Annotated in this window: 49 protein-coding genes and 1 riboswitch; of the genes, 44 read left to right on the forward strand and 5 right to left on the reverse strand. The window is 33.4% G+C overall.

Annotation, left to right across the window (positions count from 1 at the left end; translation table 11 throughout):
• Positions 1-38: 38 nt before the first annotated feature.
• The gene (gene deoD, locus HMPREF3134_RS01595; RefSeq protein ID WP_037551894.1) at positions 39-749 is read right to left on the reverse strand and encodes a purine-nucleoside phosphorylase; all 711 of its coding nucleotides are present in this window, start codon (positions 747-749) and stop codon (positions 39-41) included.
• 166 nt (positions 750-915) lie between these two features.
• Here deoD and deoC point away from each other — a divergent pair, with 166 nt between their 5' ends.
• From deoC to HMPREF3134_RS01615, 4 genes are all read left to right on the forward strand, one after another.
• Positions 916-1,578 carry a deoxyribose-phosphate aldolase gene (gene deoC / locus HMPREF3134_RS01600; RefSeq protein WP_070440327.1) on the forward strand — a complete coding sequence of 221 codons (663 nt, stop codon included), beginning with the start codon at positions 916-918 and terminating at the stop codon, positions 1,576-1,578.
• Between the two features lie 61 nt (positions 1,579-1,639).
• The gene (locus HMPREF3134_RS01605; RefSeq protein WP_070440329.1) at positions 1,640-2,941 is read left to right on the forward strand and encodes a pyrimidine-nucleoside phosphorylase; all 1,302 of its coding nucleotides are present in this window, start codon (positions 1,640-1,642) and stop codon (positions 2,939-2,941) included.
• Positions 2,942-2,956: 15 nt separating this feature from the next.
• Complete coding sequence (gene deoB, locus HMPREF3134_RS01610; RefSeq protein ID WP_070440331.1) at positions 2,957-4,144, forward strand: phosphopentomutase; 1,188 nt, start codon at positions 2,957-2,959, stop codon at positions 4,142-4,144.
• On the forward strand, positions 4,144-4,494 hold the full coding sequence (locus tag HMPREF3134_RS01615) for a DoxX family protein (protein ID WP_070440333.1): 351 nt from the start codon (positions 4,144-4,146) through the stop codon (positions 4,492-4,494). The genes deoB and HMPREF3134_RS01615 overlap by 1 nt, the downstream gene beginning before the upstream one ends.
• Before the next feature lie 70 nt (positions 4,495-4,564).
• Here the strand turns inward: HMPREF3134_RS01615 and HMPREF3134_RS01620 are convergent, their stop codons facing one another.
• Positions 4,565-5,035: an S-ribosylhomocysteine lyase gene (locus HMPREF3134_RS01620; protein WP_011275212.1), complete on the reverse strand. Its 471-nt coding sequence runs from the start codon at positions 5,033-5,035 to the stop codon at positions 4,565-4,567.
• Positions 5,036-5,290: 255 nt separating this feature from the next.
• Here HMPREF3134_RS01620 and HMPREF3134_RS01625 point away from each other — a divergent pair, with 255 nt between their 5' ends.
• The 3 genes from HMPREF3134_RS01625 to HMPREF3134_RS01635 all read left to right on the forward strand — a co-directional run bounded on the left by HMPREF3134_RS01625 (position 5,291) and on the right by HMPREF3134_RS01635 (position 8,582).
• Positions 5,291-6,475 carry a M20 family metallopeptidase gene (locus tag HMPREF3134_RS01625; RefSeq protein ID WP_070440335.1) on the forward strand — a complete coding sequence of 395 codons (1,185 nt, stop codon included), beginning with the start codon at positions 5,291-5,293 and terminating at the stop codon, positions 6,473-6,475.
• Positions 6,472-7,665: an L-aspartate--L-methionine ligase LdmS gene (locus HMPREF3134_RS01630; RefSeq protein ID WP_070440337.1), complete on the forward strand. Its 1,194-nt coding sequence runs from the start codon at positions 6,472-6,474 to the stop codon at positions 7,663-7,665. The genes HMPREF3134_RS01625 and HMPREF3134_RS01630 overlap by 4 nt, the downstream gene beginning before the upstream one ends.
• Positions 7,666-7,916: 251 nt before the next feature.
• Complete coding sequence (locus tag HMPREF3134_RS01635; protein WP_037551908.1) at positions 7,917-8,582, forward strand: DUF2750 domain-containing protein; 666 nt, start codon at positions 7,917-7,919, stop codon at positions 8,580-8,582.
• A gap of 335 nt (positions 8,583-8,917) precedes the next feature.
• On the opposite strand, the gene coaW is transcribed toward HMPREF3134_RS01635, so the two are convergent.
• Complete coding sequence (gene coaW / locus HMPREF3134_RS01640; RefSeq protein ID WP_070440339.1) at positions 8,918-9,718, reverse strand: type II pantothenate kinase; 801 nt, start codon at positions 9,716-9,718, stop codon at positions 8,918-8,920.
• A 191-nt stretch (positions 9,719-9,909) separates the two neighbouring features.
• On the opposite strand from coaW, the gene HMPREF3134_RS01645 reads away from it, so the two are divergent.
• The 3 genes from HMPREF3134_RS01645 (at position 9,910) to HMPREF3134_RS01655 (ending at position 13,226) form a co-directional block, all read left to right on the forward strand.
• Positions 9,910-10,770, forward strand: a complete 861-nt coding sequence (locus tag HMPREF3134_RS01645; RefSeq protein ID WP_037551913.1) for a GNAT family N-acetyltransferase — start codon at positions 9,910-9,912, stop codon at positions 10,768-10,770.
• Positions 10,771-10,884: 114 nt separating this feature from the next.
• Positions 10,885-11,403: a DNA-directed RNA polymerase subunit delta gene (gene rpoE, locus HMPREF3134_RS01650; RefSeq protein ID WP_053025303.1), complete on the forward strand. Its 519-nt coding sequence runs from the start codon at positions 10,885-10,887 to the stop codon at positions 11,401-11,403.
• A 215-nt stretch (positions 11,404-11,618) separates the two neighbouring features.
• Positions 11,619-13,226, forward strand: coding sequence for a CTP synthase (locus HMPREF3134_RS01655; protein WP_070440342.1), 1,608 nt, complete (start codon positions 11,619-11,621; stop codon positions 13,224-13,226).
• A 64-nt stretch (positions 13,227-13,290) separates the two neighbouring features.
• On the opposite strand, the gene HMPREF3134_RS01660 is transcribed toward HMPREF3134_RS01655, so the two are convergent.
• Positions 13,291-13,812 carry a DUF2529 family protein gene (locus HMPREF3134_RS01660; protein WP_070440344.1) on the reverse strand — a complete coding sequence of 174 codons (522 nt, stop codon included), beginning with the start codon at positions 13,810-13,812 and terminating at the stop codon, positions 13,291-13,293.
• A 200-nt stretch (positions 13,813-14,012) separates the two neighbouring features.
• Between HMPREF3134_RS01660 and fdaB the strand changes: the two genes are divergently transcribed.
• The 27 genes from fdaB to fabZ all read left to right on the forward strand — a co-directional run bounded on the left by fdaB (position 14,013) and on the right by fabZ (position 37,548).
• A complete protein-coding gene (gene fdaB, locus HMPREF3134_RS01665; RefSeq protein ID WP_011275221.1) occupies positions 14,013-14,870 on the forward strand; it encodes a class IIb fructose-bisphosphate aldolase FdaB in 858 nt (285 codons plus the stop codon).
• Between the two features lie 282 nt (positions 14,871-15,152).
• The gene (locus HMPREF3134_RS01670) at positions 15,153-16,424 is read left to right on the forward strand and encodes a UDP-N-acetylglucosamine 1-carboxyvinyltransferase (protein ID WP_070440346.1); all 1,272 of its coding nucleotides are present in this window, start codon (positions 15,153-15,155) and stop codon (positions 16,422-16,424) included.
• 186 nt (positions 16,425-16,610) lie between these two features.
• A complete protein-coding gene (locus tag HMPREF3134_RS01675) occupies positions 16,611-16,946 on the forward strand; it encodes a winged helix-turn-helix transcriptional regulator (RefSeq protein WP_011275223.1) in 336 nt (111 codons plus the stop codon).
• Positions 16,947-17,114: 168 nt separating this feature from the next.
• A complete protein-coding gene (locus HMPREF3134_RS01680; RefSeq protein WP_070440348.1) occupies positions 17,115-18,542 on the forward strand; it encodes an aldehyde dehydrogenase family protein in 1,428 nt (475 codons plus the stop codon).
• 266 nt (positions 18,543-18,808) lie between these two features.
• Positions 18,809-20,125: a transcription termination factor Rho gene (gene rho, locus HMPREF3134_RS01685; RefSeq protein ID WP_011275225.1), complete on the forward strand. Its 1,317-nt coding sequence runs from the start codon at positions 18,809-18,811 to the stop codon at positions 20,123-20,125.
• Positions 20,126-20,244: 119 nt separating this feature from the next.
• Complete coding sequence (locus HMPREF3134_RS01690; RefSeq protein ID WP_011275226.1) at positions 20,245-20,502, forward strand: type B 50S ribosomal protein L31; 258 nt, start codon at positions 20,245-20,247, stop codon at positions 20,500-20,502.
• Between the two features lie 150 nt (positions 20,503-20,652).
• On the forward strand, positions 20,653-21,252 hold the full coding sequence (locus tag HMPREF3134_RS01695) for a thymidine kinase (protein WP_053025299.1): 600 nt from the start codon (positions 20,653-20,655) through the stop codon (positions 21,250-21,252).
• Positions 21,252-22,328 (forward strand): peptide chain release factor 1, encoded by a 1,077-nt coding sequence (gene prfA / locus HMPREF3134_RS01700; RefSeq protein WP_011275228.1) that lies wholly within the window; start codon positions 21,252-21,254, stop codon positions 22,326-22,328. Before HMPREF3134_RS01695 ends, prfA begins: the two co-directional genes overlap by 1 nt.
• Positions 22,315-23,151, forward strand: a complete 837-nt coding sequence (prmC, locus tag HMPREF3134_RS01705; RefSeq protein ID WP_070440350.1) for a peptide chain release factor N(5)-glutamine methyltransferase — start codon at positions 22,315-22,317, stop codon at positions 23,149-23,151. The genes prfA and prmC overlap by 14 nt, the downstream gene beginning before the upstream one ends.
• Positions 23,152-23,234: 83 nt before the next feature.
• Positions 23,235-24,278, forward strand: coding sequence for an L-threonylcarbamoyladenylate synthase (locus tag HMPREF3134_RS01710; RefSeq protein WP_070440352.1), 1,044 nt, complete (start codon positions 23,235-23,237; stop codon positions 24,276-24,278).
• Positions 24,275-24,691: a low molecular weight protein arginine phosphatase gene (locus HMPREF3134_RS01715; protein WP_049426597.1), complete on the forward strand. Its 417-nt coding sequence runs from the start codon at positions 24,275-24,277 to the stop codon at positions 24,689-24,691. Before HMPREF3134_RS01710 ends, HMPREF3134_RS01715 begins: the two co-directional genes overlap by 4 nt.
• A gap of 110 nt (positions 24,692-24,801) precedes the next feature.
• Positions 24,802-25,326, forward strand: a complete 525-nt coding sequence (locus HMPREF3134_RS01720) for a TIGR01440 family protein (RefSeq protein ID WP_049426598.1) — start codon at positions 24,802-24,804, stop codon at positions 25,324-25,326.
• Between the two features lie 26 nt (positions 25,327-25,352).
• The gene (gene glyA / locus HMPREF3134_RS01725; protein WP_049426599.1) at positions 25,353-26,591 is read left to right on the forward strand and encodes a serine hydroxymethyltransferase; all 1,239 of its coding nucleotides are present in this window, start codon (positions 25,353-25,355) and stop codon (positions 26,589-26,591) included.
• A 26-nt stretch (positions 26,592-26,617) separates the two neighbouring features.
• Complete coding sequence (gene upp, locus HMPREF3134_RS01730; protein WP_037551932.1) at positions 26,618-27,247, forward strand: uracil phosphoribosyltransferase; 630 nt, start codon at positions 26,618-26,620, stop codon at positions 27,245-27,247.
• An 18-nt stretch (positions 27,248-27,265) separates the two neighbouring features.
• Complete coding sequence (wecB, locus tag HMPREF3134_RS01735; RefSeq protein ID WP_049426600.1) at positions 27,266-28,399, forward strand: non-hydrolyzing UDP-N-acetylglucosamine 2-epimerase; 1,134 nt, start codon at positions 27,266-27,268, stop codon at positions 28,397-28,399.
• Positions 28,400-28,553: 154 nt separating this feature from the next.
• The gene (locus HMPREF3134_RS01740) at positions 28,554-28,904 is read left to right on the forward strand and encodes an ATP synthase subunit I (protein WP_037551936.1); all 351 of its coding nucleotides are present in this window, start codon (positions 28,554-28,556) and stop codon (positions 28,902-28,904) included.
• Between the two features lie 27 nt (positions 28,905-28,931).
• Positions 28,932-29,657 (forward strand): F0F1 ATP synthase subunit A, encoded by a 726-nt coding sequence (gene atpB, locus HMPREF3134_RS01745; protein WP_011275237.1) that lies wholly within the window; start codon positions 28,932-28,934, stop codon positions 29,655-29,657.
• A gap of 32 nt (positions 29,658-29,689) precedes the next feature.
• Complete coding sequence (gene atpE / locus HMPREF3134_RS01750) at positions 29,690-29,902, forward strand: F0F1 ATP synthase subunit C (RefSeq protein ID WP_011275238.1); 213 nt, start codon at positions 29,690-29,692, stop codon at positions 29,900-29,902.
• A gap of 85 nt (positions 29,903-29,987) precedes the next feature.
• Positions 29,988-30,518 carry a F0F1 ATP synthase subunit B gene (locus HMPREF3134_RS01755; RefSeq protein ID WP_016931216.1) on the forward strand — a complete coding sequence of 177 codons (531 nt, stop codon included), beginning with the start codon at positions 29,988-29,990 and terminating at the stop codon, positions 30,516-30,518.
• Positions 30,518-31,057 carry a F0F1 ATP synthase subunit delta gene (locus HMPREF3134_RS01760; protein ID WP_070440354.1) on the forward strand — a complete coding sequence of 180 codons (540 nt, stop codon included), beginning with the start codon at positions 30,518-30,520 and terminating at the stop codon, positions 31,055-31,057. The genes HMPREF3134_RS01755 and HMPREF3134_RS01760 overlap by 1 nt, the downstream gene beginning before the upstream one ends.
• Positions 31,058-31,077: 20 nt before the next feature.
• Positions 31,078-32,586: a F0F1 ATP synthase subunit alpha gene (gene atpA, locus HMPREF3134_RS01765; RefSeq protein WP_070440357.1), complete on the forward strand. Its 1,509-nt coding sequence runs from the start codon at positions 31,078-31,080 to the stop codon at positions 32,584-32,586.
• A gap of 31 nt (positions 32,587-32,617) precedes the next feature.
• Entirely contained in the window at positions 32,618-33,484 is an 867-nt protein-coding gene (gene atpG, locus HMPREF3134_RS01770) for an ATP synthase F1 subunit gamma (RefSeq protein ID WP_070440358.1), read from the forward strand.
• Between the two features lie 21 nt (positions 33,485-33,505).
• Complete coding sequence (atpD, locus tag HMPREF3134_RS01775; RefSeq protein ID WP_070440360.1) at positions 33,506-34,918, forward strand: F0F1 ATP synthase subunit beta; 1,413 nt, start codon at positions 33,506-33,508, stop codon at positions 34,916-34,918.
• A 20-nt stretch (positions 34,919-34,938) separates the two neighbouring features.
• Entirely contained in the window at positions 34,939-35,340 is a 402-nt protein-coding gene (locus tag HMPREF3134_RS01780; RefSeq protein ID WP_070440361.1) for a F0F1 ATP synthase subunit epsilon, read from the forward strand.
• A 127-nt stretch (positions 35,341-35,467) separates the two neighbouring features.
• Positions 35,468-35,701, forward strand: coding sequence for a DUF1146 family protein (locus HMPREF3134_RS01785; RefSeq protein ID WP_070440363.1), 234 nt, complete (start codon positions 35,468-35,470; stop codon positions 35,699-35,701).
• A 104-nt stretch (positions 35,702-35,805) separates the two neighbouring features.
• Positions 35,806-37,071, forward strand: a complete 1,266-nt coding sequence (gene murA / locus HMPREF3134_RS01790; RefSeq protein WP_016931214.1) for a UDP-N-acetylglucosamine 1-carboxyvinyltransferase — start codon at positions 35,806-35,808, stop codon at positions 37,069-37,071.
• A 39-nt stretch (positions 37,072-37,110) separates the two neighbouring features.
• Positions 37,111-37,548, forward strand: a complete 438-nt coding sequence (gene fabZ, locus HMPREF3134_RS01795; protein ID WP_016931213.1) for a 3-hydroxyacyl-ACP dehydratase FabZ — start codon at positions 37,111-37,113, stop codon at positions 37,546-37,548.
• A 49-nt stretch (positions 37,549-37,597) separates the two neighbouring features.
• Here the strand turns inward: fabZ and HMPREF3134_RS01800 are convergent, their stop codons facing one another.
• Positions 37,598-38,041: a YwpF-like family protein gene (locus HMPREF3134_RS01800; RefSeq protein ID WP_011275248.1), complete on the reverse strand. Its 444-nt coding sequence runs from the start codon at positions 38,039-38,041 to the stop codon at positions 37,598-37,600.
• Positions 38,042-38,229: 188 nt separating this feature from the next.
• Between HMPREF3134_RS01800 and HMPREF3134_RS01805 the strand changes: the two genes are divergently transcribed.
• The 7 genes from HMPREF3134_RS01805 to yidC all read left to right on the forward strand — a co-directional run bounded on the left by HMPREF3134_RS01805 (position 38,230) and on the right by yidC (position 43,852).
• Positions 38,230-38,628: a single-stranded DNA-binding protein gene (locus HMPREF3134_RS01805; RefSeq protein WP_070440365.1), complete on the forward strand. Its 399-nt coding sequence runs from the start codon at positions 38,230-38,232 to the stop codon at positions 38,626-38,628.
• A gap of 337 nt (positions 38,629-38,965) precedes the next feature.
• Positions 38,966-39,673, forward strand: coding sequence for a transglycosylase family protein (locus tag HMPREF3134_RS01810; protein WP_070440367.1), 708 nt, complete (start codon positions 38,966-38,968; stop codon positions 39,671-39,673).
• Positions 39,674-39,782: 109 nt separating this feature from the next.
• A riboswitch (TPP riboswitch) is annotated at positions 39,783-39,885 on the forward strand.
• A gap of 75 nt (positions 39,886-39,960) precedes the next feature.
• Positions 39,961-40,650: a thiaminase II gene (gene tenA, locus HMPREF3134_RS01815; protein WP_070440369.1), complete on the forward strand. Its 690-nt coding sequence runs from the start codon at positions 39,961-39,963 to the stop codon at positions 40,648-40,650.
• On the forward strand, positions 40,643-41,464 hold the full coding sequence (thiD, locus tag HMPREF3134_RS01820; RefSeq protein ID WP_070440371.1) for a bifunctional hydroxymethylpyrimidine kinase/phosphomethylpyrimidine kinase: 822 nt from the start codon (positions 40,643-40,645) through the stop codon (positions 41,462-41,464). The genes tenA and thiD overlap by 8 nt, the downstream gene beginning before the upstream one ends.
• Positions 41,457-42,248, forward strand: coding sequence for a hydroxyethylthiazole kinase (gene thiM / locus HMPREF3134_RS01825; protein WP_070440373.1), 792 nt, complete (start codon positions 41,457-41,459; stop codon positions 42,246-42,248). Before thiD ends, thiM begins: the two co-directional genes overlap by 8 nt.
• 1 nt (position 42,249) lies before the next feature.
• On the forward strand, positions 42,250-42,888 hold the full coding sequence (gene thiE, locus HMPREF3134_RS01830; protein ID WP_053025530.1) for a thiamine phosphate synthase: 639 nt from the start codon (positions 42,250-42,252) through the stop codon (positions 42,886-42,888).
• 88 nt (positions 42,889-42,976) lie between these two features.
• A complete protein-coding gene (gene yidC, locus HMPREF3134_RS01835) occupies positions 42,977-43,852 on the forward strand; it encodes a membrane protein insertase YidC (RefSeq protein ID WP_037551964.1) in 876 nt (291 codons plus the stop codon).
• Positions 43,853-43,953 lie beyond the last annotated feature (101 nt).

Below are 43,953 nucleotides of genomic sequence, written 5' to 3' on the forward strand. Positions count from 1 at the left end.
ATTTTTAGTCATCAGTCCAATTTATTATAGAGCCGAAATTACTCGGCGATTTCCAATGCAATTTCCATCATTTGAGTAAATGAATTTTGTCTTTCTTCAGCTGTAGTTGCTTCGTCTTTTAGAATATGGTCACTAACTGTAAAAATACCTAACGCTTTTTTACTAGCATTAATTGCATTCAAGTATAAACCTGCTGATTCCATTTCTATACCCAATATTCCCATTTTTTGCCAATTATCATTGAATGTTTTATCAGCATTGTAGAATGTATCTGAAGATAAAACATTACCTACATGGCTTACTGCTCCTATTTCATCTGCTACATTTTTAGCTTTAGTGATGAGATCATAGTCAGCTATTGGAGCAAAGTGACCAGGTATATTAAATTGATCAACATAATTAGAATTTGTAGATGCTGCTTGAGCAATAATGACATCATATAAATTTACATTCTCTTGTAATGCGCCACATGAACCTACGCGAATAATAGTATCAACATCAAAGAAATTATATAACTCATAAGAATAAATACCAATACTTGGTATTCCCATCCCTGATCCCATTACAGAAACTTCTTTTCCTTTATATGTACCTGTGTAACCAAACATATTTCTAACTTCATTAAATTGTTCAACATTTTCTAAAAAGTTATCAGCAATATATTTTGCACGTAATGGATCGCCAGGCATTAAAACAGTCTTTGCGATTTTTGTTCCATTAGGTTGAATATGAGGTGTGCCATTTGTCATTAATATCTTCTCCTTATCATGATTGTTAAGATTAAGATAACATTTGTTTAACTTTTTTGCGAATTTTTGTACTATAGAAATGAGAGGACTATATTAATTTAAATAGTTAATATTCCAGTTAGATGGAATATCATTTAAATTTAACAACATATTGGAGGAAACTACTATGAATTATGCTAAATTTATTGATCACACATTATTGAAACCGGAATCTACACGTCAACAAATCGATCAAATTATTGATGAAGCCAAAGAGTATAACTTTAAATCTATTTGTGTAAATCCTACACATGTAAAATATGCAGCAGAACGATTAAATGATTCTGATGTATTGGTTTGTACCGTTATAGGTTTCCCACTTGGTGCTACTACAACTGCTACTAAAATCTTTGAAACTGAAGATGCCATTAAAAATGGCGCATCTGAAATTGATATGGTTATCAATATCGGCGCACTTAAAGATGGAAGATTTGAAGAAGTTCAAAAAGACATTGAGGGCGTAGTTGGAGCAGCAAATGAAAAAACAGTAAAAGTGATTATTGAAACTGTGCTTTTATCAGATGAAGAAAAAGTTAAAGCAAGTGAATTAGCGAAAGCAGCAGGTGCTGATTTCGTTAAAACATCAACTGGTTTTGCTGGGGGAGGCGCTACACCTGAAGATGTGAAATTAATGAAAGATACAGTGGGAGACGAATTAGAAGTTAAAGCATCAGGTGGCGTTCGCAGTTTGGAAGATTTCAATAAAATGATTGATGCAGGTGCTACGCGTATAGGTGCGAGTGCAGGTGTTCAAATTATTCAAGGCTTAGAGTCAGATTCTGATTATTAATAATGCAATTAACGTAACAGCACATAGATACAACAGCTTATTTTGAGAGGGGTTCAGAATTATGAGAATGGTAGATATTATTGAAAAAAAACGCGATGGTAAATCATTATCAAAAGAAGAAATTGAATTCTTTACCAAAGGTTACACGAATGGGGATATCCCGGATTATCAGGCATCGAGTTTAGCTATGGCTATCTTTTTCCAAGATATGAATGACGAAGAGCGCGCAGCATTAACTATGGCAATGGTTAATTCAGGTGATGTGATTGACTTATCAAAAATCAATGGTATTAAAGTTGATAAGCACTCAACAGGAGGCGTTGGTGATACAACTACATTAGTATTAGCGCCTCTAGTGGCAGCAGTGGGTGTCCCAGTAGCCAAAATGAGTGGTCGTGGCTTAGGACATACGGGTGGAACAATTGATAAATTAGAATCAATAAAAGGATTCCACGTTGAAATCTCTGAAGAGGATTTCATTAAACTTGTTAATGAAAATCAAGTAGCTGTTATTGGACAGTCAGGTAATTTAACTCCAGCTGATAAGAAACTTTATGCATTGAGAGATGTAACAGGGACAGTTAACTCAATTCCTTTAATTGCATCATCTATTATGAGTAAAAAAATTGCTGCGGGTGCTGATGCTATCGTCTTAGATGTTAAAACTGGTAATGGTGCTTTCATGAAAACATTAGAGGACGCTGAAGCGTTAGCTCATGCTATGGTTAGTATAGGGAATAATGTAGGTAGAAATACAATGGCTATTATTTCTGACATGAGCCAACCACTTGGTCGAGCGATTGGTAATGCTTTAGAATTAAAAGAAGCTATTGATACATTAAATGGTAAAGGACCAGAAGATTTAACTGAACTTGTATTAACACTCGGTTCTCAAATGGTAGTTCTAGCTAATAGAGCAAAAACACTTGAGGAAGCACGTCAATTATTAAATGAAGCAATTGAAAATGGTTCAGCTTTAGAAAAATTTAAAACATTTTTAGAGAATCAAGGTGGCGATGCCTCAGTAGTTGATGCGCCTGAACTATTACCAACAGCAACATATCAAATCGAGTATAAAGCTCAATCAAGTGGCGTAGTTTCAGAACTTATTGCTAATGAAATTGGTGTTGCTTCAATGATGTTAGGTGCAGGGAGACAAACTAAAGAGGATGAAATAGATTTAAGTGTTGGGATTGTATTAAACAAGAAAGTAGGAGACGTTGTTAAAGAGGGAGAATCTTTATTAACCATTCACAGTAATCGTGAAAATGTTGACGACGTTATTAAGAAACTTGATGAAAGTATTGAAATTCAAGCACAAGCAACAACACCAACATTAATTCATAAAATAATTACAGAGTAGGAGGGAGTGTTAAATATGACTACACCATTCAAAAGAGTACATTTAATTGTTATGGATTCAGTAGGTATCGGAGAAGCGCCTGATGCTGCAGCTTTCAATGATGAAGGATCTCATACATTAAAGCATACATTAGAAGGATTTAACCAAACGCTACCTAATTTGGAAAAATTAGGATTGGGTAATATTGAAGAATTACCTGTTGTCAATAAAGTTGAACAACCAGGTGCTTTCTATACTAAACTTAGTGAAGCTTCAGTGGGTAAAGATACCATGACAGGACATTGGGAAATCATGGGCTTAAATATTATGCAACCATTTAAAGTATATCCAAACGGATTTCCTGATGAGTTAATTCAAGAGATTGAAGAAATGACAGGTCGTAAAGTTATAGCAAATAAGCCCGCTTCAGGGACAGCCATTATTGATGAATTAGGTGAGCATCAAATGAAAACTGGGGACTTAATCGTCTATACTAGCGCTGACCCAGTACTTCAAATTGCTGCACATGAAGATATTATTCCTCTTGAAGAATTATATGATATTTGTGAAAAGGTTCGAGAATTAACTAAAGATCCTAAATACTTAATTGGTCGCGTAATTGCACGTCCGTATGTAGGTGAACCAGGAAACTTTACACGTACTTCTAATCGACATGATTACGCACTCAAACCATTTGGCAAAACTGTTATGAATACATTAAAAGATAATAACTATGATGTTATTGCTATAGGAAAAATTAATGATATTTATGATGGTGAAGGTGTAACTGAAGCAATAAGAACAAAAAATAATATGGATGGTATGGATCAATTAATTAATGTCGTAAAAAAAGATTTTAATGGCATTAGTTTCTTAAATTTAGTTGATTTTGATGCACTATATGGCCATCGTAGAGACAAAGAAGGTTATGCACAAGCTATTAAAGATTTCGACGAGCGATTACCAGAATTAATCGACAATCTTCAAGAAGATGATTTAGTTATTATCACGGCTGATCACGGAAATGACCCTATTGCCGATGGTACTGATCATACTAGAGAGTATATCCCAGTACTTATGTTTAGCCCTAAAATTGATAAATACCATGAATTATCAGGAGACAGTACGTTTAGTTCAATCGGTGCGACAATTGCAGACAATTTCAATGTGGAATTACCTGAATTTGGTAAGAGTTATTTGAATGAAATGGGAGTTGAACATTAATGAAAGTATTTCGTTATTTATTAGGTTTAGCATTTGGAACAGCTGGCGTTCTACATTTTACAAATGAACGCTCATTTAGAAATATTGTTCCAGAATACTTACCATTACGTAAAACAGCTGTTTTAGTAACAGGTGTATTTGAAATTTTCTTTGGCATTATGTTGTTATTAAAACGTCCTGCTAATTGGTTAAAAACAGGTATAAATCTTTTCTTATTAGCTGTATTACCAGCAAATATATATATGGCACGAAAAGAATTACCTTTAGGTGATAAACAAGTACCTAAATGGGCATTATATTCAAGACTACCAATGCAATTTGTTTTAATTGCACTAGTAAAAAAATTATAGAAGAAAAAAGTAAAACCACCAATACTTAAATATACTTAAGTATTGGTGGTTTTTATTTTAAATATGAAATTTATTTACCTTCACCAAAAATATCTGACCATTGATTGCGTTTATCTAAAAATGCTTGCGCAATTTCTTTTGCACCTTCAAGTGAATGACTTGCTGCCCAACCACATTGTACTTCATTGCAAGCGGGTACCTCAGTAGCTTCTAAAACATCATTTAGTGTTTTTTCAATTATATTTAACACATCTTCATAGTCGTCATGATTAATAAATGAAACATAAAAACCAGTTTGACAACCCATTGGACTTAAATCTACAACTTTATCAGTATGATTTCTAATGTTTTCAGCCATTAAATGCTCTAGTGAGTGTAACCCAGGCATTTCCATGTGTTCTTTGTTAGGTTGTTTGAAGCGAATGTCATATTTTTTAATAACATCACCATTTAAGCCTTCCATTGTACCAGCTAAACGGACGAAAGGTGCGACAACTTTAGTGTGATCTAGATTAAAACTTTCAACGTTCATTTTAGTCATGATAAATCCTCCTATATTAAATAAGCTTAATTATTAAGTTAACGATTTGATTGTATCAATAGTTAAGGGTATTTACAATTTTCAAAATTATAGTTAAACAAAGTGAATTGTGAGAAAATTTCGTAAATATAAAGTTATTTAATGACAACAATCTTTAAATCCGATAAAATAAGTAATAATTAATTGAGAAACGATATGGTTACAATATCCAAAATATTTTTAAAAATTTTTACAATAATAAGGGAGTTATGATTTATGAGTAATAAACAAGGAATTTTAGATTATATAGAGAATAATAAATATGATTATGTTGAAATTAGTCATAGAATACATGAACGCCCTGAATTAGGCAATGAAGAAATTTTTGCGTCTAGAACGCTTATAGATAAATTGAAAGAGAATGATTTCGATATAGAAACGGATATTGCTGGACATGCTACTGGATTTATAGCTACATATGATTCAGGACAAGAAGGGCCAGTTATTGGCTATTTAGCTGAATATGATGCATTACCAGGCCTAGGTCATGCATGTGGTCATAATATTATTGGAACTGCTAGTGTACTTGCGGGTTCAGCATTGAAACAAGTTATAGACCGCATCGGTGGCAAAGTTGTCGTGCTCGGTTGTCCTGCAGAAGAAGGTGGCGAAAATGGTAGTGCAAAAGCGTCATATGTTAAGGCTGATATTATCGATGCTATCGATATAGCATTAATGATTCATCCAGGTAATGCAACTTATCCAACCATTGATACACTAGCGGTGGATGTATTAGATATAAAATTTTATGGCAAAAGTGCACATGCTTCTGAAAATGCTGACGAAGCTTTAAACGCTTTAGATGCAATGATTTCATATTTTAACGGTGTAGCACAGTTAAGACAGCACATTAAAAAAAGTCAACGCGTACATGGTGTTATCTTAGACGGAGGAAAAGCTGCAAATATTATACCCGATTTTACACATGCTCGATTCTACACACGTGCAACAACTCGAAAAGAACTAGATATTTTAACAGAAAAAGTTAATCAAATTGCTAGGGGTGCCGCAATTCAAACAGGTTGCGATTATGAATTTGGCCCTATACAAAATGGTGTGAACGAATTTATTAAGACACCTAAATTAGATAAATTATTTGAAAAGTACGCGCTCGAAGTTGGTGAAGATGTAAGTCATGATGATTTTGGTTTTGGTTCAACAGATACGGGTAATGTCAGTCATATAGTACCTACGATTCATCCTCATGTGAAGATAGGATCTAGAAACTTAGTTGGTCATACACATAGATTTAGAGAGGCTGCAGCAAGTGTACATGGTGATCAAGCATTAATTCATGGTGCGAAAATTATAGCATTAATGGGATTAGAACTAATTGAAAATAAGGGATTGTTTGATGAAATTGTTCAACAGCACTCTCATATAAAGGGGGAGTCAAAATGACGATAAATGAAAAAGGTCTAAAATTAACTTTAAGTGACTTATATAATGAAAATATAGTGTATAACTCGAGACCATCTTATGTTTCAAATCCATGGTTAAAGCCAGAGGAGCATCAATCTAATTTCTTAACTGGTAGGGAAATGCTTATTGCAGATTCAATGCCAATGATTGTACATGAAGCAAGTATTACTGAAAAATTAGACCAACTATTTAATCTTGTTGGAAAAAAAGTTCCCACAAATACGTATCAATTTAAAAACCGTGAAACATATGAAGCACTCTTAAATCGAATTGTTAAAGAAGAAGGTAAAGATATATATTTTCAATATATTCATAGTGAAGATGTTGTTTCAGATAAATGCTACGCTGTAGATAAAGAGACATTTGTAGCTTTGAACAATAAAGCGCGAATACCAGAATGGACGAATCATAAATATTTACCAGAGCGAGAAATTGTATCGATAAATGATTTTAAAGCGCGCATAAAAGAATGGGATTTCCCTTTTGTAATTAAACCAGGTGATGACTTACCAACAGCTGGTGGATATGGTGTAATGATTTGCTATGATGAAGAAGACTTAGCTAAAGCAACACAACGTATTTTAGAAGCAAGTAATGCTACGGATAATTTAATTATTGAACAAAAAATTGAAGCGGTAAAGAATTATTGTGTTCAGTATGCTTATTCTGAAGAAATAGGTGTGACTTATTTAGGGACTGCACATCAAATCACTGATAAATATGGATTTTATGCTGGAAATGAAAATGTTCATGATGTTCCTCAACAAGTTATTGATGCAGGAAGAGAAATTATGGAAAATGGTGTAAAGTTGGGTTTCTTCGGTGTAGCTGGATTTGATTTACTATTAGATAAAAACGATGATGTTTTTGCCATCGATTTAAACTTTAGACAAAATGGCTCAACAAGCATGTTATTATTACAAGAAGAATTAAATTCATCATATCAGAAATTCTATAGTTACTTCTCTAATGGTGATAATGAACATTTCTTTAATACAATTTTAAAATATGTCAAAAAGGGCGTATTATATCCATTATCTTATTATGATGGTGATTGGTTTGGAAAGAATGCAGTTAATTCTCGTTTTGGTTGTATATGGACTGGAGATTCAAAAGAAGCCATAGAGAAAATTGAAAAATCCTTTTTAGTTGAATTAGATAAAAATTAAATTACCCTAATCAATATCCATTGATAGGAATATAGCAATAATTTTAAAAAGCATAATTTCAATTCTTAGCATTTAAATGAATCAAAAGATAATAATTCAATATAGTTATAGCTCTATGCGTCAATTTGGGAGCAAGACATGGCATTCATCAAGAATACAGTCTTGGTCCTTTTTTAGAATAGAAATTTGACGACATAAGTATTGTCATTTAGTATTTTAATAGTTGCAAATTAGAAATGGAGGGTTATACATTGTCTTATAAGAATGAGGCGTACTTTAAAGATGTACTGATTAATGAAGTATTTTATGTTGCTAACAAAAATAAAAAACTGGTCAGACTAAATAGTAATAACCAAGATTATGTTGGCGTTTGGACTCAAGAAGGACAAGCGGAAGACTATTTAAAACATGCGTCAATCGATTATGACCGTGTGCTAAAAATTGATATTGATACATTCGTTACATATGAATTGGATGACTTATTTGATGAGGATGATCAAGTTATCATTAATCAAACATCACAAGAAACTGGTCAAATTGTAAAAGTCGTTAAAATGACTGATGAATTAATGTCAGAGTTGGATAAAATTCGTATTAAAGAATTTGTAAAAGATGTTGCCAAAGAAGACCAAGTATTTGGTTTATCAAAACATGGCGAAAATCACTTTATATTGATTAGTGATGATAGTGAAGACAAACCTCAAATCATGCCGGTTTGGAGCTTGAAAAATAGAGCACTCAAAGTTCGTGATGAAGATTTTGAGGAATGTGAATTAATTGAAATTGAAGGTAGTGTATTTAGTGATTGGTTAGATAAGTTGCGTGATAATGACCAAGCTGTCGCAATTGATTTGAAACCTGGTGTGGTAGGAACAGTCATTTCTGCACAAAAATTATCAAATGAATTAACTTTTTAATTTGAAGCACGTAACATTTAGTGAAATCTTGTCTTTATATATACATTAATAAATAGTCGATGTTAAATATGTCGATGCAGTTAAGAATTAGATAAATTGTAGAGGGAGCAGACAGAATTAATATTTTTCAAAATTTATTTGTTGTATCCCCAGCTAGCTTAGCTTGTAGAATTTCTTAAAGAAATTCTCTTTGCTGGGGCCCGTCTGCCATGCAAGGTTACTAGAATTAAAAAGCTTGTTACAAGTACGCTTTTTAATTCAGTCAACTACTGCCAATATATATTTGTAGCCTGAGGCATTGAATTATGTCCCAGGCTCTTTTCAATAATAAGTATTTAATTTAAATAAATTGCGCCAAGTGCTCCTGAAAAAGCACCATTCTCAATGTAATATGGTTTGAAACCACGTAATACCGTATAATCTTCAATTACTTCACGTAAAAGTGGATTATTGTTGAAAGAAGACCCGATATATACAACATTCTCAGTTTTATTTTCACGAGCAACGGTTATGGCCATAGTAGTTATTACTTCACCAACAACTCCAACCACTGATGCTAATTTATTAGCAGGTGAAAAATCTACGTCTAAATTATGTAAGACGTTTCCAAAGTTAGCAGCTGTTAATTCACCTGGAATAGGTGGTTCGGTATCTTTGTAAATATGCTTAACTTTAAGATCAATCGTATCTCTATCTCCAGATTGAGCTAGATTTGTAAGTGCTTCATAATCTGTAATTTGTGATAATAAGTATCCCAGTCCTTGAATCATACCTCCACCAGTACCTACACCGCCTACACGACGTTGTTGTTTGCCATCGAAATAATGTAACGAAGTGCCTGTACCGACATTAGCGAATATATATTCGTCAATATGATGACCTTGCTCTCTAAGAAGCATACCCAAACCTTTGGATGATGCATCGAATTCAACAAATATAGTTGCATCCACATTTAAACTTTCAGCAATAACGCCTGCATTTCCGCCAGTAAGACTGATTGATTCAAAAGTGTTTGCGTTTAACCATGCAATTACTTCTGAAATGTTTGTAGTAAGTTTTGTTTCATACGAACGTCCTTGTTGAGATTCTTGGACGATTTTTATTAGCGTACCACCGGCATCTATACCGACTTTCATTCTAGTTCACCTCGTGATTTTATATGTCATATTTATAGTAAAGCAAATTAGCTAAATTTCAATAGATTATTTTTAAATTGTAAAAATTTAAAACAATTGTACCTAACTTAAAGTAGATTTTATTTTGATAAGTGTAAAAAAACAATTATAATAAAATTGATTAATTAAAAGAGGCATAGGGGTTAGTGGTTATGACTATAAAAAAACAGTTTGAAAATATAACGATTCAAGAATTTGAAGAAAAGTATAGGCAGGATGTAGTTAACTTTGAATTAAGTGAGAGACAACAAATATACTCATCCTTACCGAAATCAGTTCTAGATGATGCTCTTTCAGATTCAAATAGAGTGGCTAATATAGCTATTAATGAGTATGGTGATGTTGTTGGTTTCTTTGTATTACATCAATATTATCAACATGAAGGGTATGATACACCTGAGAATGTTGTATATGTAAGATCATTATCAATTAATGAGAAGTTTCAAGGAAATGGCTATGGAACTACGATGATGATGTATTTACCTCAATATGTACAAGATTTATTCCCTGATTTCAATCACTTGTATCTGGTTGTCGATGCTGAAAATAAAGGGGCTTGGAATGTGTATGAACGTGCTGGTTTTATGCACACTGCTACTAAAGAAGAAGGTCCTATTGGTAAAGAACGCTTATATTATTTGGACTTAGATTCAAAACATGTGTCTTCACTACGATTAACTGAAAATGAAGCATCAAGCATTTCATCTTATAGTGTTGTTGATTTACTAAAAGATAACCAAAAGGTAGGTTTTATAGCACTTGAACAAACGGATAATCGAATTGATATTGTAGCTATTGAAGTGTATAAAGAACAACGAAAAGAAGGTATCGCTGAAAGTGCATTAAGACAAATTCCTACATATGTACGAAAGCATTTCAAACAAGCTAAAACGATTATGATTACGTTATTTGGTGAAAACAATGAATTAAAATCATTATGTGTAAATAGTGGTTTCGTAGAAATTGATCAGTCAGATGATTTAGTTATTTTCGAGAAATATGTAAATTACTGAGATAATCGTAATTGCGAAATCGTGTATTGTCATTTATAATTTATTTTTGTTACTATTAATTAATGAAATCTAACGACATAATTAAAAAATTCTTCGAAAGGAAGATTAGCTATAATGAAAATCCAAGATTATACTAAAGAAATGGTTGATGAAAAGTCATTTATAGATATGGCTTATACGTTATTAAATGATAAAGGTGCAACGATGAATTTATACGATATCATCGATGAATTCAAAGATTTAGGTGGTTATGAATTTGAAGAGATTGAAAATCGTGTAGTTCAGTTCTATACAGACTTAAATACAGATGGACGTTTCTTAAACATTGGTGAAAATCAATGGGGATTACGTGATTGGTATTCTGTAGACGATATTGAAGAAAAAATCGCACCTACAATTCAAAAATTCGATATTCTTGATGATGAAGATGAAGAAGATAAAAATCTTAAATTATTGGGTGATGACGAAATGGATGACGACGATGACATTCCTGCCCAAACGGATGATCAAGAAACTTTAGACGACCCTGAAGATGAACAAGTAGAAGACGAGATTAGTGAATCAGATTTAGTAATTGAAGATGACGAAGATGATGAACTCGACGAAGAAGACGAGGACGAATTCGAAGACTAAGAAGATTTTAAAACTAAATTTTAGTTTTAATTGACTTTTACTAAAAAAATGATAGAATTTTATTCGGGCTCCTTTAAATAGGACACGTGTATAAATCATATACGCTCCCCTTACAGATATGTGAGAGGGAGCGATTTTTTTATTTTTCAAAATTGATTATTTAAAAAGAATAAATAGGTAAGGAAGCATCCCTTTATAAATTAGGAGGTCAGGAAATGACAAAATTTATTTTTGTAACGGGCGGAGTAGTATCATCATTAGGAAAAGGTATCACAGCCGCTTCTCTAGGTAGATTGTTAAAAGATAGAGGCTTAAAAGTAACAATTCAAAAATTTGATCCATATTTAAATGTTGACCCAGGAACTATGAGTCCGTATCAACATGGAGAAGTATTTGTTACAGATGATGGTGCTGAAACTGACTTAGATTTAGGACACTATGAGCGTTTTATTGATATTAATTTAAATAAATATTCAAATGTTACAGCTGGGAAAGTTTATTCACATGTACTCAAGAAAGAACGTCGTGGTGATTACTTAGGTGGAACAGTTCAAGTTATTCCACATATTACTAATGAAATTAAAGAACGTTTACTACTTGCTGGTGAGAGTACAAACGCAGATGTAGTTATTACTGAAATCGGTGGTACAACTGGTGACATTGAATCACTTCCATTTATCGAAGCAATTAGACAGATTAGAAGTGATTTAGGTCGTGAAAACGTAATGTATGTACATTGTACATTGCTTCCATACATTAAAGCTGCTGGTGAAATGAAAACAAAACCAACACAACACAGTGTTAAGGAACTACGTGGTTTAGGTATTCAACCGGATTTAATTGTAGTGCGTACAGAATATGAAATGACACAAGATTTAAAAGATAAAATTGCTTTATTCTGTGATATTAATAAAGAGAGCGTTATAGAATGTAGAGACGCATCATCTTTATATGAAATTCCATTACAATTAAGTGCACAGGATATGGATGACATTGTCATCAAGCGATTAGATTTAGATGCTAAATATGAAACGCAATTAGATGAATGGCAATATTTACTAGATACCGTTAATTCACTTGATGGTACAATCACGATTGGATTAGTAGGTAAATATGTTAGCTTACAAGATGCATACTTATCTGTTGTAGAGTCATTGAAACATGCTGGCTACCCATTGAAGAAAGACGTTGTAGTTAAGTGGATTGATTCTGGCGAAGTTAATGATAATAATGTTGAAGACTATTTAAAAGATGTAGATGGCATTCTTGTACCAGGTGGATTTGGATTTAGAGCAAGCGAGGGTAAAATTGCTGCAATTAAATACGCTCGTGAAAATAATGTTCCATACTTTGGTATTTGCTTAGGTATGCAATTAGCGACTGTTGAGTTTGCACGTAATGTACTAGGTTTAGAGGGAGCACACTCAGCAGAACTTGATCCTAGCACACCTTATCCAATTATTGATTTATTACCTGAGCAAAAGGATATTGAAGATTTAGGTGGCACGTTACGTTTAGGATTATATCCATGTAAAATTAAAGAAAACACATTGGCACATCAAATTTATGACGTAATAAATATTGAAGAAAGACACCGCCATAGATATGAATTTAATAATGAATTTAGAGAACAATTAGAAGCTAATGGTATGGTGTTCTCTGGTACTAGTCCAGATGGTCGATTAGTAGAAATGGTAGAAATTCCAGAGAATGACTTCTATATCGCATGTCAATTCCATCCTGAATTCTTATCAAGACCTAACAGACCTCAACCTATTTTCAAATCGTTTGTAGAAGCGGCTTATAAACATCAAAATAAATAATATAATAAATCAACCCTTACGTACTGAAATGGTGACGTAAGGGTTGATTTTATAATGAATGACATCACAACTCTAAATCTCGTGTCATTTCAATCATTTGAGTGTAAATTTCATAATATATGTAATTAAAAGATATCGTATGAGGTTGAACAACTTTATCATAATCTTCAGTATAAACAATTGGTCTAGGGGTAGCTAGATTGATGAAATGTATAAAGTGTTCTGGTATTTTTGAATCTTTGGGTCGATTACAAATTAAGACAACATCTATATTGTTATCTACTAATGTTTGTAAATCTTTAGCTACTTCTTCAGTGTAAAATGGTGAAAAGAGTAACACGCGATCTGTTGAATCTATATCATCAAATGTTGTGAGCGTGGATAATAATTTACTAGATTTAAGGTGCTCTTCACTTTCTATAACGAAAGGCTCGAAAAATTTCAAATCGCCATAGCCTTTAATGTATACATAACCTTCGCCACCGATTGCTTGTATTAGACATTGAGCAGCCATTTGAATATCTAAAGCTTGATCTTCTAACCGATTAAATATACCCGTTAATTGAGTTTGTAATATTTTAGACATGTTGTTCCTCCGTTTCATATGTATTGTAAATAAACTCAAACTTATGTGCAATAAAACCGTTCATATATTGAATTATTAATAATTTAGTATTTAATAGTAAAAGTTTATTTTAAATCAAGCATGCATTCACATGCAATTCAAAAAAATATCTGATATAATGATTTTAAAAATTGTGCAGTTGCACACAAGGAGGAACTTTCATGCCATTAGTTTCAATGAAAGAAATGTTAATCGATGCGAAAGAAAATGGTTATGCGGTTGGTCAATACAACTTAAATAACTTAGAATTTACACAAGCTATTTTAGAAGCTTCACAAGAAGAGAACGCGCCAGTTATCTTAGGTGTTTCAGAAGGTGCTGCACGTTATATGAGTGGTTTCTATACAGTAGTTAAAATGGTTGAAGGTTTAATTCATGACTTAAATATTACTGTACCTGTAGCTATTCACTTAGACCATGGTTCAAGCTTTGAAAAATGTAAAGAAGCGATTGATGCTGGATTCACTTCAGTAATGATCGATGCTTCTCATAGTCCTTTTGAAGAAAATATCGAAATTACTTCAAAAGTTGTAGAGTATGCTCATCAACATGGTGTATCAGTAGAAGCTGAATTAGGAACAGTTGGTGGACAAGAAGATGATGTTGTAGGTGGCATTATTTATGCTGATCCTAAAGAATGCCAAGAATTAGTTGAAAGAACTGGCATTGATACTTTAGCTCCAGCATTAGGTTCAGTTCACGGGCCATATAAAGGTGAACCTAAATTAGGATTCAAAGAAATGGAAGAAATTGGTGCATCAACTGGTTTACCATTAGTTTTACATGGTGGTACTGGTATCCCAACTAAAGACATTCAAAAAGCAATCCCTTATGGTACTGCTAAAATTAATGTCAATACTGAAAACCAAATTGCTTCAGCTAAAGCAGTAAGAGAAGTTTTAAATAATGATCAAGATGTATATGATCCACGTAAATATTTAGGACCTGCTCGTGAAGCGATTAAAGAAACAGTTAAAGGTAAAATTAGAGAATTTGGTACATCTAATCGTGCTAAATAAATAATTTAATTGAAGATGTTTTGAAATAGGAGTGAAACGTTAAGTCGTTTCACTCTTTTTCTTTATAATTTGAGTATTCATATTTAAATGTTTTTCAAAAATGATTTATAATATTTGTATATATAATTCTCGAATTAGTTCTATAAATTTTGAATCGATAATTTTAAAAATTGCAATTATCAATAATTCGTAATAATTTATGTTTTACAAATAAAGAATATGTATTTTATAATGTTACTAATGTATTATTTTAAATAAATGAGAAACAAAGGAGATAAACTTATGACTCAAGAGGTAATAAAAATTCGCGGTGGTCAAACACTAAAGGGAGACGTTACGATAAGTGGTGCCAAAAATAGTGCGGTAGCAATTATCCCAGCAACATTATTAGCTCAAGGCCAAGTTAAATTAGATGGCTTACCACAAATTTCCGATGTAGAAACGCTAGTTAGTTTATTGGAAGATTTAAATATTAAAGCCCATTTAAATGGAAAAACTTTAGAAGTAGATACTTCAGAAATTGAAAATGCACCACTGCCTAACAATAAAGTTGAATCTCTTAGAGCATCTTATTACATGATGGGAGCAATGTTAGGGCGTTTTAAAAAATGTGTAATAGGTTTACCTGGTGGTTGTCCATTAGGACCACGTCCAATTGATCAACATATTAAAGGTTTTAAAGCATTAGGAGCAGAAATAGATGAATCAAATGATACATCTATTAAAATAGAAGCTAAAGAACTACATGGTGCTAATATCTTCTTAGATATGGTTAGTGTAGGCGCAACAATCAACATTATGTTGGCAGCTGTTCATGCAACTGGTCAAACAGTCATTGAAAATGCAGCTAAAGAACCTGAAGTTGTAGATGTTGCTAATTTCTTGAATAGTCTTGGCGCAGATATTAAAGGGGCAGGAACAAGTACGTTAAAAATTAATGGTGTTGATAGCTTACATGGTTCTGAATACCAAATTATCCCTGATCGTATTGAAGCAGGGACGTACATGTGTATAGCGGCAGCAGTTGGAGAAGAAATTACTATTAATAATATTGTTCCAAAACATGTTGAAGCACTTACTGTTAAATTAAAAGAACTTGGTGTAGACATCCAAGTAGATGGTGATGCTGAAAAAGCAATCATCAAACGCAAATCATCTTATAAAAATGTAGATATTAAAACTTTAGTATACCCTGGGTTTGCAACAGATTTACAACAACCAATCACGCCTTTATTATTTATGGCAGATGGCCCTTCATTTGTAACAGAAACAATATATCCTGCACGTTTTAAACATGTCGATGAGTTAAAAAACATGGGTGCTAATATTGAAGCCGATATGGAAACTGGAACTGCTACAATTAAACCATCATCACTTAATGGTGCTAAAGTATATGCAAGTGATTTGCGTGCAGGTGCATGTTTAATTATTGCAGGTCTTTTAGCTGAAGGCGTTACTACAATTTATAACGTTAGACATATTTATAGAGGCTATACTGACATTGTTAAGCATTTGAAAGAATTAGGTGCAAATATTTGGACTGAAGAAGTCTAAAGGTATTGATAAGTTAATATTGACAGTTTCAACTCTCGACATATTAGCTTTTTCTGGTATAATAATTATATTAGATACTAATAAGATTTTGGTTTATAGATATCATTAAAGCCTATACAATGTTTATATTTATAAGCGATTTTTAGTACCTACAATCTAAAGAAGTTTTGAATAGAGGTGAAGACAATGGAAATCTGTCCATATCTTGAAGAAACCTTTAAAATTGTTGGTAGAAGTTGGAACGGTTTAATCATTAATTATCTATCACGATGCACTGATTATACTGCGCACTTTTCCGATATGAAAAGGGATTTAAAGACCATTACACCACGTGCATTAAGTATTAAATTAACTGATTTAGGTGAATGGGGATTAGTTGAAAAGAAAGTAGTCTCAACTAGTCCAGTTTCAATCATTTATGAATTGACTGATAAAGGTAAAGCTTTAGCAGAAGCTTTAAAACCCATTGAAAAATGGGCTCAAGAACATGTAACACTTGAAGAAGAAGTTAAATCTAAATAATATAATAAAGAGTTTTGTGCTTTATATTGAATGAATAATCACTTTTATAATTGTTCATCATTGCTAGGTGCAAAACTCTTTTGTTATTTCATACTAAGATGGTATGTTTAATTTTCAATGAAAAAAGGTATACAAATGACATAGTGATTCTTAAGGAGTGAAGAATTTATGAGAAATTATACTCAACAATATATAAATGGCGAATGGATTGATAGCGATAGTAATGAAACGATTGAAGTAATCAATCCAGCAACTGAAGAAGTTATTGGTAAAGTAGCTAAAGGTAATGCTAATGATGTGGAAAAAGCAGTAGAAGCTGCAAATAACGTTTATTTAGAATTTCGTCATAGTTCAGTGAAAGAAAGAAAAGAACTATTAGATAAAATTGTAGAAGAATATAAAAATAGAAAACAAGATATTGTAGAAGCCATAACGGATGAATTAGGTGCACCTTTAACAGTATCTGAGAATGTCCACTACCAAATGGGACTAAATCATTTTGAAGAGGCAAGTAGAGCACTAGATTCATTCGAATTTGAAGAAAGACGTGGAGATGCATTAGTTATTAAAGAGGCAATTGGTGTTTCAGGCCTAGTAACACCTTGGAATTTCCCAACTAATCAAACTTCATTGAAATTAGCAGCCGCTTTTGCAGCAGGTAGTCCTGTTGTTCTAAAACCTTCAGAAGAAACACCATTTGCTGCAGTCATTTTAGCTGAAATATTTGATAAAGTAGGCGTACCAAAAGGTGTATTTAATCTTGTTAATGGTGACGGTGAAGGTGTAGGTAATCCACTAAGTGAACATCCAAAAGTTAGAATGATGTCATTTACTGGTTCAGGACGCACAGGTTCAAAAATAATGGAAAAAGCTTCTAAGGATTTCAAAAAAGTATCACTTGAATTAGGCGGTAAATCGCCTTATATCGTATTAGATGATGTTGATGTTAAAGAAGCAGCGAAAGCAACTACTGGCAAAGTAGTTAATAACACAGGTCAAGTATGTACTGCAGGTACTCGTATTTTAATTCCTGAAAGCAAAAAAGAAGACTTATTAACTGCACTTAAAGAAGAATTTAGTAAAGTTAAAGTTGGAGATCCACGAGAAGAAGGTACTCAAGTTGGACCGATTATTAGTAAGAAACAATTTGATACAGTCCAATCATATATTGATAAAGGTATTGAAGAAGGTGCAGAGTTATTCTACGGTGGTCCTGGTAAACCTGAAGGATTAAATACTGGTTATTTCGCGAGACCAACTATTTTTATCAATGTCGACAATGACATGACAATTGCTCAAGAAGAAATCTTTGGACCAGTTGCTTCTGTAATCACATATAATGATTTAGATGAAGCAATCAAAATTGCTAATGATACTAAATATGGATTAGCAGGATATGTAATAGGTAAAGATAAAGAAACACTTCAAAAAGTAGCTCGTTCAATTGAAGCAGGTAGAATTGAAATCAATGAAGCTGGAAACCAACCAGATTTACCATTTGGTGGATATAAACAATCTGGAATTGGTAGTGAGTGGGGCGATTATGGTATAGAAGAGTTCTTAGAAGTGAAATCAATTGCTGGTTATTTCAGTTAATTTAAAAAATTAATTTATATATTATTTGTATCAGTTCATGGAATATTTTTAGTTCCATGAGCTGTTTTATTTTTGGAAATTTAATAAAATCGTTTTGTATTTAAATTGAAAATTTGCTATATTAATTCTAGTATTCAAGACTTTAAATATTATTTTATGAGATATCCTAAATAGACTTAGTGAGTTCTTGAAATGAAACTATTTAAAATATCTCTTTTCTAATCAAATTGAAGTCTTTATAAATATATAAGAAATGGGTGCAATTTATGCCTGAAAAAGTACGTACATCTCCACAGTATGAGTCGTTTCATGAATTGTATAAAAATTACACAACGAAAGAATTAACACAAAAAGCAAAAACATTAAAACTTACTAATTATAGTAAATTGAATAAGAGTGAATTAGTTTTAGCTATCATGGAAGCCCAAATGGAAAAAGATGGTAACTATTACATGGAGGGTGTCTTAGATGATATCCAGCCTGATGGTTATGGGTTCCTAAGAACAGTCAACTATTCAAAAGGTGAAAAAGATATTTATATATCTGCAAGTCAAATACGACGTTTCGAAATTAAACGTGGTGATAAAGTAACCGGAAAAGTTCGTAAACCTAAAGATAATGAAAAATATTATGGTTTATTGCAAGTTGACTTTGTTAATGATGAGAATGCTGAAGTTGTAAAAAAACGCCCTCACTTTCAAGCTTTAACGCCTCTCTATCCTGAGGAAAGAATCGTTTTAGAAACAGATCCCCAAAATTATTCAACACGTATAATGGATTTAGTTACGCCTATTGGTCTAGGTCAACGTGGACTTATTGTTGCACCTCCTAAAGCGGGTAAAACGTCTTTATTAAAAGAAATTGCAAATGCGATTAGTAAAAATAAACCTGATGCAAAATTATTTATTTTATTAGTTGGGGAACGTCCAGAAGAAGTAACTGATATTGAAAGATCCGTTGAATCTGCTGAAGTAGTGCACTCGACTTTTGATGAGCCACCAGAACACCATGTTAAAGTGGCTGAATTATTACTAGAACGTGCTAAACGATTAGTTGAGATTGGTCAAGATGTTATTATTCTGATGGACTCAATTACTCGATTGGCAAGAGCGTATAACTTAGTTATACCACCAAGTGGAAGAACATTATCAGGTGGTCTTGATCCTGCTTCATTACACAAACCTAAAGCATTCTTTGGTGCAGCGCGTAACATTGAAGCAGGAGGAAGTTTAACGATATTAGCCACTGCATTAGTTGAAACTGGATCACGCATGGATGATATGATTTATGAAGAATTCAAAGGAACAGGAAATATGGAACTTCATCTTGATCGTAAATTATCTGAACGTCGAATTTTCCCTGCGATTGATATTGGAAGAAGTTCTACGCGTAAAGAAGAATTACTAATTAGTAAATCTGAACTTGATTCACTATGGCAGTTAAGAAACATGTTTACAGACTCTACAGATTTCACAGAAAGATTTATTAGAAAATTAAAACGCTCTAAAAGTAATAAAGAATTTTTCCAACAGTTGCAAAAGGCTGCTGAAGAAAGTACAAAAACAGGAAAACCGATTATTTAACGAATGTCTGTTTGAGGGTTGCGTTTTAATCTAATAACTATTATAATTACCAAGTATTGGGTAAAAAACTCACAAATAACTCTGTTCCAGATGGTTCAGGGCAAAGGAGCTGAAAATTAATGAGACAAGGAATCCATCCTGATTATCACAAAGTTATCTTTTTAGATACAACTACTAACTTTAAATTTTTAAGTGGTTCAACTAAAACATCTTCAGAAACAATGGAATGGGAAGATGGTAATGAATACCCAGTTATTCGTTTAGATGTATCTTCTGATTCACACCCATTCTACACAGGACGTCAAAAATTCGCTGCTGCGGATGGTCGTGTGGAACGTTTCAACAAAAAGTTTGGTCTCAAATCAAACAACAACTAATTATAAGTTTAAACTGTCTGCCTAATCTATTTTATATAGAAATGCGTAGACAGTTTTTTTAAATTTAAGTAGTATTTAAAGTGATATTTATAATACATAGAAATATGATATAATTAAGCGATTATGTTTTTGTAAAAGGTGGAACTTATAATGTATGAAACTTACCATTCCGGTTGGATTGAATGCATTACTGGAAGTATGTTTAGCGGTAAGTCAGAAGAACTAATTCGTAGACTAAGACGAGGGATATACGCTAAACAAAAAGTAGTAGTGTTTAAACCAGCGATTGATGATCGTTATCATAAAGAAAAAGTTGTTTCTCATGACGGTAATGAATTAGAAGCAATTAATATTTCTAGTTCAAGAGATATATTATTACAGGATTTGTCTCATGTTGATGTCATTGGTATTGATGAGATTCAATTTTTCGATAAAGAAATTGTAAATATAGTGGAGAAGCTTGCTGAAAATGGCCATCGAGTAGTGGTTGCAGGCTTAGATATGGATTTCAGAGGGGAACCATTCGAACCCATGCCACAAATCATGGCGGTAAGTGAACAAGTTACTAAATTACAGGCTGTATGTGCAGTATGTGGTTCATCATCAAGTAGAACACAACGCTTAATCGATGGACAGCCAGCTAAAGTAGATGATCCTATCATTTTAGTTGGGGCAAATGAAAGTTATGAACCGAGATGTCGTGCACATCATATCGTAGCACCAAGTACAAGTGACGAGGAGGAAATGTAGTGTTTGACCAATTAGATATCGTTGAAGAAAGATATGAACAACTCAATGAAATGTTAAGTGACCCTGAGATTGTTAATGATTCAGATAAGTTACGTAAATATTCAAAAGAACAAGCTGATTTACAAAAAACAGTTGATGTATATAGAGATTATAAAAGTAAAAAAGAAGAAATTGCTGAAATTGATGAAATGTTAAATGAAACAGAAGATAAAGAAGAAATTGAAATGTTGAAAGAGGAAAGTGCTAGTTTGAAAAGTGCGATTCCTGAGTTGGAAGAACAACTTAAATTTTTATTAATTCCAAAAGATCCTAATGATGAGAAAGACGTTATCGTTGAAATCAGAGCAGCAGCAGGTGGGGATGAAGCGGCAATCTTCGCTGGCGACTTACTAAGAATGTATAGTAAGTATGCAGAATCTCAAAACTTTAAAACTGAAATTGTTGAAGCGGCTGAAAGTGACCATGGTGGTTATAAAGAAATTAGTTTCTCAGTTTCAGGTAGCGGTGCTTATAGTAAATTAAAATTTGAAAATGGTGCACACCGAGTTCAACGTGTACCTGAAACAGAATCAGGTGGACGAATTCATACTTCAACAGCGACAGTTGCTGTTCTTCCTGAAGTTGAAGATGTTGAGATTGAAATCCGAAATGAAGATTTGAAAATAGACACCTATCGCTCAAGTGGTGCTGGTGGTCAGCACGTTAATACAACTGACTCAGCTGTTCGTATCACTCACTTACCTACTGGTGTTATTGCAACTTCTTCTGAAAAATCTCAAATTCAAAACCGTGAAAAAGCGTTGAAAGTTTTAAAAGCACGTTTATATGATATGAAATTACAGGAAGAACAACAAAAATATGCAGCACAACGTAAATCAGCAGTGGGTACAGGAGATAGGTCTGAAAGAGTTAGAACATATAATTATCCACAAAGCCGTGTAACTGACCATAGAATAGGATTAACTTTACAAAAGTTAGATCAAATTATGGAAGGTAAATTAGATGAAATTATTGATGCATTAACTTTATCTGAACAAACTGAGAAATTGAAAGAACTAAACAATGGTGAACTTTAAAGAACAATTAGATTATGCGATTAAACAAGCTGTAGATAAGGGTTATGAACAATCGAGAGCAGAATGGTTGATGCTTGATTTGTTTGGGTGGTCAAGAACTGATTATTTAATTCACATGTATGATGACATGTCAAAAGCAGAAGAAATCAAGTTTTCACTTGCGACTGAACGGATGCTTTTAGGTGAACCTATACAATATATTGTTGGTTTTCAATCTTTCTATGGCTATCAATTTCAAGTTAATGAACATTGTTTAATTCCACGTCCTGAAACGGAGGAAGTGATGTTGCATTTTCTTGAAAATTGTAAATCAAGTGCTACAATCGCTGATATTGGAACTGGTAGTGGTGTTTTAGCTGTTACTTTAAAAAAGTTAAATAAAGATTTTACTGTTTATGCAACAGACATTCTCCAAGAGACCTTAGAAGTTGCATCAGATAATGCGCATTATCATGAGGTAGCTGTAACTTTTTTTAAAGGCAATGCATTGAAACCTTTCATACAAAAGAATATAAAATTGGATGGTATTGTTTCTAATCCACCATATATTGATGTAGATGAGATAGAAATGATGGAGAACACAGTTGTTAAGTATGAACCTCATATAGCATTGTTTGCAGAGAATAAGGGTTTCGCTATTTATGAATTAATCCTTAATGATTTGCCTAAAGTTTTAAATAAAGATGCTTTTGTCACCTTTGAAATTGGTTATAACCAGGGTGAAAGGTTAAAAAATATTATTTTAGAAAAGTATCCAAAACTTGATGTTAAAGTTGTTAAAGATATAAATGGTAATGAAAGAATAGTGTCATTTAAATGGTAAAACTCAAAGTTACTTATCTGATAAAATTTAGATGAGTAACTTTTCATATATATGAATAAAACAATAATGAAGGAGTGAGCTTGATGAAAACTGAGATATGGGATATGCGTGATTATCAAGAATCGCCATTGGATTATCCAGAATTGGAAAATATAAAACAGGTATATAATGATGGTGGGTTAATTGCAATTCCAACAGAGACTGTTTACGGATTGGGTGCAGATGCTCGAAACCAACATGCAGTTTCAAACATATATCAAGCCAAAGGACGTCCTTCTGACAATCCATTAATTGTCCATATACATGATAAATCTCAGCTTGATCAAATTATTTCTCATTTGCCTGAAGAAGCCAAATGTTTGATGGATGAATTTTGGCCTGGACCTATTTCATTTATTTTACCTTTAAGACAGGGTTATCTTTGTGAGAAAGTAACAGGTGGCTTACAATCAATTGCGGTAAGAATGCCAAGTCATCCAATAGGAAGAGCTATACTTCAATACATTGATATGCCTATCGCTGCCCCTAGTGCTAATGTAAGTGGGCGACCTTCTCCTACAACCTTTCGACACGTTTTTAATGATTTAAATGGCAAAATTGACGGTATAGTCAATGGTGATCAAAGTGAAGAAGGATTAGAAAGCACCGTGCTAGATTGTACACAGTTTCCTTTCAGAATAGCAAGACCAGGATCAATAACACAAGCAATGCTCAATGATGTTTTACCAGGAAGTGTTGAGGATTATTATTATGACGCCAGTAGCCAACCAATAGCACCTGGAATGAAGTATAAACACTATGCCCCTGATATACCAGTAACGATGCTAACGCATCTTAGTGAACCTATTAAAACAATTAAAGAATGGAGTAATACAGCTTTTATTTTACCGGAAACTTTGAAGCAGTATGCTCCAAGTGATGCACTATTCATTAAACTTTGTAAAGATGAAAAAGATATAAGACAAGCTAATCATAATTTGTATCAAATACTTCATAGTATTGATGAAAATCCATCAATAGATCAAGCATATATTTATGCTTTTGATAAAACAGATGAATCTGAAGCAATTATGAATCGGATTATTAAAGCTACAGGTAATCACATTGTTAGAGGTGAGAACTTATGAGAATAACATTTGTATGTACTGGAAACACTTGCCGAAGTCCAATAGCCGAAAGTATCGCGAAGAAAATGCTTGTAGATGACACAATTAATTCTAGAGGACTGTTCGCGATTGATGGTCAATCCGTATCACCAGAGTCATTAGAAGTCATTATGGAGCATAATTTTCCTGAACCTACTGTAGCTAAGCAATTTAGTGAGAATGATTTGAATAGTGACTTAATTTTAACGATGACAGATATGCATAAACAACAACTGGTTTCTCATTACGGTGACAATGGTCGCATTTATCAACTCAGTGAATATGTTGGAGAAATAGGTGACATTGTTGATCCTTTTGGTGGTAGCATAGATACTTACTGTCAAACGTTTGAACAACTTCTGTATTTGATAGGTAAGTTACGTACAAATTCATAAGCCAAATATTATACAATTAGTATATGTTAAGCTTTAAATAAGTTATAATGAAGAAGTATAGCTAGTTTGCTATGCTTCTTTTTAATTATGTATTTAAGGTGGAGATTTCAATGCAAAAACTTAAAACTTTGCTTGATGAACTTAAATCGCAATCATTTTTCAATGAAAATGAAATTTGTGTGATAGGATGTTCGACTTCTGAAGTTATAGGACAGAAGATTGGTTCTGTAGGTTCAATGGAAGTTGCTGAAACGATCTTTAATGCATTAGAAGAAGTGAAACAAGATACTGGTGTTTCTTTTGCATTCCAAGGTTGTGAACACATTAATAGAGCAGTCACAATTGAACGTGAAGATTTCAACCCCCTAACTATGGAAGAAGTCACTGTTGTTCCCGATGTTCACGCAGGAGGTAGTCTTGCTACATATGCTTATAAGCATATGAATGACCCAATCGTAGTTGAACATATTTCAGTACCTAAAGGTATTGATATAGGTCAAACATTAATTGGAATGCATATTAAACACGTTTGTGTACCGGTTAGGACAAGTGTCAAACAGGTTGGTGAAGCAATTGTAACGATTGCAACCTCAAGACCTAAGAAAATCGGTGGTGAACGAGCTAAATACGAATAAGCTTGAAAGCGTAGGAGGGGATTTTTATGTCTTATATCCAAAATCAAGATAAAGCTGTCTATGAAGCGATTCAAAATGAATACAATAGACAAAATAACAACATTGAATTAATAGCATCTGAAAATTTTGTATCTGAAGCGGTAATGGAAGCACAGGGTTCTGTAATGACTAATAAATATGCTGAAGGCTATCCTGGTCGTCGCTATTATGGTGGTTGTGATTATGTAGACGTTACAGAAACAATTGCTATCGAACGAGCTAAAGCATTATTTGGTGCTGAACATGTAAATGTGCAACCACATTCAGGTTCTCAAGCAAACATGGCAGTTTATCTTGTCGCTCTAGAGATGGGTGATACTGTTTTAGGAATGAATTTAAGTCATGGTGGTCACTTAACACACGGGTCACCAGTTAATTTTAGTGGTAAATTCTATAATTTTGTTGACTATGGTGTAGATAAGGAAACTGAAAAAATTGACTATGAAGTGGTGCGTCAATTAGCGCATGAACATAAACCTAAATTGATAGTTGCAGGTACATCAGCATATTCAAGACAACTGGATTTTAAAAAGTTTAAAGAAATCGCTGATGAAGTTGGTGCTAAATTAATGGTTGATATGGCCCATATCGCTGGTTTAGTAGCAACAGGTTTACATCCAAATCCTGTTGAACATGCAGACTTTGTAACTACAACTACTCATAAAACTTTACGTGGCCCACGTGGAGGCTTAATTCTCTGTAAAGAAGAGTATAAGAAAGATATTGATAAAACAATATTCCCTGGAATTCAAGGTGGCCCTTTAGAGCATGTCATTGCAGCTAAAGCTGTTGCGTTTGGTGAAGCGCTTGAGCAAGATTTTAAAGTTTATCAAGAACAAGTAATTAAAAACGCTAAAGTACTTTCACAAACATTGCAAGAAGAAGGCTTTAGAATTGTTTCAGGAGGAACTGATAATCATTTACTTTCTGTAGATGTTAAAAATTCAGTTAATGTTACTGGTAAAGAAGCTGAAGCGACTTTAGATTCTATTGGAATAACATGTAATAAAAATACAATCCCATTTGATCAAGAAAAAGCATTCGTAACAAGTGGTATACGTTTAGGTACACCTGCAGCCACTACGAGAGGCTTTGATGAGGAAGCGTTTAAAGAAGTAGGTCGTATTATTAGCTTAGCACTAAAAAATCCTAATAATGATACTAAATTAAAAGAAGCAAGAGAAAGAGTAAGTCGTTTAACTGCTAAATATCCGCTATATGAATAATTTATAAAATTTTGGAGGAAATATAAATGAGTAAAGTACATGTATTTGATCACCCACTAATTCAACACAAATTAAGTTACATCCGTGATATGAATACGGGAACTAAAGAATTTAGAGAACTTGTTGATGAAGTAGGCATGTTAATGGCGTATGAAGTTACTAGAGATTTAGAACTGCAAGATGTAGAAATTAAAACGCCAGTAACAACAATGACTGCAAAAAGATTAGCTGGTAAAAAATTAGCGATCGTTCCAATACTTAGAGCTGGTTTGGGTATGACAGATGGTGTGTTAAATCTAGTACCAGCGGCTAGAGTAGGTCATATTGGTCTATATCGTGATCCTAACACATTAAAAGCAGTAGAATACTTTGCTAAACTTCCACAAGACATTGATGAGAGACAAATCATTGTTGTAGATCCAATGCTAGCAACTGGAGCATCAGCAATTGAAGCCATCAATTCATTAAAGAAACGCGGTGCAAAAAATATTAGATTCATGTGTTTAATTGCAGCACCAGAAGGTGTAGAAAAGATGCAAGAGGCGCATGATGATGTAGATATTTATATTGCAGCATTAGATGAAAAATTAAATGATAAAGCATACATTACGCCTGGTTTAGGTGATGCTGGGGACAGATTATTTGGTACAAAATAGTATTTAGGAGCTTAAAGTATGAAAAAAATTATGACAGTCTTTGGTACTAGACCAGAAGCGATTAAGATGGCACCTTTAGTAAAGGCACTCGAATATGATGCTGAGTTAGAACCAATGATTGTTGTAACTGCTCAGCATCGTGAGATGTTAGATTCAGTATTACATACTTTTAACATTAAGCCACATTATGATTTAAATATTATGAAGGAAGGTCAAACACTTTCCGACATTACCTCAAGAGCTATGACGAAACTTGAAGATGTTATAAAAAAAGAGAAACCAGATATGGTATTAGTTCATGGCGACACAACTACAACATTTTCTGGTGCTCTTGCTGCTTTTTATAATAAAGTTGCTATTGGTCATGTTGAAGCAGGTTTAAGAACGCGACATAAATATACGCCATTTCCAGAAGAAGTGAATAGGCAAATGGTAAGTAATTTAGCCGATATACATTTTGCACCTACTAAAGGGGCGGCTAATAATCTACTTCAAGAAAACAAGAGTCCTGATTCAATTATTATTACTGGAAATACTGCTATCGACACACTCGAACTAACAATTCAAAAAGAATATAATTCAGATATTATAAGAAAACATCAAGGTAAACGTATTATATTATTAACTGTCCATAGACGAGAAAATGTCGGACAGCCAATGATTGATATTTACAAAGCGATGCGCAAAATTGTGGATGAATATGAAGATATCGTTATTGTGTCTCCTTTACATTTAAATCCTAAAGTAAGAGAACTAGCTTACGAGTATTTAGGAGAACATGAACGTATAGAATTAATTGAACCACTCGATGTTGTAGATTTTCATAATTTTGCAAATAAAGCATATTTAATTTTGACTGATTCAGGGGGGATTCAAGAAGAAGCCCCTTCATTAAATAAACCTGTTCTTGTTCTAAGAGATGTAACTGAAAGACCAGAAGGTGTAACAGCAGGTACTTTAAAGGTTGTAGGCACTGATTTTGATAATGTTTTTAAATCAACAACAGAAATCTTAGAAAATCAAATGATTTATGATCAAATGGCGCTAACTCAAAATCCTTATGGTGATGGCAATGCATCTTTGAGAATATGTGAGAGTATAAAATATTATTTCGGCTTAACTTCAAAAATGCCAAAGTCTTTCAATTCATAAAATAATCTTAATTGTGAACATTTTTTGACAATTAAATAGTCAATTTTTACAACAATTTGAATAGAATTGACACACTATTTCCCCTATATTATTATTAAATTTGTATGAGTGGAACGGTTTGCATGGTTGTCATAAGTTAATTTGGAGGAAAAAAATGAGGCGTTTCAGCATCATATTTAAACAATTCATTCAATATTATATTTATTTTCTAATTTTATTGGGTGTATTGTATATCATTATTCCAAAACCTTTTATTCTTGGATTGATAATCGGCACAGTTGGATCTTTAATAAATACCTATATTTTCGAATTATATTTATCTCGGGCAAAACAACCAGATAATATACACATTTCTACAGGCAATACTTGGAGGTACTTAGTCGCTATCATTGCGTGCGTAATATGGTTTTTATTAAAAGTTTATGTCAATATTATTGGAATAATGATAGGTCTTATGTTTTCTTATGTTTTAATCATACTACGCCCTCTACTGCTAAAGAGTTAAAATTTTAAGAACGAAAGAGGTGAGTACATGGATCACAAAAACCCGCTCGTGAGTTGGAATGTGTTTGGTTTTGATCTCGTTTTCAATTTAGCAAGCATCATGATGTTAGTTATTACAGCAATCATTGTTTTTCTTATAGCAATTATTTGTACACGTAATTTAAAGAAAAGACCATCAGGTAAACAGAATTTTATTGAATGGATCTTTGACTTTGTGAGAAGCATCATTGAGAGTAATATGGCTTGGAAAAAAGGTGGTCAGTTTCACTTCTTAGCTGTAACATTGATATTATTTATCTTTGTTGCAAACATGTTAGGGTTACCATTTGCTATAGTGACTAAAGATCATTATCTATGGTGGAAATCTCCAACAGCAGATGCAACAGTCACATTGACATTGTCAACTATGATGATATTACTTACACACTATTATGGTGTGAAAATGCGTGGTACTAAGGCATACATAGGTAATTACTTCAAACCATTCTGGCCTTTAGCAATTATCAATGTTTTTGAAGAATTCTCTTCAACATTAACACTTGGACTACGTTTATACGGTAATATTTTTGCCGGTGAATTATTACTTTCATTATTAGCCGGTTTAGTTGTAAGTAGTGCTTGGGGTTGGATTATAGGTATTCCAGGCTTAATCGTATGGCAAGGATTCTCAATCTTTGTTGGCTCAATCCAGGCATATATATTTATCATGCTTTCAATGGTTTACATGTCCCACAAAGTAGCGGACACACATTAACTTAAACAAACATTTTAGGAGGAATTATTAATATGGGTTTAATCGCAGCAGCAATTGCAATTGGTTTATCAGCACTAGGCGCAGGTATCGGTAACGGTCTTATCGTTTCAAGAACAGTAGAAGGTGTAGCTCGTCAACCAGAAGCACGTGGACAATTAATGAGTATCATGTTCATCGGTATTGGTTTAGTTGAGGCATTACCTATCATCGGTGTTGTAATCGCATTCATGACTCTTTTCCAATAAGAAAATTTCATGGCGAAGTCACTTGGATCTTCGCCGTTCGTTTTATTTAATGGCAAGTGGTGATTAATTATGAAAGGAGTGTCAAATGCCAGTGAATGCATTAACTAATTCATTCGTTCTAGGTGCAGCAGGTGGTGGAGTTGAATGGGGTACTGTCATTGTAACAGTTATCACATTTGCTATATTACTAGCACTACTTAAGAAATTTGCTTGGGGTCCATTAAAAGAAGTAATGGATAAACGTGAACGTGACATCAATAGAGACATTGATGAAGCCGAAGAAGCAAAATTAAATGCACAAAAACTTGAAGAAGAAAACAAAAAGACACTAAAACAAACTCAAGATGAAGTCCAACGTATTTTAGAAGATGCTAGAGTTCAAGCACGTAAACAACACGAAGAAATCATTCATGAAGCAAATATTCGTGCAAACGGTATGATTGAAACTGCTCAAAGTGAAATCAATAGCGAGAAAGAACGTGCATTAGCGGATATTAACAATCAAGTGTCTGAATTATCAGTATTAATTGCTTCTAAAGTACTTCAAAAAGAAATTTCAGAACAAGATCAAAAAGAACTTGTTGATAAGTATTTAAAAGAGGCAGGCGATAAATAATGGCAGATGTAGCAAATAAATACGCTAAAGCATTATTTGACGTCGCTATTGATAAAGATAGATTAGATTTAATGTATCATGAATTGAGTGAAGTTAGTGAAGCTACGAGAAACTATGGTGAAGATTTTAGAGCAATTGACTCAAATCCTAACCAACCAGCTTCAGAAAGACGCAAATTTGTTGGTATCATTTTTGGAGATGCTAATTATTACTTGAAAAATATGCTAATGATATTAGCTAATAATCGTCATTTAGTACTTATCAATTCAATTTTTAAAGAATTCAAAAGTTTATATAATGAATATCATAATGAAGATTCAGCAATTGTTGAATCAGTTTATCAATTAAGTGATGAAGAACTTGATCGCATTAAAGACTTAATTTTAAAACAAACTAATTTATCTCAAGTACATATTACTACGAAAATAAATCCAGAATTAATTGGAGGATTTAGAGTTAAAGTTGGTACTACTGTGCTAGATGGCAGTGTTAAAAAAGATTTAGAACAAATCGAACGCAAATTTAGAAGAGTAAACTAAAATAAAGAGGAGTGACATAGATGGCCATAAAAGCTGAAGAAATCAGTGCATTACTTCGCTCACAAATTGAAAATTATGAGTCTGAAATGTCTGTAACTGATGTTGGTACGGTACTCCAAATTGGTGACGGTATCGCATTAATTCACGGATTAAATGACTGTATGGCTGGTGAGCTAGTAGAGTTCTCAAATGGTGTTCTTGGTTTAGCTCAAAACCTTGAAGAATCAAATGTGGGTGTAGTTATTTTAGGACCATATACTGAAATTACTGAAGGCGACGAAGTTAGACGTACTGGACGTATTATGGAAGTTCCAGTAGGGGAAGAACTTATGGGTCGTGTTGTTAACCCACTTGGTCAACCTATTGATGGGCAAGGTCCTATCAATACAACTAAAACACGTCCTGTTGAGCAAAAAGCTACAGGTGTAATGGCTCGTAAATCTGTTGACGAACCACTTCAAACTGGTATTAAAGCGATTGACGCATTAGTTCCAATTGGACGTGGTCAACGTGAGTTAATTATCGGAGATAGACAAACAGGTAAAACAACAATCGGTATTGATACAATTTTAAACCAAAAAGGTTTAGATACAATTTGCATTTACGTAGCAATTGGTCAAAAAGATTCAACTGTGCGTGCAAATGTAGAAAAATTGCGTCAAGCTGGTGCATTAGATTACACAATTGTTGTTTCAGCTTCAGCATCTGAACCTTCACCATTACTTTACATTGCACCTTACTCAGGTGTAACTATGGGTGAAGAGTTTATGTTCAATGGGAAACATGTATTAATCGTTTACGATGATTTAACTAAACAAGCTGCTGCTTATCGTGAGTTATCATTATTATTACGTAGACCACCAGGTCGTGAAGCGTATCCAGGTGACGTATTCTACCTGCATAGTAGATTATTAGAAAGAGCAGCTAAACTTAATGATGATTTAGGTGGCGGTTCAATAACTGCTTTACCAATCATTGAAACACAAGCAGGGGATATTTCTGCATACGTACCAACTAACGTAATTTCAATTACAGATGGACAAATTTTCTTACAATCTGATTTATTCTTCTCAGGTGTAAGACCAGCGATTAATGCAGGACAATCAGTTTCACGTGTAGGTGGATCTGCTCAAATTAAAGCAATGAAGAAAGTAGCAGGTACGCTACGTTTAGACTTAGCTTCATATAGAGAATTAGAATCATTTGCACAATTCGGTTCTGATTTAGATGAATTTACAGCTAGAAAACTTGAAAGAGGTAAACGTACGGTTGAAGTCTTGAAACAAGATCAAAACAAACCACTTCCTGTTGAAAATCAAGTTTTAATTATCTATGCATTAACAAAAGGTTACCTAGATGATATTCCTGTAGAAGACATCACACGTTTTGAAGATGAATTGAATAGTTGGACTAAATCAAATGGTTCAGACTTATTAAATGAAATTAGAGAAACTGGTGGCTTACCATCTGATGATAAATTTGAAGCAACTATTAATGAATTCAAGAAAAGCTTTAGCAAATCTGAATAATTAAACTTTAAATTGAAAGGGTGGTGAGATAATGGCTTCATTAAAAGAGATAGATGGTCGTATTAAATCGACGAAAAAAATGAAACAAATTACCAAAGCGATGAATATGGTATCAAGTTCAAAATTACGTCGAGCTGAAAAAAACACTAAACAATTTGAACCTTATATGGAGAAAATGCAAGATGCTATTACTGCAATTGCAGGTGCTAGTAAAAATTCTAGTCATCCTATGCTTAGACCTAGACAAGTTCAACGTAGTGGCTACCTAGTTATTACAAGTGATAAAGGCTTAGCAGGTGCTTATAGTTCAAATGTACTAAAACGACTTATTAATGATATTAAAGAAAAGCATTCTAGCAGTGACGAATATAGTATTATTGTATTGGGTCAATCTGGTGTTGATTTCCTTAAAAATAGAGGTTATGAAATTGAGAATTCACTTGTTGAAGTTCCTGATCAACCTTCTTTTAAATCAATACAAGCAATTGCTAAACATGCGATTGACTTATTCAGTGAAGAACATATTGACGAATTAAAAATTTATTACAGTCACTATGTTAGTGTTCTTGAAAATAAACCAGCAACTAAACAAGTTTTACCATTATCTCGTGAAGATTCTAGCCAAGGTCAAGGCCAAATGTCTTCATATGAATTTGAGCCTGATAAAGAATCTATCCTAAGTGTTATTCTTCCTCAATATGTTGAAAGTTTAATTTATGGAACGATTTTAGATGCTAAGGCTAGTGAACATGCAGCGAGAATGACTGCAATGAAAAATGCTTCTGATAATGCAACTGAACTTATTGATGACTTATCATTACAATATAATAGAGCTAGACAAGCTGAAATCACTCAACAAATCACAGAAATTGTTGGTGGTTCCGCAGCACTTGAATAATAATTTAAAGGAGGAAACAACATGAGTAATGGCCGTGTAACTCAGGTTATGGGTCCTGTTATTGACGTTCGTTTTGAACATAATGAAGTACCTGAAATTAATAACGCCTTAATCATCGAAGTTCCCAAAGAAGATGGTACTTTTGAATTAACACTTGAAGTTGCATTACAACTAGGTGATGACGTTGTTCGTACAATTGCCATGGATTCAACAGATGGTGTTCAACGTGGTATGGAAGTTCAGAACACTGAAAAAGACATTTCAGTACCAGTTGGCGAAGTAACTTTAGGACGTGTATTTAACGTATTAGGTGACACAATTGATTTAGAAGATAAATTAGATGGTTCAGTAAGACGTGATCCAATTCATAGACAATCACCTAATTTTGACGAATTATCAACTGAAGTAGAAATTCTTGAAACTGGAATCAAAGTTGTAGACTTATTAGCACCATACATCAAAGGTGGTAAAATCGGTCTATTTGGTGGTGCCGGTGTTGGTAAAACCGTTTTAATCCAAGAATTGATTAATAATATCGCACAAGAACATGGTGGTATTTCAGTATTTGCTGGTGTAGGTGAACGTACACGTGAAGGTAACGACCTATATTATGAAATGAGAGATAGTGGCGTTATTGAGAAAACAGCAATGGTATTTGGTCAAATGAACGAGCCACCTGGTGCGCGTATGCGTGTGGCACTTTCTGCATTGACAATGGCTGAGTATTTCCGTGATGAACAAGGACAAGACGTTCTGTTATTCATCGATAACATTTTCAGATTTACTCAAGCAGGTTCAGAAGTATCAGCATTATTAGGACGTATGCCATCAGCTGTAGGTTATCAACCTACTTTAGCTACGGAAATGGGTCAATTACAAGAACGTATTACATCAACGAATAAAGGTTCAGTAACCTCAATTCAAGCTGTATTCGTACCAGCCGATGACTATACTGACCCAGCGCCAGCAACTGCATTCGCTCACTTAGATGCTACAACTAACTTAGAACGTAAATTAACTGAGATGGGTATCTATCCTGCCGTGGATCCTTTAGCATCTACATCAAGAGCGTTAGAACCAGCAATTGTTGGTCAAGAGCATTATGAAGTAGCACGAGATGTCCAATCAACACTTCAAAAATATAGAGAATTACAAGATATCATTGCTATTTTAGGTATGGATGAGTTATCAGAAGAAGATAAATTGACTGTAGAACGTGCACGTCGAATTCAATTCTTCTTGTCACAAAACTTCCATGTAGCAGAACAATTCACTGGTCAAAAAGGTTCATACGTTCCTGTTAAAACTACAGTAGCTGATTTTAAAGACATTTTAGATGGTAAATATGACCATATTCCTGAAGATGCTTTCCGTTTAATTGGAAGTATGGAAGATGTCATTGCCAAAGCAAAAGATATGGGTGTTGAAGTCTAAACAATTAGGAGGTATAGATAATGAGTACAGTTAATCTTGATATTGTCACTCCTAATGGTTCAGTCTACGAAAAAGATGACGTTGAATTAGTTGTTTTTCAGACTACAGCTGGTGAAATGGGTGTCATGAGTGGGCATATTCCGACAGTTGCCGCATTAAAAATAGGCCATGTAAAAGTGAATTTTAGAAATGGTACTGAATATATAGCTGTTAGTGGTGGCTTTGTTGAAATTAGACAACATAAAGTATCTGTCATTGTTCAAACAGCTGAAACTGCAAGTGAAATTGATGTAGAACGAGCTAAATTAGCTCGTCAAAGAGCACAATCTCATTTAGAAGATCAGGATAACAGTGATATAAACAGAGCTAAAAGAGCGTTGGCAAGAGCTGAAAACCGCTTACGCGTAGCAGAATTAAAATAATTAAAAAGGTTTGGAAACTAACTTTAGTTTTCAAACCTTTTTTATGTTGTATCATAGTCACGATTAGTATCATTCTGTGCTTATTTAATGTACAATATAGTACAGAAATCTAAAAGGAGAGAATGTCATGGATTATATTGGACAATTTGCAATAATACACTTAATTTTACATGTTCTGTGTATTTGCATAGCTTATTGGGCATTAAACTCTCTAAAATTAGATCAATTTTTTAAAAAAGGCTATGCTACTCAAGTACAAGTTTGTCTAATGTTTTTAGCAGTATTATTGGGTACAGCTGTCAGTAATTTTTTAATTGATTTATTACAATTCTCAACACAAGTGAAATTTTTATTTCAATAATGAGTTTATTGTAAATTCTTTTTAAAAATGGATATAATAAATAAATAATTGATTGAAAACCGGGAAATGATGATAGTAATAGGAGTTTAAAGTGGAGGATTATTATGGATAAAATAGTTATAAAAGGTGGCAATCGCCTAACTGGAGAAGTTAAAGTTGAAGGAGCTAAAAATGCAGTTTTACCAGTACTAACTGCATCACTGTTAGCATCAGAAGGTCAAAGTAAACTTGTTAACGTTCCAGATCTAAGTGATGTTGTTACAATAAATAATGTGTTATCAACATTAAACGCTAATGTGGAGTATAACAAAGAAGAAGGTGCCGTATTAGTTGATGCATCTACAACATTAAAAGAAGAGGCACCTTATGAATATGTTAGTAAGATGCGTGCGAGCATTTTGGTTATGGGTCCTTTACTAGCTCGATTAGGACATGCCATTGTCGCATTACCAGGCGGTTGTGCAATTGGTGCACGACCAATAGAGCAGCATATTAAAGGTTTTGAAGCTCTAGGTGCTGAAATTCACCTTGAAAATGGAAATATTTATGCTAGTACAAAAGATGGTTTAAAAGGTACAGATATTCATTTAGATTTCCCTAGTGTAGGTGCAACTCAAAACATTATTATGGCTGCTTCACTTGCAAAGGGTAAAACAGTAATTGAAAATGTTGCTAAAGAACCTGAAATTGTTGATTTAGCAAATTATATCAATGAAATGGGTGGTAAAGTTACCGGAGCTGGTACTGATACTATTACAATTCATGGTGTCGAAAAATTAAGAGGTGTTGAACATTCAATTATTCCAGATAGAATTGAAGCAGGTACCCTTATCATAGCTGCTGCAATTACACGTGGTGATGTATTTGTTCGAGACGCTGTGAAGGAACACATGACTAGTTTAATTTATAAACTAGAAGAAATGGGTGTTAATTTAGATTTCCAAGAAGATGGTGTAAGAGTCACTGCTGAGGATGAACTTAAACCAGTTGACGTTAAAACATTGCCACATCCTGGATTCCCAACAGATATGCAATCACAAATGATGGCGTTATTATTAACAGCTGAAGGTCATAAAGTGATAACTGAAACAGTCTTTGAAAATAGATTTATGCATGTTGCCGAATTTAGACGTATGAATGCAAATATTACTGTAGAAGGCAGAAGCGCTAAAATACAAGGTAAGAGTCAATTACAAGGTGCTCAAGTTAAAGCAACGGATTTACGTGCAGCTGCGGCATTAATATTAGCTGGTTTAGTAGCTGAAGGTACAACTCAGGTTACTGAATTGAAACATTTAGACCGTGGTTACGTTAATTTCCATGAGAAATTAAAATCATTGGGTGCTAACATTGAAAGAGTAAATGATTAATAAGATATTTTTCGTATAAACTTCTGGAGGACTTACATTATGGAAACAATTTTCGATTATAATCAAATTAAACAAATCATTCCACATAGACAACCATTTTTACTAATAGACCGTGTAGTTGAATATGAAGAAGGCAAAAGATGTGTGGGCTTAAAACAAGTATCTGGTAATGAGCCTTTTTTCCAAGGACACTTTCCAGATTATGCTGTGATGCCTGGCGTACTAATTACTGAAGCTTTAGCTCAAACAGGAGCTGTTGCTATGCTAAACAGTGAAGAGAATAAAGGTAAAATTGCTTTATTTGCTGGTATTGATAAATGTAGATTTAAAAAGCAAGTAACTCCTGGTGATACTTTAATGTTAGAAGTAGAAATTACTAAAATTAAAGGTCCGATTGGAAAAGGTACAGCTAAAGCAACTGTTGATGGACAATTAGCTTGCAGTTGTGAACTAACTTTTGCAATTCAAGATGCTTAAATAATCAAAAATTGCCTCCTAATTTAATAAAGTGTTAGGAGGCAATTTTTTATTCTCTCTCAAATTTTTCTTCTTTAAGTTTTGGTTTTGATTGCATCATTCGATTGAATGTTATTTTTAACTCTTCACCAGAAAGACCTTCATCAATTAACTGTTCTAATAAACTCTCTGCATATACTTGACGTAAAGTATAAATATGACAGTCAAATACTATTGACATTGTTGTTTCGAATTCAGAAATGCTTTTAATTGTGGCATCAAATAAAGCGGGATCATTTGAAGGACGCGTTATCACGACTCTAATGTCCAATAAAGTTTGATCATCATAATATTTTTTCATTGTCTCATAATGTGCATTTGAAATGACAACCTCTAAGAGCCAACCTGTGCCACTATTTTCTTTATTAATGATTACACCATCTTCTAACTCGAATTCAGTTATTCCACCATTTTCGTTAACGATTTGAAAACGTACAGCTTTAAATGTCTTCACTTCATCACATCCCCAAAAAAATTTGAAATTATGCAAAAAATGAAATTATTAATAATCTAATATGAGTTTTACAATTATTTTCTTTAAATATATCAAACTTTGTGTAATAAGAGGAATAAAAATATTAAAAATAGAATTTTGACGCCTAAATTATAAATGAATAATATAGTTATAGAAGGAGGTGACACATGCTAAATAAAATTGTGATAGTAGGTCGATTGACCAAAAAGGCACAAATATTTGAAAACGAGGAGGTGAAGATAGCTACGTTCTGTGTTGCAACTGAACGTAATTATAAAGATGAAAATAATGAAATAGCTTGTGATTATATTTTTTGTAAAGCATTTGGTAAAACAGCAACAAATATAGAATCATATACAGACCAAGGCACTTTAGTTGGTATTACAGGACAAATGAGATCTCGTAAGTACGATAAAGATGGCCAAACGCACTTTGTGACTGAATTATATGTTGAAACAATTAAATTTATGTCCCCTAAATCTAAAAACGATAATATTCTTCCTAACACCTCATATGATGAAGACGCTTATTCCTTTGATCACCTTGAAGTGATTGATGTTAAATAATCTTCTAATAACTCCATCCCTATTTACTATAAAAACTTCTTTTAATTATACTCATGGCCTCTCTTATATAAAGAATTTATAAGGGAGGCTATTAAATTACCCGTTTAATTATCTGAAAGATTTCATAAATATTACAAAGAAAAGATGTTTATATACCTATTCAAAGCTGTCATGATAGTTTGCAATTGAAATAATTATGGTTTTACTAATGTAATTTCTATGTAAAAAAGTCCTGTCTTTTTTTATTTCACTGTAACCTACTATGATTTTATGGATGTTAAAGTGGTACTTGTAAAATTAATTAAGACACAAACATTCTTAGGAGGATATATATATTATGAAAAAGACAATTATTGCTTCATCATTAGCAGTAGGTTTAGGAGTAGTTGCTGGCAACGCTGGACACGCAGATGCGAGCGAAGCTCAAGTAAATAAAGCAGAATTAGCTCAATTAGCTCAATCAAATGATCAATCATTAAATGATAGCCCTATTCAAGAGGGTGCTTACAATGTAACTTTTGATTATGAAGGTTTCACTTATCATTTTGAATCAGATGGTACTAACTGGAGTTGGAACTATGCACAATCAGGTCAAGCTTCTCAACAACAAGATGTAAGTGCACAAGTTTCAACTGTTTCTAATCAAACTTCAGCTGAACAAGTTGGTTCTCAACAACAATCTAGTCAAGTTCAACCAACTCAAACTCAACAAGCACCTCAAACTGAACAAACACAACAACCACAAACTGAAGCTACAACTTCTAACTCAAGTTCTTCAAATAACAATGCTTCAAGTGGTTCTTCTGTAAATGTTAACAGTCATTTACAACAAATTGCACAACGTGAATCTGGTGGCGACATTACTGCTATCAACCCAAGTTCAGGTGCAGCAGGTAAATATCAATTCTTACAATCTACTTGGGATTCAGTAGCTCCTGATGAATATAAAGGTGTTTCACCAGCACAAGCTCCTGAACACGTACAAGATGCTGCAGCAGTTAAATTATATAACACTGCAGGCGCTTCACAATGGGTAACTGCATAATATAGTAATTTAATCATTTAAAGTAAGAGTGGAACAGTGAATTTTGTTCCACTCTTTTTTGTTTTGTTTGATAAAACGCAGTCATTTTGGTATTGTTAAATTAATAAATTAATGCTACTAGGGGAGCCATAGTAAATGGCTGAGATGATTAATTCAGACCCTTATAACCTGATTTGGTTAGTACCAACGTAGGAAAGTAGTTATGTAAATGTTACGTTCTCTTTATTGAATGATAGCTACATTTCTACGTTGAAATGTAGCATTTTTTAATTTTAAGGAGGATTAATATGACATTTTCAACTGAGATTAAAGAGGCTGCGCAACCTATTATTGAAGAAATTTATAATGATGGCTTTATACAAGACCTATTAAAAGGGGATTTAGATGCTCAAGCAGTACGTCAATATTTAAGAGCAGATGCGTCATATTTGAAAGAATTTACAAATTTATATGCACTTCTTATCCCAAAAGCGCCATCAATGAAGGATGTTAAATTTTTAGTTGAACAAATTGAATTTATGCTTGATGGTGAGGTTGAGGCACATGAAATCCTAGCAGATTATATCAATGAACCTTATGAAGAAATTGTTAAAGAAAAAGTATGGCCACCTAGTGGAGATCATTACATTAAACATATGTATTATCACGCATATGCTCATGAAAATGCTGCGTATACTATAGCTGCAATGGCACCTTGTCCTTATGTATATGAAGTAGTAGCTAAAATGGCATTAGAGGATCAAAACCTAAATAGAGATTCTGTTACAGCAAAATGGTTTGATTTCTATAGTACAGAAATGCGACCATTAATTGAAGTATTTGATAATTTATTAGATAAATTAACAACAAATTGTACAGAACAAGAGAAGAAAGATATTAAAGAAAGTTTCTTACAAAGTACCGTACATGAACGTAATTTCTTTAATATGGCTTATATTAATGAACAGTGGAACTTCGGAGGCGATAAAAATGCATAAACCCAAAATTGCTTTAACAATTGCAGGAACCGATCCATCAGGTGGCGCTGGTGTGATGGCCGATTTAAAATCATTTCATGCCTGTGGCGTCTACGGTATGGCAGCGATTACAAGTATCGTTGCGCAAAACACTAAAGGCGTTCAACATATCCATAATCTTGAGACAAGTTGGGTACAAGAACAATTAGACAGTGTCTTTAATGATGAATTACCACATGCTATTAAGACAGGCATGATTGCAACTCATGAAACAATGGAGTTAATCCAACATTATTTGAAACAACACTCAGATATTCCATACGTTATTGATCCAGTTATGCTTGCTAAAAGTGGTGATTCACTCATGGATGATGATACTAAGAAACATTTACAGAATACATTACTACCTTTAGCAGATGTCGTCACACCTAATATTCCTGAAGCAGAGGAAATTACAGGTATCAAACTAGACACTGAAGAAAATATACGAAAAGCTGGTAACATATTTATTAACGAGATAGGTAGTAAAGGCGTCGTAATAAAAGGTGGGCATTCTACTGATTTAAACAATGCCAAAGATTTCTTGTTTACTAAGGATGATGTATATACTTTTGAAGATCAACGCTTTGATACAAAACATACTCACGGCACCGGATGTACATTTTCAGCGGTAATTACTGCAGAACTTGCAAAAGGTAAATCAATCTATGAAGCGGTAAAAAAAGCTAAGAAATTTATTTCATTAAGTATTCAATATACGCCAGAGATTGGTCAGGGTAGAGGGCCGGTAAACCATTTTGCCTATATGAAGAAAGTAGGTTTAGATGATGAATAACTTAGAACGTTTGAGACAAGAGAACCCTCTAGTTGTGTGTTATACAAATGATGTCGTGAAGAATTTTACAGCCAATGGTTTACTCAGTATCGGCGCGAGCCCAGCAATGAGTGAAGCACCTGAAGAAGCGAGAGAATTTTATAAAGTCGCTGGTGCATTACTTATTAATATTGGCACGATGACTAAAGCAAATGAACAAGACATATTGGAAATTGGTAAAATTGCGAATCAACAAGGAACACCGATTGTATTTGATCCAGTGGCAGTTGGTGCATCTTCATATCGTAAAGCATTTTGCCAAAAATTCTTATCAGAAGTGAAAGTATCAGTAATTAAAGGAAATGCCTCAGAAATTTTAACGTTAGTAGATGCGACTACAACGATGAAAGGTACAGATGGTGAAACTGACTTAGATGTTGTTGAAATAGCTAAGAGAGTCCATGAGGAATTGAATACAGCCATCGTGTTAACAGGTAAAGATGATGTTGTTGTCCAAGGTGGCAAAGTTGTCAAGTTATCTAATGGGTCACCTTTATTAGCTAAAATTACTGGTGCTGGATGTTTACTCGGTGGTATTGTAGCGAGTTTCTTATTTAGAGAAGAAAATCCAACACTACAAGTGTTAGAAGAAGCAGTGAGCATTTATAATATTGCAGCTGAACTTGCTGAAAAGGATCAACAAGTGAATGGACCAGGTACATTTTTACCCAAACTATTAGATCAAATGTATAACATTGACTTTAATACTTACCAACACCAAGTCAAAAGACAAGAGGTTGAATAATATGTTTAATTCATCATTATTAAACGTTTATTTTATTTGCGGTACGCAAGATGTTCCAGAAGGAAAAGATATTAGAGTAATACTAAAGCAAGCTTTAGAAGCTGGAATTACCCTTTTTCAATTCCGTGAAAAGGGGCCAACATCATTAGATGGTGTTGCGAAAGAAGATTTAGCAATTGATTTATTAAAACTATGTCATGACTATCAAGTACCATTTATTGTAAATGACGATGTTGATTTAGCTGAAAAAATAAATGCAGACGGTATTCATGTAGGGCAAGATGATGTAAATGTGAAGTCTTTTGCTGAACGTTTTAGAGATAAAATCATTGGGCTTAGCATTGGAAATGAGAAAGAATATTACCATTCGGATTTAGAACATGTTGATTATATTGGAGTTGGACCTATGTTTGCAACAATCTCTAAAGATGATGCTAACGCACCAGTAGGTCCTTCAATGATTGCTAAATTAAAGAACATCAATCCTTCGTTACCAATGGTAGCAATTGGAGGCATAACAGAAGACAATATTGAACCTATTTCTCAAAATGGTGCAGATGGTGTTTCAGTTATTTCAGCGATTGCACGTAGTCATAATATTGACAAGACTGTTACTAAAATGAAAAGTTATTTCAAATAAATAATAAAATTTTTCTTTTTTTGTTTTCCAGTACACGGTTACTATGATAAAATAATCTCTATGTGAATATATCAATAGAGGTGTAAAAATGAAGAAGAAAGCGTTACTACCTTTGTTATTAGGGGTAATGGTCTTTTTAGCCGGATGTGACTATTCTAAATCTAGTAATAGAGATGGATTTTTCTATAATACATTCGTAGAACCAATGTCTAAAGTATTACATTGGTTAGGCCATTCAGTATTTAACGATGACTACGGTATTGCAATTATCGTATTAGTTTTAGTAATACGTATTATCTTGTTACCATTCATGCTATCAAACTATAAAAATAGTCATTTGATGCGTGAAAAAATGAAAGTTGCCAAACCAGAAGTTGATGGCGTGCAAGAGAAAGTTAAACGTGCACGTACTCAAGAAGAGAAAATGGCAGCAAACCAAGAAATGATGGAAGTTTATAAGAAATACGATATTAATCCAATGAAGAGTGCATTAGGATGTTTACCTGTATTAATTCAAATGCCAGTTGTCATGGGATTATACTTTGTATTACGTTACCGTATTGGTGGCGGTATTGCAGAACATCCTCACTTCTTATGGTTTAATTTAATACATCCTGATATTTGGATTACTATTATTGCCGGTGTGCTTTACTTTATCCAAGCTTGGGTATCAAGTAAGCAAATGCCTCAAGAACAACGTCAAATGACATATATGATGATGATTGTATCACCAATCATGATTATTTGGATTTCATTAAGTTCGGCTTCAGCTTTAGGTTTATATTGGTCAGTCAGTGCGGCATTCTTGATTGTTCAAACATACTTCGCCAATATGTACTATGAAAAAGTTGCTCGAAGAGAAGTTGCACCAATGATTGAAAAATTTGAGGAAAATAATAGTAACTCAAATAAAAAAGGTAAAAACACTCAAGTCGTTTCTAAGAATAATAAAAAGAAAAAATAAATTAGTTTAATTGAAACTAGTAAGTAAAAAGGCCGATATCCTTACGTAGGGTATCGACCTTTTTTTATAGGCTCTATAATAAATTGGACTGATGACTAAAA

Origin of the sequence: Staphylococcus sp. HMSC14D10, assembly GCF_001808125.1 — a bacterium.
In the GTDB taxonomy this organism is placed as follows: Bacteria; Bacillota; Bacilli; order Staphylococcales; family Staphylococcaceae; genus Staphylococcus; species Staphylococcus haemolyticus.

Excerpts from the sequence above, each read along its gene's own strand:
- deoD (WP_037551894.1), bottom strand. The coding sequence starts at position 749 with ATGACAAATGGCACACCTCATATTCAACCTAATGGAACAAAAATCGCA.
- deoC (WP_070440327.1), top strand. The coding sequence starts at position 916 with ATGAATTATGCTAAATTTATTGATCACACATTATTGAAACCGGAATCT.
- HMPREF3134_RS01605 (WP_070440329.1), top strand. The coding sequence starts at position 1,640 with ATGAGAATGGTAGATATTATTGAAAAAAAACGCGATGGTAAATCATTA.
- deoB (WP_070440331.1), top strand. The coding sequence starts at position 2,957 with ATGACTACACCATTCAAAAGAGTACATTTAATTGTTATGGATTCAGTA.
- HMPREF3134_RS01615 (WP_070440333.1), top strand. The coding sequence starts at position 4,144 with ATGAAAGTATTTCGTTATTTATTAGGTTTAGCATTTGGAACAGCTGGC.
- HMPREF3134_RS01620 (WP_011275212.1), bottom strand. The coding sequence starts at position 5,035 with ATGACTAAAATGAACGTTGAAAGTTTTAATCTAGATCACACTAAAGTT.
- HMPREF3134_RS01625 (WP_070440335.1), top strand. The coding sequence starts at position 5,291 with ATGAGTAATAAACAAGGAATTTTAGATTATATAGAGAATAATAAATAT.
- HMPREF3134_RS01630 (WP_070440337.1), top strand. The coding sequence starts at position 6,472 with ATGACGATAAATGAAAAAGGTCTAAAATTAACTTTAAGTGACTTATAT.
- coaW (WP_070440339.1), bottom strand. The coding sequence starts at position 9,718 with ATGAAAGTCGGTATAGATGCCGGTGGTACGCTAATAAAAATCGTCCAA.
- HMPREF3134_RS01645 (WP_037551913.1), top strand. The coding sequence starts at position 9,910 with ATGACTATAAAAAAACAGTTTGAAAATATAACGATTCAAGAATTTGAA.
- rpoE (WP_053025303.1), top strand. The coding sequence starts at position 10,885 with ATGAAAATCCAAGATTATACTAAAGAAATGGTTGATGAAAAGTCATTT.
- HMPREF3134_RS01655 (WP_070440342.1), top strand. The coding sequence starts at position 11,619 with ATGACAAAATTTATTTTTGTAACGGGCGGAGTAGTATCATCATTAGGA.
- HMPREF3134_RS01660 (WP_070440344.1), bottom strand. The coding sequence starts at position 13,812 with ATGTCTAAAATATTACAAACTCAATTAACGGGTATATTTAATCGGTTA.
- fdaB (WP_011275221.1), top strand. The coding sequence starts at position 14,013 with ATGCCATTAGTTTCAATGAAAGAAATGTTAATCGATGCGAAAGAAAAT.
- HMPREF3134_RS01670 (WP_070440346.1), top strand. The coding sequence starts at position 15,153 with ATGACTCAAGAGGTAATAAAAATTCGCGGTGGTCAAACACTAAAGGGA.
- HMPREF3134_RS01675 (WP_011275223.1), top strand. The coding sequence starts at position 16,611 with ATGGAAATCTGTCCATATCTTGAAGAAACCTTTAAAATTGTTGGTAGA.
- HMPREF3134_RS01680 (WP_070440348.1), top strand. The coding sequence starts at position 17,115 with ATGAGAAATTATACTCAACAATATATAAATGGCGAATGGATTGATAGC.
- rho (WP_011275225.1), top strand. The coding sequence starts at position 18,809 with ATGCCTGAAAAAGTACGTACATCTCCACAGTATGAGTCGTTTCATGAA.
- HMPREF3134_RS01690 (WP_011275226.1), top strand. The coding sequence starts at position 20,245 with ATGAGACAAGGAATCCATCCTGATTATCACAAAGTTATCTTTTTAGAT.
- HMPREF3134_RS01695 (WP_053025299.1), top strand. The coding sequence starts at position 20,653 with ATGTATGAAACTTACCATTCCGGTTGGATTGAATGCATTACTGGAAGT.
- prmC (WP_070440350.1), top strand. The coding sequence starts at position 22,315 with ATGGTGAACTTTAAAGAACAATTAGATTATGCGATTAAACAAGCTGTA.
- HMPREF3134_RS01710 (WP_070440352.1), top strand. The coding sequence starts at position 23,235 with ATGAAAACTGAGATATGGGATATGCGTGATTATCAAGAATCGCCATTG.
- HMPREF3134_RS01715 (WP_049426597.1), top strand. The coding sequence starts at position 24,275 with ATGAGAATAACATTTGTATGTACTGGAAACACTTGCCGAAGTCCAATA.
- HMPREF3134_RS01720 (WP_049426598.1), top strand. The coding sequence starts at position 24,802 with ATGCAAAAACTTAAAACTTTGCTTGATGAACTTAAATCGCAATCATTT.
- glyA (WP_049426599.1), top strand. The coding sequence starts at position 25,353 with ATGTCTTATATCCAAAATCAAGATAAAGCTGTCTATGAAGCGATTCAA.
- upp (WP_037551932.1), top strand. The coding sequence starts at position 26,618 with ATGAGTAAAGTACATGTATTTGATCACCCACTAATTCAACACAAATTA.
- wecB (WP_049426600.1), top strand. The coding sequence starts at position 27,266 with ATGAAAAAAATTATGACAGTCTTTGGTACTAGACCAGAAGCGATTAAG.
- HMPREF3134_RS01740 (WP_037551936.1), top strand. The coding sequence starts at position 28,554 with ATGAGGCGTTTCAGCATCATATTTAAACAATTCATTCAATATTATATT.
- atpB (WP_011275237.1), top strand. The coding sequence starts at position 28,932 with ATGGATCACAAAAACCCGCTCGTGAGTTGGAATGTGTTTGGTTTTGAT.
- atpE (WP_011275238.1), top strand. The coding sequence starts at position 29,690 with ATGGGTTTAATCGCAGCAGCAATTGCAATTGGTTTATCAGCACTAGGC.
- HMPREF3134_RS01755 (WP_016931216.1), top strand. The coding sequence starts at position 29,988 with ATGCCAGTGAATGCATTAACTAATTCATTCGTTCTAGGTGCAGCAGGT.
- HMPREF3134_RS01760 (WP_070440354.1), top strand. The coding sequence starts at position 30,518 with ATGGCAGATGTAGCAAATAAATACGCTAAAGCATTATTTGACGTCGCT.
- atpA (WP_070440357.1), top strand. The coding sequence starts at position 31,078 with ATGGCCATAAAAGCTGAAGAAATCAGTGCATTACTTCGCTCACAAATT.
- atpG (WP_070440358.1), top strand. The coding sequence starts at position 32,618 with ATGGCTTCATTAAAAGAGATAGATGGTCGTATTAAATCGACGAAAAAA.
- atpD (WP_070440360.1), top strand. The coding sequence starts at position 33,506 with ATGAGTAATGGCCGTGTAACTCAGGTTATGGGTCCTGTTATTGACGTT.
- HMPREF3134_RS01780 (WP_070440361.1), top strand. The coding sequence starts at position 34,939 with ATGAGTACAGTTAATCTTGATATTGTCACTCCTAATGGTTCAGTCTAC.
- HMPREF3134_RS01785 (WP_070440363.1), top strand. The coding sequence starts at position 35,468 with ATGGATTATATTGGACAATTTGCAATAATACACTTAATTTTACATGTT.
- murA (WP_016931214.1), top strand. The coding sequence starts at position 35,806 with ATGGATAAAATAGTTATAAAAGGTGGCAATCGCCTAACTGGAGAAGTT.
- fabZ (WP_016931213.1), top strand. The coding sequence starts at position 37,111 with ATGGAAACAATTTTCGATTATAATCAAATTAAACAAATCATTCCACAT.
- HMPREF3134_RS01805 (WP_070440365.1), top strand. The coding sequence starts at position 38,230 with ATGCTAAATAAAATTGTGATAGTAGGTCGATTGACCAAAAAGGCACAA.
- HMPREF3134_RS01810 (WP_070440367.1), top strand. The coding sequence starts at position 38,966 with ATGAAAAAGACAATTATTGCTTCATCATTAGCAGTAGGTTTAGGAGTA.
- tenA (WP_070440369.1), top strand. The coding sequence starts at position 39,961 with ATGACATTTTCAACTGAGATTAAAGAGGCTGCGCAACCTATTATTGAA.
- thiD (WP_070440371.1), top strand. The coding sequence starts at position 40,643 with ATGCATAAACCCAAAATTGCTTTAACAATTGCAGGAACCGATCCATCA.
- thiM (WP_070440373.1), top strand. The coding sequence starts at position 41,457 with ATGAATAACTTAGAACGTTTGAGACAAGAGAACCCTCTAGTTGTGTGT.
- thiE (WP_053025530.1), top strand. The coding sequence starts at position 42,250 with ATGTTTAATTCATCATTATTAAACGTTTATTTTATTTGCGGTACGCAA.
- yidC (WP_037551964.1), top strand. The coding sequence starts at position 42,977 with ATGAAGAAGAAAGCGTTACTACCTTTGTTATTAGGGGTAATGGTCTTT.